This window comes from Vibrio sp. ZOR0018 (genome assembly GCF_963865925.1).
Classification (GTDB): domain Bacteria; phylum Pseudomonadota; class Gammaproteobacteria; order Enterobacterales; family Vibrionaceae; genus Vibrio; species Vibrio anguillarum.
In genome coordinates this window covers 87,507-145,177 of record NZ_CAWMCN010000112.1, presented here as the reverse complement: position 1 = coordinate 145,177, position 57,671 = coordinate 87,507, and the positions used below count along the sequence as shown (strand labels likewise).

Below are 57,671 nucleotides of genomic sequence, written 5' to 3'. Positions count from 1 at the left end.
TAAGTAACGAACAAACCACACGACAGATCAAAAAAATCCCCGAGCAACGCTTCGGGGATTTTTTACAACTAGAAAACAGTACTTTTTAATAATGCGAGAGAGCAACTAAACCGAAAACGGGTACTGGATGGCATCATGGCATTGGTAGCCTTCAATCCAGAAATCATCCAAGGTAACCCAAGTTTCAAGATCTTCTAGCGTTTTAATTTTCGGGTTAATATGAAACTTCGCCATAGGGAGCGGTTCACGCTTAAGTTGTACATCTTTCATCAACGCCAGTTGGTCTTCATAGATATGCGCATTGACGATCTTATGGTAGGCCACGCCCGCTTTTTTGCCGGTAATTTGCGCCATAATTGCGAGGAACACGTAGACCTGAACCATATTAAAATTCAAGCCAAGCGGGACATCACACGAGCGTTGCGTACTATTGAGATACAAAGTATCACCCAACAACGAAAAGTGATGACTGTACATGCAGGGGCGCAAGCAACCCATATGAAACTCACCTGGGTTGTATTATTACCCCCTACTATTCCCTACTGATTGTACTCATATGATAACTTTAAATGTGAAAAAAGCACTTAAATAACTTTAAATGTGAAAAAAGCACTTAAAGTCCACCTTAGACAATTTACACCACCAGTTAATACCCCCTACTAGTTGTACTAGTTAAAAAATTACTTTATGGTATGTACAGGCTAGTTATAGGTACGTCATTAATTATGAACACGATACATACAGTTATTCACTTAGGGATTTCCGCACCAGACTACGAAACTATGCCTACGTTAATACTGTTTCCTGAAGGTGTTGAACCACATGCTTCATTCATCGTTGCTAGATATGCACGTTACCTTCAAAAAGAAGGTCACGCCTCATATGCAACAATAAAAAGAGACTTGCATTACATTGGTTTGCTTTTTGATTACTATTATCTCGTGGTAAAACCCAACGCCAAAAATACCAACGACTGGGAAATGTTCATTGAAGATTTTTTAAGCGCTTTTGATAAAGGCGCTGTTTTAGGTTGGAGAGCTGCAAAAACAGCAGACTATACATATTGCAAAAACACTACAAAACAGTTCTGCCAGTTTGTTTCGGGCTTGAAAAGCAGCAGAAAGCTTCTTCCTGCGGAAGAAAAGGACCTTGAATACTCAATAAATCGCTCTTATGAATACTGCGCCCACCTGAAGACCAGCCTTCTGTTCCATATAAAAAGAAAATCCCACAGTATGAAGGATTCTCATAAATCTAAGGAAAGAGGTCGCAGAAGAGCCAAGTCTGGCGCGACCGTAGTCAAGTATTTCCCTCCAGAATACGTACCACTGCTTATTGAAGAGACAACAAATGTACGGGATAAGATCATTTTGTTAATGGCTGCGTATGGTGGCCGACGGCAATGTGAAATCATCCAAATACTCATCAATGATGTTGAACCTGTTAATGGTAGATTACATGTAACTCTTGCCCATCCTGAAACTTCTAGTATGTCCTGGCTTTGTAAAGCAGGAAAAAAGCGTACTGGTACTCGTGGTGAGTTTCTTAAAACAATGTATGGACTAAAGCCCAGAATCAATCTGGGTGCACTTTCTTCGAGCGCTGGTTGGAAAGGTATAAAGTATGACGACAAAAATACCGAAACATCTATCATGTGGTTTATTAGAGAAGAGGTCGAGAGATACCTTCTGACCTTGCACATTCAGTATATGGAAGAAGTAAGAGGTGAGTATTCACACCATCCGTATTACTTTGTTAATCAGAATGGCGACCCAATGACTCAGAAATCCATGAGTAAAGCCATACATAGTGCATGTAAAAGACTAGAAAAAAAGTATGGCATCAATTTAGATGGGCGTCGAGGACATAGCCTTAGACATCATTATGGTTTTTACTGTGCAGACGTTTTACAGATGGATTTATTAATGATCCGTAAATATATGGGGCATAAGCAACTCTCATCCACAGCTATTTACACACATATATCACCAGAAAAAGCTCGCCAAGTCATACAAAATGCTCAGGACAAAGCAAAGCTCGAAGACAGAATCGATGCAGATATAGAGGAGAGATTGCAGATTCAACAGAGATTCGAAAATCAACCTGCAATTGCAAAACTGCCAAATTCATGGGTGACTTCATGGTTGACTGGCGAAGAAATAGATACGATGTTAATTCACAGGTAAAAGCTACATGGATTATATAACAAATGAATTTGAAGAGTACACTTCCCCATTAACAGGTGAGGTGATTAAATTTAATCCATCTAGTAGAGCATTTTGTATACTCAAAACTCCTACAAAAGAGGAATTCAACGAACTCTTACAAGAATATGTGAACGCAAAGATTCAAATTACTTGGAGAGAGTTGTTAGAACCACTCAACAAAGATCTCAGCAAAATTAATGGCGATAGAATAAGGTTATTTGCGGCTACAAAGGCTTCGGGTAGTGACAAAAAGTTCATGCCGACATACATTTTTGCCGACAGTTATACCAAAGCTATTGGCGAAGAAACTAGTTACCAATGCCATCTAAAGGTAGAAAGCTTCAGTATTGAAGAGCAAAAAAAACTTGCAGAGGCAATCAAGCCCAACAGTCTTGAAGAAGCAAAAAGTCTATTTAAGGAAGGATCATTTCATCACAATGATGCTCTCGGTTATAGGTTTATAGATGAGGTAATAAAACCTCAAGATAATTTCACTGAAGCTGTAAACGCGATGGCCTCACTCTTGAATGAAGTGGTTGCAGATAGCGGTATCAAATCAAAGAGATTCAGGTTACAACACTCCAATAAGACACCTAGAAACACTCTAGAATTACTAAGCTTTCTACATGCCAAGGGGTATGTACTTTTCCCATATGTAAGAAAACTCTCTGAAGATCCTTTTGAATACTGGATGCTTCACAAAAACAATGTAAGGCACTGTGAATACCCTGAGCTAGTTAATCCAGATGCATATGAGTTTGTTGATCGTATTCATCAAGCTTCAGAAGCAAGTAGAGCAAACAAGAGGCTTGGTAGCAACGCTAAAACAATGGTGAAGGCATCTACTTTCACCAGAATTGAACAGATCAGTGATGAACTCCTAGATCGACAGGTTGAACTGTATGAAGAAAATTATCAAACCTCATCATCATCAGAAACAACAACCCGAACGAATGGCTCAGCGTTTAATGCTTACACAAATATGTGTAGGGATATTTTCAATTCAAAACATAATAATCCCGCCCTTAAGTTAAAGCATAGAAAGTACATGAGGAAAACTAAAAAGACGATTTATGAGCTTGCTGACTTTAGTTTATACTCAGACAAACTGCCTGAACTTAAGATTTGGACTGAGCTTCTTTCTCAGTATTGCTTATCTATAAACGATACGCAGTTTCAATTACGCATATCTTCTGCAAGATACTTCCTTGACTGGCTTTCTGGACTTGAACACATCCCACAATCCCCATTGGAGATTGTCAGAACGATACATGTAAATGATTATGCTGAGGGAAACACTCTGCGGAACCATCTCAAGAACCGTTACTCTCTAAAAGCCTCTAACAGACATTTGTCGATGTATAGACAGTTCTTTGATTTCTGCCACGATACTCTTTACAAGAACCCTGACAACCGTGAATCTCTAAGTACATTTGTTAATCCTGTTGACACCAAGTGGGATCGATTTGCAGAAGTTTCTAGTCCAGGAAGCAAACGAACACCGATTGAATCAAGGATAATGAATGAGATTCGAAATTTAATCATTGAAGATGATTATGCTTTTCCCAAAAAAGCATTTTCATTTTCTTATGTTCATTTAACAAATCACGAAACTGGAGAATATGAACACAACGTGTTCTGCCCATCAGTTGCAAACCTTCTCTATTTTATGCTCTGGATTCCAATACGAAAGATTCAAGCTCAACTTCTTGATTCTGGAGAGGGGGATGACTTTATCTATGACTTTGATCTAGAAAAGTTTGTTAAGAATGAAAACAAGATCGGGAACGAAAAAAGACAAGAAGGTTTATTGCAAACACTTCCATCAGGCGTACTTGGAATTACTGACGTGCTCGGCTTGCACATTACAACCAATAAAACTTCAGATGATGGTTACGATATCCCTTGGGTTTGTGATGAATTACTTGCATCATTAAAAAACCAGTATCAATGGCTCCGTAAGTACTCCCCCTACCCAGAGCTAAGAGGAAAAGACTCTCTTGGAAAGCTTCTGACAGAAGAAAGCATAATGACAGATAAAACTTTCTATTGTTTGTTCCGAGATCCCTCACAACAGAGATCCGACGACCAATCAAAACCAGTTGCAACTCACATTATAACAAAAGCGTGGGGATTGCTCTGTAACGAGGCTGAGAAACGGATAAACAGAAAACTTCCTGAGACACACAGAAAAATATCTTTGACAAAAGAGGGATCACCGACTGAATCTCGCTACGATATCCATACATTACGAGTGAGCGGTATTACAGACTTGCTAGATAAAGGAGTGCCATTAGGGATTGTTCAGAAGTTTGTTGCTGGACATAAGACTTACATGATGACACTTCATTACGATAACCCTTCTCATGCGAAAGTGAGGGAGTATTTAGAGGCAGCGCGTACTAAGGATAGTAACGTTTCTGATTTTGAATTTATAGAATCAGAAATCGACCAAGTTATTGAACATTTTGTTACTAACCAAGCCTATGCTAACAATAAATATACAGCTTTTGATGCATTGAAAAAGAACGCTGGGATCGTATCGATAAAGCTTTCGGGAATTTGCCCTGGTGCAAGTTGTGAGGAAGGAGGTCTTGACCCTTACAAAAAAATTGGAGTACCTGTTCCTGTCGGAGATAGAGGCCCATCCTGCCCTCAATGTCGATTTTGGATAACTGGACCTATGTTTCTTTTAGGTCAAGTTGTAGAAGGAAACCAGTTAATAAGAAAAATCAAGAAAAAAGTAATTGCTATCGACAAGATCAGAGAGTCAATAATTGATGCTGAGGACAACGGTAATACGCAGTTATATAACAAGTTATCAGGTCGAGAGGATCGTGAACTACGAATCCTGTCAAACATGTTAACTGAATGGTCTGAGCGCATGAAATTTTACGAAGCTTCAGTGAGAAAACTCGATGCATGGATCGCGTATAAAGACAAAAATCATGAGGAAAATTCAAGCCTTCCTATATCCATGTTTAGCAAGTCCACAGAAGAAGAAATTCGGTATGGTTTTAGTCAATCAAGCAATTTGGAACTGACTCATTTCCTCTCAACTGTATCTGAATTTCTTCCTGAGTTCATAGACTCTGATGATACTTCTGTACCTGATCTAGAGCAGGCTATTGCTAGATTCATGGCTATGAATAATCTAGGCGATATTATGTTTAAGTTGAATGATGAACAACGACTACAAGCTACCAATTTGATGACAGATGCGCTTATAAGCAATGTCGGGGCTGAATGTGCCGAAAACCTTCTTAATGGCGATGTCGCCCTGTCAGAATTTCCAGAATTAAGCCGTCAAGTAATTGAACTCGTCAGTAAAAGCGAAGAGAAGATTTTTAGACTCGATGCAAATACTTTTGAATCGATTGGGAGTAACTAAAACATGAATACTTCTGTATCTCAGTCACCGTCAGCTATTTTGTACAATGACCTATGTAAATCCGCGAATAGTAAAAGAAGAGAAAACGCACAGAATATAAAACTCACCTGCGATCATATGGTGCAAGATGGCGTGGAAATCACCTTGAGTGGGGTAGCCAAAAGATGTCTTGACTCATTTGGTAGTCCAGCGATTTCAACTGTAACAAACACTGGCTCAAAGCTGGGTGAATATGTTCGCTTACGAAAACAAGAGCAGAATATTAATAAGGGAACGATAATCGCAAGAACTGTCGTTTCTGCGAAAGTGTCAGATCCCGTACTAGCACAACAAGTAAAAATACTTGAAGAAACGGTCAAAGGACTGAGAAATGAAAATAACGCATTAAGGGTAATATTTAAGAAACTCAATACCGATATTGACAACGATATTAATAGCATCCTACTGAGCGAACCAAAAAAACAAAATACCAGCGAAAAACTATTACCTTCAATCAGTCATACGCCACACTTAAAAAGCGCTGTCTCATCATTGCTAAGGCACTTAGCTGACAGAGGGTACGGTATGTATCGAGGGCGTTTTGGAATAAACAAGAAAACCGTATTAACCACTGCTGAGTTAGATGCTTTGAAAGAAGTAATCGATATTAGCGAAGCTGAGTTTAACGCTACATATGGTAACGACAAATAATTTTCGCATAGGGTTATAGCTAATGGCGAGTGGGCAGCAGAAAGCACAGCAAAATCTTGAGGCATTTGAGGCTTGGAAAGCCACACAGACGGACGATGACTTTAAACAAATCTTGTTCAGAGGTCAGCTAAATCGAATCGAAGTGGCAAAGGGTATCGGTTGTGGAAAATCGGCTTTAAATCAAAATCCTGCCCTCAAAAAAGCACTCAAAGCACTAGAGGGCGATTTACGTGATAGAGGTGTGCTTCCACCTCTTACGGAAAATGCTAAAAAAAACGAGGGCAAACCCCAAGCCTACGATAATACAGCGAATCGTAAGATGCTCGATTCAAAGCGGGTGTCGTCATTGGAAGCTGAGAACATTGAGTTAAAAGCCAAGGTTAAGGAGCTTGAAAAGCGACTTGAGCGCTTTGGTGATCTGTCTGAAACCTTATCCGAATTGGGGTTGATGCCACGATGAATGCCGCTTTGTATGAAGACCAGATGCGTGTCACCAGCATCCCTTACTGCACGAGTAAACTCGTGATATTCAGCGGTGTACCGCTGGCGAAGGACTCTTATATAACCAATAGTGGGAAGTATTATGTCACTATCAAAGCCGACCCCGATAGCATCCCTGTGCTTCCAACGCTGGGTCAGCATTGGTCAGTCAAAGGTGCTCGCCAGATAGAAAACATGGAGGTAGGCGATTATGTGATGCAGCAGCACACTTATGAATCGCCAGAGCATGTTGAATGCACCTTGCCCGAAACAGGTGAGCAACTGATTCGCTTCATCGCCAGAGAAAATGACTTCAAGGGTATTGGCGAAAGCAAAGCTAGGGCGCTCTGGCAGCTCTTGGGTAAAGAATTCCATGCCACATTAAGAAATGACACCCCAGAATCCAGAAAGTACCTGACATCGATTCTGAGTGAAGATTCAGTAGAAGCACTCTATAGAGGGTACGCCAAATACAAAAATTTGGCGCATTGCAACTGGATGAGTGAGCACAAAATCCCTGCCAGTGTGCAGCAACGGCTGCTCAAGCATCACGGTGAAGCCTCCATCGATGTTATCAAGGGTAATCCTTATGCTCTGATGGGCTTTGGTCTTTCGTTCAGTGCCATTGAAGGTATTATCAAGGTAACGAATTTTAAGACCGATGTTGCGCAGGATGATCCAAGAAGGCTCAGCGCTGCTCTGGAAATGGCGATTCGAAAAGAGATTGAAAAAGGTCATACCTATACCACTCATGCGAATGTACGCCCTTATCTCAACAAATTACTGAAAGACAAAGCTCTGGTCACTCAGGCGTTCCAATCAGGTCATGATAAAGCGCAGTACATTTTAAATCCCGACACAGAAACCTATCACCCTACTGCGCAACTTCTGATGGAAAGTGTCGTTGCCAAGCGGCTAAATACACTGATTAAGCGAAATGACTTGTTTGATGAAAACGCCAATGCTGCGTATTGCTCTGCGGCTGCGGAGCTTCCCTACGAATTAACTCCTAAACAAATCGAAGCCGTAACAACGTGTCTAGATAATTCGGTAAGCTGTATTACGGGCGGTGCAGGAACAGGCAAGACAACGGTACTCAGAACAGCTCTCAGGGCTTACCATCAACTTGGCTTTGAAATACACGCCGTTGCGCTCAGTGGCCGTGCTGCAATGAGACTTCATGAGTCCATCGGTTTTGTTACCTCAACCATTGCCAAATTGCTCCGTGAAGACCCTATTGAACCCAGTGTCGATAAACCAAATCACCTACTGGTGATTGATGAGGCAAGCATGATTGACTTGCCAACCATGTATCGTCTTGTGAATCACATTCACCCCTCTGTACGATTGATATTCACTGGCGACCCCGACCAACTCCCACCAATCGGCTGCGGCAAGGTGTTGGCAGACATTGTTGAAGCAAAAACGGTGGCTAATACGACGCTAAATATCGTCAAGAGACAAGAAGGTTCGACGGGTATCCCCGAATATTCAAAGCTCATTAATCAAGGTGTGATGCCTGAACAATTAAGCACAGGTGCAATACACTTTCACGAAACCAGTAAAACAGACATTTCCAAAGTCTGTTGCGAGCTTTACCAAGAATCTCCTAATAGCAGTCGTGTCATGGCTCCAACCAAGGCACTAGTATCAGAAATAAATAAACTCACTCAACAAGCCGTTAACCCATACAGCACCAGCCTTGAGTTCGCAATCAATGGTGACAAATTCTTTCTGCCACTTCGCCTTAATGATGCGGTGTTATTCACGCAGAATCATTACGACAAAGGCATTCAGAACGGCTCTCTTGGCACACTAACTAGCGTAAAGCCTTCTGGTGATAGTTACGGTGAAGTAACACTAGATACAGGCGATAAGATCGAGGTAACACAATCCGTCCTAGACTGTATGGAATTAGGTTATGCCATCACCTTACACAAAGCCCAAGGCTCACAGTTTCCACGTATCATCATCGCCCTACAAAACGGAAGAATAGTTGATAGAGCATGGCTCTATACGGCAATCACGAGAGCTGAAAGTGAAATTCATATCGTTGGTAGTCGCGATGATATGAAGAGTATCACCGAAGCCCCAAGCCACTCTCATAAGCGGAACAGCTACCTGAAAGAGCTTTTGAGCTGGCTTGGATCTGCCCCGAAACGAGTTGTGAACCAAAGTACGAACATAGATTTTCAGTTAACTTTGACATACAAAAAGTAATGATTGTCAAAAGGCAAGACCTGACCCCGTTATTCGACGGCTAGAGCTAAGTGATCAAGAGCCTAAGAAACACTTTACAAGTCGTTCTGAGTATAGTTATTGATGGCATTTGTATGTCTTAGATCACAAAATCGCATGCTTAAAGAATATAAAGTGGCCGCTATAACTTCATATTTATTAGATGGTTGGCTAGATAATGTTTGACAATGGAAAGCTAAGCTTATGGGATGTGTTTAACAATTTATCCATAGGATTAGCAACACTTCTTATAATTCTTTTCTCAGTATTTTTCTATGTAGACTTTGACCACTTTAAAATCCTAGAGTTACTATCAAAATTCTCTCCTGTACTTATTATTATAATGCCAGTCCTACTGCTTTTATTAGGAATGCTGGTAGACGCATTATCAAATAGATTCCATAGAACTCAGATTAAGATTTTCAGAATAAATAAAAGAGTATCAAGGGATCAAATGGAAGTAGAAGCAAAAGTAAGAAAATTACTTCCTGACATAATAACTGAAAAAACAATGTTTCGATACTGTAAGGCTTTCGTTTCTCAAAATTGCAAGAATAATAATGTCGAGGTGTTTTTAGCTAGGTTTGGTTTTTATAGAAATTTCTCATTTATTCTGTTTATGTCTTCTTTTGTAAGTTACTACGCATTTTGTTCAATGATGTTTTCAATTATTATATTTTTCTTGTCAAGAGTATTCATGAGTAGATCAAGTCATTTTTTGAGTCTTTTAGAATCTGAAGTGTATTATAATTATTTGGCTTCAAATATAAAAAAGGATTTTTAGAATGTTAGATCAGTCAATAAGTGAGAAAAATATAAAAAACATATCATCAAACATCTGGCATAAATGGAATCATTCTAAGTCATTTGATGTGTTTTTTGATGAAATGTACACTAAATTGGAAGCGAAGTTAGAAAGAGAGAAATACTTATTTTCTACTTTTAAGTGCTTCAAATTAATGGGTAAGGACACATATGATTTTAGCTCTTCAGAAGATGAATTAGTATGTAAAAAATTAAATAATAATATAAAAAGGTTATTTAAAATAAACACTGGCGATAGACATGCTATTGTTAAGCAGGTTATATCTTTACTAAGTGACACACAACCAATTAAAGTTCTTAGATTGGATATTAAAGAATTTTATGAAACAGTAGATAGAGATAAGGTGCTAGAGTATGTAATAAATGAATGGTTGTTATCACACCAGAATAGATGTGTATTAAAATGCTGGGATGATAGTTTAAAAAGCATAGGTGTGACTGGCTTACCAAGAGGAATGTCTTTAAGTTCAACGTTGTCTGAAATTAGAATACGTCCGTTTGACCGCGAGGTTAGGAAGCTAGAGAACGTTTATTATTATGCTAGGTTTGTTGATGACATAATAATTATGTTTACTGGAGATAGTAAGCAGATTATGTCTTATTTAGAAGACATTCTTAAAAGAAACTCTCCTGAGTTAAGTTTTAACGATAAAACTAAGTTAATAGACTTGAATTGTACGAATAAGCCACGTTCAACACTAGACTATTTAGGCTATAAGATAATTACTTCAAGTAATATTAACAAAAGAAACAAAAATAAAAAAAGAGAAGTTATTGTTAAAATTAGCGATAAGAAGATTAGGAAAATAAAATATAGAGTTAGAAGGTCTTTTTCCTCTTATGTTAGAACTAGGAACTTTAGGTTGCTTTTGGCTCGTTTGGAGTTTTTAACTGGAAACCAGTATATTATAGGTGATATAGAGAGAACTCGTCTTAAGTCTGGAATATATTATAACTATCCATTGATAAATGACAGCTCTCAGGTTAAAGAGCTAGATAAATACTATCAGAAACTTATTAACACTAAGAAAGGTAGTGTGGCTAAGGCTATTAATTATATAGATAACTATGATAAAAAAGCTCATGGTAATAGGCTGGTGAAGGTAAAGAAATTGTCTTTTTACTTCGGGTTTAGTAAAAGAGTAATGAACTCGTTTAATAGAAAAGATTGTAGAAATATTAAAAGGTGTTGGTAATGTCAAAAGTAAAAATAGATAAACATGATCACCTTAGAGTCATGCTGACTGATACACTTCCTTACGAAGTACCTATCACCTTTCTCAATGAGGGCGCTTACTTCTACCTAAGGAGTCAGGATAAAAAAAGTCGGCATTATGAGAAGGTAGATGAAGATATTAGTAAGTTTGTTGATCATTTCTTCTATGTGGATACTTACACAGTTCCCTATAATTATAGAATAAGTAAGAATTCAAAGAGTAAACGATTATTATCTGTCCCTCATCCAACTATTCAACGACAAATAACCAAGTTATATGGAGAATATGACTCTTTAATAACCGAGTTGTGTAGTAGAAGTCCTATAAGTCTTAGAGCACCTCATAAAATTGCATCGAGATATTATGAAAAAGAACTGGCTTCTTTCTCTTTATTGGACAAAGACACTGGAGTTGAGACTGAAAAAGATCCGTTTGAACAAACATCAGTATATGCTAGTTCATACTTTACTTATAAAAAGTATAATTTTTTATATAAGTATTATGATTCGTATGAGTCACATAGAATTGAAAAGAAGTTTGATTTTCTTACTAAGTTTGATATCTCAAAATGCTTCCATAATATATATACGCCAACTTTTACTTGGGCGGTGAAGGGAAAGGATTTCTCAAAGAGGCATTCTGATTACTATTCGTTTGACTTACAATTTAGAAAATTGATGGAAGATTCAAATGATTTAGAATCAAGTGGAATTTTGGTTGGCCCAGAGTTCTCTAGAATATATGCTGAGGTGATACTCCAAAATATAGATCTAAATATAATTAGAAGGTTAAAAAATGATTGTGAGCTATATTTTGATTCGGACTATACGATTAGGCGATATGTTGATGATTACTTTTTATACACTAAAAGCATGGCGGCATCTACAACTATAATGGAAGTTGTTGTTGATGAACTGGAAAAGTATAAATTATTCATAAATGAGTCTAAAACCGAGCATTGCCAAGTTCCGTTTATCACGGGATTAACGATAGCCAAAATGGACTGCAAAAAGCTCGTTAATGAATATTTTGATCTTATTACTAAAGATAACCCTGATGTGGATGATATCAAGTTTATATCTTCAATAAATCCATCAAGAAAAGCCAATTTATTTATTCGTGACTTAAAGAGACTGGTAAAAGTTAATAACGTAAGCTATGAAAGTTTGACTGGCTATGCTTTAGGTGAAATTCGTAGAAGGCTTTTCAGGTTGATAGAGGACGAAAGAGTAATACAAGCTATCAATAATACAGAAACAGATAGAATAATGAAGCTATGTGTATTTTCTTTGGAGGTGTCATTCTTCATCTATAGTATGGATATTCGAGTTCGAACTACATATATAATTACTCAACTTGTGGTTGGGCTAAATGGATTGACAGAAAATTCTTCTGTAGAACTTAAAGATGTAGTGAGAAAAAAAATTTATGATGAATCAATACTTCTTTTAAGTAAAATGAAAGATAAAGGTAAGGCTAATAGTATTGAGACTCTTAATTTGCTTGTTTCTATAAAAACTAACTTTAGTGATTACCCAATTAACCAAAGCACATTGTTAGACTTATTTGATATTAAGCATAATGATGAGGGATTAATTGAACAGAATAAAGTTCCATTGGGTTACTTTCAGATTATGGTATTGTCTTGGTTCAACGGGAACTCTCGTAAAGAAATAACTGAGTTCTTGCAGTGTGAAGTTATAAGAAAAATAGAGCTTAGCGATGATGATGCTATTAAACAGTCTACAGAATTAACTTGTATGTTATTTGATAGCTTTAGCAATCCTTTCTTTACGGATGAATTTAAATATGAATTGATTGATTTGTTGTCTAAAAAACTTCGTATGAGATTCTCGAATAAGAAGGTAATAGAGTATTTGAAAGGAAGAGATTGGTTTTTTACTTGGAAGGAAAACAACTTAGCTCAGGTTCTAATGAAAAAAGAATTGCGAAGTCCATACTAGTAAGTTAGTGTTGAGTTGTACGGGTAAGGTGCTTCGAATACATATGTATCACTAGTAGGCTTATGCCATCTAGTGCTGCCAAGAGCAGCTCACACGCTATGTTGCGCTGAGTCCGTACGACTGATTTTTTGTGAGAGGGTAAGCTGATAACTGGCTTACCCTTTTTCTTTATGATCGCTGTTACTAATAGGTTCAGGTCTTGCCTTTTGCTTGGCGAAGTTTCCTATACTTGAAGTAATCCATTGATTACTAATTTAGCAAGGTCACTGACTCACTTTTGTCCAATTGTGTGTTAGCAATTCAAAGTAAAGGAGTGTTCAAAGTAAAGGAGAGCTGCCCATAACGATCTCGAACGTTGTAAACAACGCAATTGGTCGAGATTTACCTCCCTTCGTTTCTATGTAAGCAAAACCTTTAGATGAAAGAGCTTCGAAAGTATCAGTAACATCCTTGATACTGCGCCCACTCTTTTCAGCAAGCTCATCAAGACTGTTTGGCTTTTCGCGAGCAATCAAATTCAGCAGCTCAACATTTTCGTTAGACAACAGTTGTGAAAGCACAGCCAGTGACTCAAACAAAAATTGAGGGTAAGCTTCTTTAGACGTCACTTTTCCTTCTGCAATCCGAATCATGCGCTTACGAGCAAGCTCTTCTGATAGAATGCCGATTTTTGCTTTCATACTATCCTCACTCCTAATAGTCGCCATCTAAATCGACTGAATAATCACCGACGCTCTCATCTAATTCTTCTTTCATTTCATGAGAAGGAACAACTAATTTATCTGTATGCTGCTCGATGTCTTTTTCGAGCAAGGCTAAAAAGCGAGCTACGCCCAGGTTCTCACAAGAAGGTACTGACAGCTCACTACTTTTATATTCCTCACGTTCCATTGCTAGCTACTCCCGTTTTTTATTGACGCAATCACTTTTAATAAATCGGTCGTGATTGCTGGGCATTTGTCATTCATAAAAACCGTTACTTCATCTCCAAATTTCATCGTTACGATACCGTTTTTATCAACACTTAACAGCGCGAAAGACTGCTTCAAGTCGAGAGTCGTGTTACTTCCATTGGTCGTGGTTTCAGCCATATTTCCCCTCACTGCTAACGAGTATGTTTACAACATGGGCAACAATTGTTACCTCAGATGATTACTTAATTGTTCTGTTTAACTTTTCGACGATTTCAGTGGCATGTTGAAATATGGCGTCCTTTACTCGCGAAAACTCCTTTTCAGGAAATCGATTGTCTATAGAACTCAGTGCGCTACTAAATTGAGCGAGAAAGGCAGAGACGATTTCATGGCATTCAGCATTACTGATACCGAACTGACTAGCCGTCTGCTCTATATGCCGTAAGCAAATTTTGCTGATATGGTATTTATATCCTTTGGATGCTTTCAGTCCCATTGCTAGCTTTAGCTTCCGCTTATTTAATCCATTCGCACCGACTGCGGGATAAGCTGATAGCAAATCATAGAACGGTGTAAGTTGATAGTGTCCGCTAGGAGCAAGATGCACGGAAAAGTTCTTGAGATGACCGTCAGTTGCACCAAGAAGGCATTGTAAAATCATGAACTTAAAAAAGTCATGATTGTTCGCCTTGCTTTGCGCAGAGAGACTTAAAACATCAACAATTTTGGAGACACTTAGGTTGTTCTCCGAGTGATATTTTTGATGTTCAGGTACACCAAAAATCTGGCAGAAATCTTCTTGGTGTCTACGAGTCACAGCTCCGTCACCAAAACATCGGTCGAACCGTTTTACTGCAAGGGCTTTAGCTCCTGACTCAGTCGTTATTATCTCCATATCGGGTACTTTAAAACCAAGTTCCTTCGCTATTTGAGTACAGATGAATTCATTCTCAACACTGCAACTCATATCTAGTACTGAGTTGCTTTGCGCAATTGCATCCATTGGGTATTTGATAATGTGACTACTTAGTGATTTTTCTTGAGGTACATACCATTTGCCGTTCAACCTAGTTAACGTTGTTTTTCGCTGTGTTCCCGAAATACAAGGTCGATAATCCCCAAAAAATGGAAGAAATGACTTACGCTGAGTAACGAGTTCATTTAATTCACTTGCCGAGATCTCTCGATATTTCCATCCTATCTTTGGCGGCTCCCTGCTTTCAGTAAATGAAATGCCGCCCGTGCAATCATGACCAATCTTGGAGAGTAAACTGAATGCATCGTTGGATTGCACACCTACCGAGTGAGCAAGGCTTAATCGTTCTTCTTTCAAGTCAGGAAGCAGGTTGTGAATAAAATTCAGTGCATTAAATGATGAGCATTCTCCCCTTACGAGCGGTAAGCTTAATGAAAGAGGGAAAGCGGAATCATATGCTAACCACTCATCAGAGTATGAGAATAATAAGTTGGTCTTCGACTGTTGGACAAACTGCCCCACGAGCATATTGTTTGTGGCATGTGCGTAAAGTATAGGATTGTGCAAATTAGCTCCCACTTTCCACTGGGTGGGCTGTGTTTTTGTAGAAGGTAATTGCGTTTTCTACTGCCTGCATTTCGGCTTTGAGATCCAATCTACGATTGTCATACTCGGATATATACTCGCCTAAACACAGCCGAAGTTCTGAGTGTTGAGCACACAACCGATTGAAATGCTTCCATGTCCTTTTATGAAGAGAATAGGACTCTGACAGCTCTGACTGTTTATCTTGCAAAATCGTCAAAAGGCTTTCTTTTTTAAGAGAAAGGTAGTTGGAGTCCTCACCGTAGTTGTCGTAATCCACGACCTCCCAGTCGATATGGTTAAACATAAAACCTTTGGAAAATTCTTCATCACCATGCTTATCGAAACCGCACGACAGGACTGCGCCGATAAGCGACATTTCCTTCAATTTTTTTTCGACGTATTCATCTGATAAGTATTCTTTCTCATCACAGTCTATTGGAAAGGACTTTAAGTCATTGGCAGAGAAGTGTTCATTGTAATAAATGGCGAGAAATAACTCTTTTCTGATCTTTACCTTCATGTGTTCCAAAAACGGCCTTTATTGATGATTTTGAGGATTATAATCCGTGGAGTTATATGCCGCAAGTGTGTAATTGTTCAGCAAATTAATTTCATAAATAAAAAACATGAACAAGAAGATTGCAGCACTTGTGGGCAAACGCATTGCAAAAATGAGGAAAGCCAAAGGGTTAACTCAAGATAAACTCGCGTTGTTCGCAGAGATAGATAGAAGTTATGTGGGACGCATTGAGCGCGGTGAAGTTAATATCACGGTTGAGAAGTTGTATCAGATTGCGGAGACCTTGGGCTGTGATGTGAAGGAACTTCTGCCTTAGTGAGTTAGGTTTGTATGTGGTTTTGTAGCGCTTCATACGACCTCACGTCGCACGCCCCAAAACGTGTTAGAGCGGTTACTCACAACATATCATAAGATCTCTTTATCACGATTCATCATTGCTTTTGCAACCTGTTAAATTATTACTCAAAAATATGTATAGTCACATAGTTTCACTAAGGCAGGAATGATTAAATGGAAGAAAAGCAAACCGTGCGAATTAATGATGATGCACTCGATCTCTTCAATGCACGAGTTGATGAGTTGATAGACAGGAAGAACGTTGCAGATATGGAGAAATTCATTGGAACTTTTGACGCATTTACGCCTGTTTTTGAAGATGATTTTCGAGAAGCTGAATTTCATTATATGTTAGGAAATGCTTATTCTTTGCTCTATGTTCCACAGTTAAACGAATGGTATAGCCCTAATTTGAACAAAGTGATTATTCACTTCAAGAAAGCGCTTAATGCTCTGAAAAACCGTAACATTGATGATGAATGTCAAATTGCTCTAACTAGCCAAATCGAGACAAATTACGGAAACTATCTTTCTCAACAAGGGCGATTTATGTGCGCCAAAAGGCATTGGAAAAATGCTATTAATTTAAACAATCAACCGATAGCTCACACTGCTATGTATGACAATGAGCTATACCTTTCACACTGTATATCGCATGACGAACAAAAAGCCATTTATCATCAGTTTCTAGCATATAAAAGTCTTTGTGAACGATTGAAACTTCCTAATAATCAAGCGTATTTCAATGACAGCCATTACATCTTTGATGATGATAAAACACAGAATTTCAAACAATGGTTTGAAGAACAGTATACTCTCGATTATTTTAATAAGTTTTATAAAAAAAATGATAAAGAACTGAGTAAAAAAGTAGTTAATTACTTACACTGGTGCGGGGAAAAAAACCTATTTATCGATGAACTGGAAATTGACGAACTTCCTGAAGCTATATTCCCTGATTCGCTTTCACTACCGTCTATCAGTTCTCGATTGAATATGACCCTAGCCTATCACGAAGAATTAGTTTATCACGCCAACTTTGACGAGATAAAGAACGATTTTTGTTATGCTCGTTACCTTATTTTTAGTGCATCAAACATTCCAAATGACGAAGTAAGCTTCTTCAATAACACATTCAAAAAGACTGACGATTTAACCCACACAATCGACAATATTAAAGCTCAACAATTAAAGTCAGCTTTCAAAATTCTCTATTCCTTATTTGACAAAATTGCCTATTTTATAAGTCATTATTACGATCTTAACGATATAGAAAAAGACCAACAGATTAGCTTTGAAAATTTGTTTAAAAAGCCAAATTCAGGGAAAGGTAATAAAGAGTGGAAACCACACGATAAACTCAAGGATAGTAAAAACCAGTTTTTGCACGCACTCTTCTACATACTTAAAGATTTACGAGACATTAAAGACCAAGAGTCTATTTCAGAATGGCTCAATCCTGATCTCGTTAAAATCTGTGAAATTCGTAATTATATCGAACACAGATCTTTTAAACTTATTGACAGCCTGTATTCTGATTTAGTTTTTTCTGACGCTGTTCAACAAAATGAAATACGACACTTAATTGATAAAAGAAAGAAATACAACTGTGAATTAATAGCTTTATATCCAGAGATAAAAAAACAAAAAGGCACAGATAAGCACATAGAATTGATTGGAGAAAAGGAACTGCTTGAGAAGAAAATTCAACACATTGAAAATCAACTCTATGAAAAAGAGAAACGCTCAAAGCACACGCTTATTATGATTGATGAAGACTTCAACACTCAGCTTATGACGCTTGCTGAGTTAGTAAGAAATTCAATCATTTATCTCTCATTTTCCATTGAGTTTGATGAACAAACAAAGCCCCAAAACGACGAAAAGCTTGTCTGGCATAGAGAAGTCCCAACGAAGTAAAAGTACATTTACTTGTCTGAAACAAGCTTTTCCGACTTCATTCTATCTGGTTTCTGTCCACAAACGTGTTTCAGCGAATGGTCAAGAAAAATCATAAATGCCTAGCGAGTAGTGAACTATGCGTTTTGGCAGGGTGATGGTTTCACGCAATGAGACCATCACCTTGCTAAGCCTTTAGGGGCAAGCTGCTTATACGGCTACAGGAGCTTTGATATGAGGGTGAGATTCGTAGCCTACGATTTCAAAGTCCTCAAACTTATAGTCAAATAAGCTGTCAGGTTTGCGGTTGATTTTCAGCTCTGGAAGTGGATATGGTTCTCTTGAAAGCTGGAGTTTAGTTTGCTCTAAGTGATTAAGGTAAAGATGAGTATCCCCTCCAGTCCAAACAAAGTCTCCAACATCCAAATCACACTGTTGTGCAACCATATGAGTTAAAAGCGCATAAGAGGCAATATTAAACGGAAGCCCCAAGAAAACATCACAACTTCTCTGATAAAGCTGACACGAAAGCTTGCCATTTGCTACATAAAACTGAAACATCGCATGACATGGAGGTAGTGCCATCTCATCTACAAAAGATGGGTTATAGGCAACAACCATGTGTCTTCTGCTATTTGGGTTGTTCTTAATAGCATCTACCACATTCGCAATCTGGTCAGTGTGGCTACCGTCAGAATTAGGCCAAGACCGCCACTGATATCCGTAAACAGGGCCAAGATCACCATTCTCATCTGCCCACTCATCCCAAATACTTACACCATTTTCTTTTAGGTAAGTGATGTTGGTGTCTCCTTTCAAGAACCAAAGGAGTTCATGGATAATTGATCGTAAATGACATTTCTTCGTTGTAACCAGAGGAAAACCCTCTGATAGATTAAATCTCATTTGATGACCAAAGACTGAAAGTGTACCTGTACCTGTTCTGTCTCCTCTTTCTGTACCCTCTTCAAGGATTCTTTTCATTAAGTCGTGATATTGTTTCATTGCTAGGCTCCTTGAGTAACTTGTAGTGGGTACTGGTAGTGACTACTAGTATTAAAGCATCTTAAAAGTCTTGATATAAAAGGCAACTCACTCACCCACTCACTAACTAGTAGTTTTTTGAGGGGTACTTTATGATAAAAGTTTAGGATTTCGCCTCTATCATCAACGCCACGTGAAAGATCATCAACAATCTTACGCAGTTGATCAATCTGCCCACCATCCGCCTTGGCCCACGCACGTCCTTGAACGCCGTACACGCGGCCCATATCATCTTCACCTTTACGGTATGGATTGTTAAGCCAAGCTGCATTTAAATTCGCATTCGCATCCCACGTTTTGGTTCCTAAAGCGCGAAAATCGGCTGCATTATCGTAGCCACGAATATAACCAAGTAGCTCAGCAACTGCGGCTTTCCAGAAGCTTTTACGCGTTGTCACTAACGGGAATTGATTCTGACCTACATCATAGGTGAGATCAGCGTTAACCACCGTTAGGCAGCGTTTGGCTGTACGTTCATTTTCGATCCAAACGCCCTCATCAACAATTCGCTGACAAAGTTCAAGATACTGTTTCACAAACTATCCTTAACACTATTGAGTCACTTTATGGTTAACCTTGTACGCCCATACCATCATCAGTGCACCGACAATGATCATCGGTAGCGACAGGATTTGCCCCATGGAGATAAATCCAGCGAACAATCCTAATTGTGCATCAGGTTCACGAACATATTCAACAAGGAAACGGAATGTCCCGTAGCCTATCAAAAATAGCCCTGAGACTGAACCAATTGGCCGATTTTTGCGGATAAACAGGTTCAATATAATAAACAGCACAATCCCTTCTAAGAAAAACTCATAAAGCTGTGATGGATGGCGAGGCAAAGGCCCGCCGTTCGGAAAAATGATCGCCCATGGAACATCGGTTACTCGCCCCCACAATTCACTGTTCATGAAGTTGCCTAATCGTCCCATGCCTAAACCAAATGGAACCAAAGGAGCCACAAAATCGGCGACACCAAAAAACGTTCGGTTATTTTTCCGTGCATACCAAAACATTGCACTGATCACGCCAAGTAGACCACCATGGAAAGACATCCCGCCTGTCCACACTTTAAAAAGATAGAGCGGGTCTTGGAGAAACAGATCAAAATTGTAAAACAACACATAACCGACACGACCACCAATGACCACCCCTAAAAATCCAGCAAACAGCAAATCCGAGACTTGCTCACGAGTCCAGCCACTATTTGGTTTGTCCGCTCTGCGATTGGCAAGCCACATCGCAAAAACAAAACCAACTAAATACATTAAGCCGTACCAGCGAATGGATATAGGGCCAATCGCAATCAGCACGGGATCAATATTTGGGAACTGTATAAAACCCTGAGACATAAACGTGTTCTCTTACTAAAAATGAGGTGAAGATAATAAGTGATTAAAACAGCATAGTTGCCGCTATAACCATCAGAAAAACGGAGAATATTTTTTTCAATACCGCCGTCGGTAACTGAGTCGCGTAACGCGCTCCTAATCGAGTAGTGAGAATTGAGGTCGAAGCAATGGCGACTAACGCAGGTAAATAGACATAGCCAATGCTGTAAGGTGGTAAATTCTCCACTTGATAACCGTGCAAAATAAAACCAATCATGCCAGAGATTGCGATCACACACCCACAGACAGAAGAAGAACCGACGGCTTTACGCATTTCAACGCCATGACGATTCAAAAAAGGAACGGAGAGCGAACCGCCACCAATTCCCGCTAAACTAGAGACAATACCAATACCACTGCCACATAGCATGGTCACCCACGCACCGGGCATCGATCTTTGCATTTGCGCTTTTATCGATAAAAACATTTGAATCGCCAGGCAAAAAACAATCACGCCAAATACTTTCGGTAGATATTGAGTCGGAATCACATCTGCGATCATTGAGCCAACAAACCCACCGACGATAACGCCGGGCATGAGCCACTTGACGACAAACATATCCACATTGCCCAATTTAAGGTGATTTAATGCCGAAGAAGCCGAAGTAACAATGATGGTCGCTAGCGATGTCGCTAACGCTAAATGCATACTAAGTTCGGCGGAAATACCCGCCTTGGGAAGCAAAAGAAGCAACGCAGGAACCACAATTAAACCACCACCAATGCCCAGTAAGCCAGCCATAAAACCAACGACTGAGCCCAATAACACCAGCAACACCATCAACTCAAAATTCACATTGCTTCCTATTTTTTGCCTGCGCGGATAAAGCCAGCAAAGCCTTTATCTTCAAAGTATGAGTGCATCATATTATAAATGTCGTTGCCGTAAGGTTGCATCAACGCTTTGTCAGCAAGTTGCCGTAACTGTCCTAATTGAGAGTGCCTCACTAAATATTTGACCTTGGCTACGTTGGAGGTATTCATACTTAGCATGCGATAACCCAAACCAATTAATAACAGTGAACCGATAGGGTCTCCGGCCAACTCACCACACACACAAACAGGTATACGATGAGACTGGCAAGTCTCTAAAATCTGTTTAAGCGCCATCACCACCGCTGGATGCATGGAGTCATAGACATCAGCAACATGTGCATTGTTCCGATCAACGGCCAACAAATATTGGGTTAAATCGTTGGTTCCAACCGAAACAAAGTCCACTTTGCTCGCAATCAATGGTAGAAGATAAATCATCGATGGCACTTCAATCATAATGCCAATCTTGGGCATTATGATCCGATCATCAACGCTAGAAACTTCTCGATACGCTTGCTCAATCAACCGCATTGCGTCGTCTAACTCTTTCGTTCCTGAAATCATTGGCAATAAAATGCTGAGATTTTGGTTATCGCCGCTGGCACGCATCATCGCCCGCAGTTGAATCAAAAAAATATCGGGATGATCGAGCGTAAAACGAATGCCTCGCCAGCCAAGAAAGGGATTGTCTTCTTCAATGGGTAGATAAGGCAGTGCTTTATCGCCACCAATGTCTAACGTTCTCATCACCACCCGTTTATCAGGATAAGCGTTCAAAACGCTGCGATACTGCTGCACTTGTTCTTCTTCTGATGGAAAGCGATGTTGCAGCAAAAAGGAAATTTCGGTTCGATACAGCCCGACACCATCAACCCCTTGGTTAATTGCGATGTTGGTATCCGCACTTAATCCAGCATTGAGCATCACTTCAATACGTGTGCCATCTTGCGTAAAAGGAGCTTCTGCAATGGTTTCATTAACCATTTGAGAAAGTTCGCTTTCTTCATAAGCTAAAGCGCGATATTCCGCCAGAATTTGTCTATTTGGTGAGATAAAAACCTTGCCGCTATAACCATCGACAATGCCCTTTTTACCGTTGATCTCCTTGAGATTAAGTGAAATCCCCATCACTGCGGGAATGCCCAGCGCCCGTGACAATATTGCTGCGTGGGAATTGGCAGCCCCTTCTAAAGAGACCACCGCCAGTAATTTATCTTTAGGAATAGCGGCGAGAATTGAAGCAGTAAGTTCGCGTACCACCAAAATAATCGGTTTATCAAGTTGCTGCTGATCATGCTCAGTGTTGTGCAAAAAAAATAGCAGTCGCTGACCTAGCTCACGAATATCCTGTGCACGCTCACGTAAGTAAACATCTGACATCTTCGCAAAACGGTTGGAATAACTCTCCACAACTTGCCGTAATGCCCAATCTGCACGATCACCTTTTTGGATCTGGCTTTTCAGATCGTTGCGTAGCATCGGATCATTGAGTAGATGAGTAAAGAGATCGAAGATGGCTAACGCATCTTTATTAATATCACTATCGAGTTTTTTTCTTAAACGACGAAAATCGTTCAAGGCGCTTTCTACCGCCAGCACTAGCCACTCTTGTTCTCGTTCAATATCGAGCGTTGAGGCGGGGTAAACATCAGACAGTTGAGGCTGGGTGTCATCCCACCAAAACTCACCAATCGCGATGCCAGATGACGCAGCAATGCCAATGGTGGATAACTGCTTTTTCGAAAGCAGCCACTGCCCTTGTGTTTGAGCATGAGCAATAATCACGGCCACTTGCGCCGCCAGAGTGACAATAAAAGACTCTTCCATCTCACTAAATAAGCGAGGTGTTTTTTGCTGCACGACCAAGACACCCAATACTCGCTTGCGATGAATAATCGGCGTACCAAGAAAGCTTTGATACACCTCTTCGCCAAGCTGTTTGAAGTATTTAAAATTAGGATGTTTCGACGCTTCAGCAATGTTGATTGGCTCAGCTGAACGTTTCACTAAGCCCACTAAACCTTCGTCAAAACCGATGTGGATTTTGTCGCCTTTGAACTTTAAGCCTTGCGTTGCCATTAGTTCTAGGCGATGTTTTTCTTCGTTAGCAAGATAGACAGTGCAACACTCGGTGCTCATCGCATTGCACGTTTGCTTAACCAAAATATCCAAGGCTTGGTGTACATCTTCTACCTTGGATACTTGTTCAACTATTTCCCTTAGCTGAGAGAGCATGTCTATCCTCTTTTATTTTTGCGCTTACCTTTGTTATTACGTTCTTTAAATGGCATCGCGAATGATGCAAACTCTTTCATGGCGCGACGATAAACATCTCGCTTGAAAGAGACTACTTGCCTCACTGGATACCAATAACTGACCCAACGCCAACCATCAAATTCAGGGGTACTGCCGCGCTGCATGTTGATTCTTGATTCATCACACTCTAAGCGCAGAAGAAACCATTTCTGTTTTTGCCCAATACAGACAGGTTGAGAATCCCAACGAACGAGCCGTTTTGGTAATTTATATCTTAACCAATGACGGCTTGTTGCTATGATTTTCACATCTTTCTTTGTAAGCCCAACCTCTTCGTAAAGCTCTCTAAACATCGCTTGTTCAGGAGTTTCATCGTCGTCAATTCCACCTTGTGGAAACTGCCAAGAGTGTTGTCCGTATCGTTTCGCCCAGAATACCTGACCATGGTTGTTACAAATCACAATACCAACATTGAGTCGGTAACCATCGCCATCGATCACTGGCCAACCTCTAGTAAAATCTTAATTGCTTTGATTTTTCCACATATCCCCAATAGGAGCAAACTTACTAGTGTGATTAACACGAGATTTATGTATTCCTAATCATTAATTGGATAACTTTTCATCAAACTTAAAGTTATCAACAAAATAATGCGACACCAGCCACATTTATTCACCTTTTCTGTGAGTAACTATGTGAAGAATCTCTAGATAGCGACTTACTTCCCCAAAAAGCAAAAGAATACGGACCAATATAAAAAAGATAATAATAAATTAAATACATTAAAAACAATGAATTAATTGAATTTTCCATTATTCACATTACGTTGCGATTAACAAAAAATTGATCCTTTCACAACATGCTCAAAGATCCACCAATTAGCTCGTTATCCACACCCCCACTCTAGTAGAAATAAGATTTACTGATTAAGAGGCCCACTCTCTCAAGCAAAACCCTGTAAATGCATACAGATAAACAAAAAATAGAATATTTTTCCGATCAACCTGTGGATAACTTGGGTTGCGATGATCTTTTAAGCAAAAGAAACGACAGCACATTGTGTATAAGAATTTGCTACAATCGCGTTTTTATCATTCAAAGTATCATGAAACCCGCACCTAAAACTGAACATGAATTAATGCTTAGAGCCCAAGACATTGCAGGCTTAAGCTTTAGTCAACTCGCCGAAGAAGCCAAGATGAGCGTGCCCCCTGACTTAAAAAAAGATAAAGGATGGGTCGGTCAGCTATTAGAATGGCATTTGGGTGCAACGGCAGGCAGCAAACCTCAGCAAGATTTCGAGCAATTAGGTATCGAGCTCAAAAGTATTCCGATCAGTTACACTGGAAAACCGCTCGAAACAACGTTTGTGTGTGTGGCCCCACTCACCGGTGTTCATGGTTTAACATGGGAGCAAAGCCACGTGCGAAATAAACTCTCTCGAGTACTGTGGATCCCAATAGAGGGTGAGCGAGAGATCCCCCTAGCCCAGCGCCATGTCGGCTCGCCATTGCTATGGAGCCCTTCACCTGCACAAGAACAGCAGCTAAAAAATGATTGGGAAGAACTGATGGAGTTCATCGTTCTTGGCAAAGTTGAGCAGATCACCGCTAAGCACGGTGAAGTATTACAGCTCAGGCCAAAAGCGGCAAATGGGCGAGCATTAACCGAAGCATACGGTGCTAATGGCAAACCTATCAAAACCCTGCCACGAGGCTTTTATCTTCGAACTCAATTTACCGCGAGTATTCTTGAGCAACACTTTATTTAAAAGTGCTCGTTATTGCTCATGAAAAACGTAACCGTTTGATCTTTCACTGCACAATTCGTTTCCGTTTCACTGCCATCTTCGCTTATAGTAAAAACGTCACACACTCCACCAGCGAGAGCATCAAGGAAGGAATATGCAATACACCAAACTGCCTCATTCCACACTGGAAGTGAGCAAGATCTGCTTAGGTACCATGACTTTTGGTGAACAAAATAGCCAACAACAAGCCTTTGAGCAGCTCGATTACGCCTTAGACCAAGGTGTGAATTTCATCGATACTGCGGAAATGTACCCAGTTCCCCCCAACGGTAAAACCCAAGGTCTGACCGAAAGCTATATTGGCAACTGGTTAGAAAAATCAGGTAAACGTGAAAAAGTGGTGTTAGCGACTAAAGTGGCAGGCCCGCGTAACGTGCCTCACATCCGCGAAAAGATGTCACTCGATAGACGCAACATTCATTTAGCGATTGATGATAGTTTAAGACGCTTAAAAACAGACTATGTCGATTTGTATCAATTACATTGGCCTCAACGCCAAACGAACATGTTCGGCCAACTTAACTACCCTTATCCTGATCAGCAAGAAGAAGTCACTTTAATCGAAACGCTCGAAGCGCTTAATGATCTCGTCAAGGCTGGAAAAGTGCGTTACATCGGTGTGTCAAATGATACCCCGTGGGGTGTGATGACGTTGCTAAAATTGGCAGAAAAACACGATCTAGCAAGAATTGTCTCTATCCAAAACCCTTATAATTTACTGAATCGCAGCTTTGAAATTGGCTTATCTGAGATTAGCCACTTCGAAGGTGTTCAACTGCTGGCTTACTCGCCACTGGCGTTTGGTTGCCTGAGTGGTAAATATTTAAATGGCGCAAAACCTGACGGTGCTCGGTGCAGCCTATTTGAACGCTTTTCTCGCTATTTTACGGAGCAAGGTGTACAAGCCACTCACGCTTATGTTGAGCTTGCTAACCAGTATGGCCTTGATCCAGCACAGATGGCGTTGGCGTTTGTCAATCAACGTCCGTTTGTCGCATCCAATATCATTGGCGCGACAAACCTAGAGCAGTTGAAAACAAATATCGATAGTTTAGATGTCGTACTCAGTAATGAATTGCTTCTTAAAATTCAAGAGATTGGGACGACTTACTCCAACCCTTGTCCGTAGATATCTTCGGGGCTAGCGAAGCCACTAGCCCCTCATTTTACGTTGTTATTCGCATGCTTAACACACGGCGAAGATGACGAATATGACGTTCAGCTTTAATTGGGTCAGGGACTGAAACGCCAATAGCGCGTCCATCACTTTCTAAGCCAATATCTTTAAGCAAGTGTTGGCTATTAAAAGGCAGCTCAAAAGCATGACGGCGAACATTTCGTTGCCATTGACGCTCTTCACGGCGTAAATCAGCACGGACCAGTAAAGTAGCAAGTTGTAAATAAATTGAATGACGCATGAGTATTCTCCAGTAGTAAACTAAACGTTGACGGCTGGAAAAATGGGGGCAAACAAGGTGGATCAACACTTTGATAAGCTGCCATTTTTCCGCAGCCTATCTCAAGGTTACGGATTAACTAAAAATCGGTGCCTTTTTTATCATCAAACATACGACAGGCGTCTGTAGTAAGAGACGATTTAGGCGCAGTAAGATCGATAGAAACGCGAACAGTATGAACAAAAACGAAATGATTCATGTTGCGCCTCCAAGCAAATAGTTAATCCAAAGTGAAATGAGTGTGTGAGCACGGCTCACGGTTAAATTCTATGCAACTGAGGTGATTATTCAACTCTTAATTTTCAAACAATTAAAAAACAATGCATTAACCTAAAATGAAAGCCGATGACAGCAAATAAGTGACATATTCAGCTAGAGAATAACTTATTCGCAAAAGATATGATTATAAAAAATGGCCACATGGATTAAATGTGACCATTTTTACTTGAAGAATCATCAAGTTAATAGGTATTTTCAGTGATTAAGTTATGTTTATTAAGCAAGCGATACATAGTAGCTCTAGATACACCTAGCTCTTTGGCGGCCATTGATACTTGCCCTGAGTTGGATTCTAAAACCAGTAATAGCGCATCTCGCTCTGAACGCTCACGAATGCTTTTTAGGCTGCGCTTACCATCACTGCGTTTTGGTAAGTCGAGTTGCAATTCATCCAACATGACTGAATCGGACATCAGCACCACACGTTTGATCTGATTCATCAGCTCACGAACGTTACCCGGCCAGTGATAACGAGCCAATGAGCGCGCCGCTTCTTCAGTAAAACTGCGCGCCTGCGCGTTAAACTCTTTTGAATACTCCTGCAAGAAGTGTCGTGCCAGTAAAGCAATATCACCCGCCCGCTCTTTTAAGCTCGGGACATTAATACGCAATACGTTGATATAGTGGTACAGCTCTTCGTTAAAATTGCCATCAATCAGCGCTTTTTCAATATCGGAAGAGTTGGCGGCCAAAATACGCACATCCACCTCTTTGACACCCATTGAAGTTTCTATCGTTCCTTCTTGCAGGAAGCGCAAGAGGTTAGCTTGTTGGCTTTTAGGTAGAGTGAGAATATCTTTGAGTAGGATCGTCCCACCATCTGCCCGCTCCAATAATGAAGTTTGAGATGGGTTTTCACAACCAATACCGAATAGCTCACATTCAAAGCGGCTCTCCGATAAAGCTCGGCAATTCACTGAAATAAAAGGTTTTTGTGCGCGAGACGAGGTTTTGTGTACCGCTCTCGCGACCGTCTCTTTGCCCGTTCCATTTTCCCCATAAATGAGGATACTGACATCTGTAGGGCCGATGCGTTTGATCTGATCACGCAAGCGCTTCATGGGAGTGGACTCACCAATTAAACCAATATCCCCTGTTGCTCCATAATGTGGCCATACTTTCTTCTCTAACTTAAGCATTCCAAGTTGGTGTCCAATGGTGCTCAGTAGCTGCGCATCGGGAATCGGCGCCGTAAAAAAGTCGATACAAAAGTTAACAATGAATTGGCAAATCGTATCCGAGCTCAACTGTGATTCGCGAATGAACGCTAACCAACGTACTTGTTTATGGTTGCTGACCAAATTTGCAATGCCATTGAGGCTGAATTCATCATGGCTCAAATCAACAATACCAATGCATGGGCCTGTTTCTGCAAACAAGGCATCCGCTTTACGTAAATCTGCGCATTGTGTACAACGCCAACCAACCTGTTCAAGTACAGATAACCAAGGCTCGTATGTCCCACCAACGACGACAAGCGAACCAGGGACAGAATCCATTCGGAATTGAGTGCCCATCTATTATTCCTTATCTTTAAATTTATATGCAGTGCTACTTTTGGCACATTAAGCGGCTGTTACATTAACGAGACTTGGCGCTGTAGTCTGTCTCAATCATAAGACTAGACAACAAATAAGCGCTTTGCCATTTAATATAGGGAACTATTTCATAATCCTTTCGAAATTGTTGTCTGTTAGTCCACGCTAGTGAACAAAATTTTTCAAACTAATGCAAAAAAAAACCGCCTATTTAGGCGGTTTATCGGAACGAAAGTAGCAATTACTGCTGTGGGCGCATCGCAGGGAATAGGATAACGTCACGAATCGTATGGGTGTTGGTGAGTAACATCACCAAACGGTCAATACCAATGCCTTGACCCGCTGTTGGTGGGAGACCGTGCTCTAACGCAACAACATAATCAGCATCGTAGAACATGGCTTCATCGTCGCCAGCATCTTTGGCATTCACTTGCGCTAAGAAGCGCTCGTCTTGATCTTGAGCATCATTAAGCTCAGAGAAGCCATTGGCGACTTCACGACCACCGATGAAGAACTCAAAACGGTCGGTGAAGAATGGGTTGTTATCGCTACGACGCGCCAATGGTGAAATATCCGCAGGGTATCCAGTAATGAAGGTCGGTTGCATCAACTTAGGTTCGGCCGTTTCACCGAAGATCTCTTCAAGCAGTTGGCCGCAAGTCCAGAAAGGTTCAACGTCTACATGAACCGATTTCGCGATAGATACCATGAGCTCACGGTTTTGCAGATCCTGTTCAGTTAACGCTTGGATTTGAGCGTGCTCTGGGTTGTAGTGTTTGATGGCTTCAAACATACTCATGCGAGCATATTGACCACCAAATTCTACCGTTTCATCACCATAAGGCATTGAAGTCGAACCTAAAACTTCCTGTGCCACAGTGCTTAATAACTCCTCGGTAAAGTCCATCAGATCATTGTAATCTGCGTACGCCATATAGAATTCCATCATAGTAAATTCAGGGTTATGGCGAGGAGAAAGACCTTCGTTACGGAAGTTACGGTTGATTTCAAACACGCGATCAAAGCCACCCACAACTAAACGCTTAAGGTAAAGCTCAGGTGCGATACGCAAGTACATTGGCATGTCGAGCGCATTGTGGTGAGTGATGAATGGACGCGCACTAGCACCGCCAGGGATCACATGCATCATTGGCGTTTCTACTTCCATGAACTGTTTTGAGATCATGAAGTTACGAATTGCAGTCATTACTTTAGAGCGAACAATGAACGCATTACGTGAACTTTCATTAACAATCAAATCCACATAACGTTGGCGGTAGCGCATCTCTTGGTCAGTCAAACCGTGGAACTTCTCTGGTAATGGACGAAGTGCCTTTGTCAGCAATTCGTACTCTTCCATATTAACGTAGAGATCGCCTTTGCCAGATTTGTGCAACGCACCTTTCACGCCGATGATGTCACCAATGTCTAGACCTTGGTATTTTTCCTTCAGCTCAGTTTGAACCTCTTTTGAAGCATAAGCTTGAATACGACCAGAGGTTTCTTGAATAACAAGGAAAGGGCCACGTTTCGCCATGATACGCCCCGCAATCGCCACAACATGGTTTAAGGCTTCTAACTCTTCTTTGCTCTTTTCACCGAATTGCTGTTGAAGATCGCCCGCAAGGCTGTCACGACGAAAGTCATTTGGGTGGCCATTCGCTTTACAGCTCTTACGGATGTGATCCAGCTTGCTGCGACGCTCTGCGATGAGTTTGTTCTCTTCTTGCGCAATTTGCTCTTGATTCATTTCGTTTTGAACAGCATCAGTCATTTTACATGTACCTTATATGTCGGTAAAAAAGCATTAAAGGCCTGATTTCAGGCTTGCTTCAATAAATTTGTCTAAATCACCATCTAATACCGCTTGGGTATTACGGTTTTCAACGCCAGTGCGTAAATCTTTGATTCGGGAGTCATCCAATACATAAGATCGGATTTGGCTTCCCCAGCCAATGTCAGATTTCGCATCTTCATTGGCTTGCTTTTCTGCGTTCTGCTTTTGTAACTCAAGTTCAAACAGTTTTGCACGCAATTGTTTCATCGCTTGGTCTTTGTTTTTATGCTGCGAACGATCGTTTTGGCATTGAACAACGGTATTGGTTGGAATATGCGTAATACGCACCGCCGATTCGGTGGTGTTAACGTGCTGACCACCCGCTCCCGAAGCGCGATAAACATCGATACGAAGATCGGCTGGGTTGATGTCGATAGCAATATTTTCATCAATCTCAGGATAGATAAACGCAGAGGCAAAAGAGGTATGGCGGCGGCCACTCGAATCAAATGGGGATTTACGAACCAAGCGGTGTACGCCAGTTTCGGTGCGCAGCCAACCATAAGCGTAATCACCGATAATTCGCACGGTTGCGCCTTTTAGGCCAGCAACATCACCTTCAGACACTTCAATCACTTCAGTCTTAAAGCCTTTCGCTTCTGCCCAACGTAAATACATGCGTAGCAGGATTGATGTCCAGTCTTGAGCCTCGGTGCCGCCCGAACCAGACTGCAGATCAATATAGCAATCTGAAGAATCGTGATCGCCAGAGAACATACGGCGAAACTCAAGCTGTTCAAGCTTAGTTTCCAGCTCATCCAGTTCAGGGCCAATTTCATCGAAGGTTTCTTGGTCTTCTGCTTCAATAGCCAGTTCCAGTAGCCCTTCCACATCATCCACACCTTGATCTAACTGATCAATGGTATCGACAATGGCTTCGAGCGAAGCACGTTCTTTACCTAGCGCTTGTGCACGCTCAGGTTCGTTCCAGACGTTGGGTTGCTCGAGTTCTGCATTCACTTCTTCTAAACGCTCTTTCTTAGCGTCGTAGTCAAAGATACCCCCTCAGGATATTTGTGCGCTCTGACACATCCTGAAGACGGTTTTTAATAGGATTGATTTCAAACATGTTTGCTCAACATTTATGAGTAGAATTTAACCGAAGAATTCTACTTAAAAATGTGACGAAGATACAGGAAAAATTCGTTTGATCTCTTGGAATAAAAGCTGGCGCACGCCTAAAAAAAGAGGCTGAACAATCGTGTTCAGCCTCTTTAATGCTTACGGGTAAAAACGCGATTATGCCGCTTCTTTAACCACGCTTTGTTGAACGGTAGTTGCAATAAAGAACATGCAAATCATCGCAGCGAGTGTAGGAAGTAACCACCCCATGCCGACCTCAAACAGTGGCAGCATATTGAACGCAGACACATCAACGCCAGCCACTTTTGCCGCGTCGATCAACGCAAAAAGAAAAGAGACAAGTAGCACTACACGGTATGCCACTGCTGGGTTTGGTAGTTTCCCTCTCAAGAAGGTCAACATAATCAAGGCAATCGCGACTGGATAAAGCGCATACAGTGCGGGGATAGAAAGCGTGATCAATTGCGATAAACCAACGTTTGCCACGATAGCGCAAGCAACACCAATAATGATCACCCAAGATTTATACGCAATTGGAGTCAATGTGCAAAAGTAATCTGAACATGCTGAAATCAAACCAATTGCCGTGGTTAGGCAGGCTAGTAGCACGATGACAGAAAGCACGATCTGCCCATAAGGGCCAAACAGCGCTTGCACATATTGGCTAAGCACCGCACCGCCATTTTCTGCACCAAAAGCGACCACAGAGCTTGTCGCACCAAGATAAAACAGTGAAATATAGACAAAAGCTAAACCAACCGCCGCAATGCACGCCGCGCTGATTAAATACTTTGTGGTTGCCGCGCGCTCAGTAATGCCTTTGCTACGCAGTGCATCGACAATTAACATCCCAAACATCAGTGCGCCAAACGTATCCATGGTGTTGTAGCCTTCAAGGAAACCTTTCGTCAACGGCTGAGTCAGGTATTCGCCTTGTGCAGTCACCATCTCACCTTGCGGGTCAACAAAAACCGCAACGGCTAAAATAATTAATCCAACAAATAGAGCAGGAGTTAGCACTTTACCAATGATGTCAATGAGCCGACCTTGAGACCAGGCAAAAAACATCGCAACGACAAAAAAGAGAATCGAAAATAGTGTCAAATGCGATTGTTGCGCATCAATGAAAAATGGTTTCACTGCCATTTCATACGCCACAAGGCCGGTACGCGGTGCTGCAAAGGCAGGACCAATGATGATAAAGATCATCACTGCCATGATAGTTGCAGCTTGTTTAGGCAGATCTTTGGTTAAATGCTCCCAAGAACCACCCGCGACAGCAATCGCAATAATCGTCATCAATGGTAAACCGACAGCGGTAATGAGGAAGCCAGTCATGGCTGGCAGTAAATGCTCTCCAGCAAGTTGGCCAGCGATTGGCGGAAAGATGATGTTACCAGCACCCAAGAAAAACGCGAAAAGCATAAAGCCGACCGCGATAATATCTGTTAGTTTTAACGTCTGCTTCACAGATAACCCTTAATTATTATTTGATAAATGTTGTGTATGCATTGTTGATGAGGTTGAAACCGCATCTAAATCTAAAAATTAAGGGCGAATAATGACGAAACACTCAAGACTTCGCAAGGGCAAAGCAAAAAACGCTACATTAATTTATAATATCGGTGAAAAACCAGTTTAAAACTCTAAATGTTAAAAAATAGAAAGAATGATGTGTTGATCATTTTCTCATACACTCTCATAACAGATAGAAGAATAATCCGAACAAATAGATAACAATAGTGGTTATCACTTAATTAGAGCTATATTTTGAAATAATGATGAAAAGTCACACGCCCAAAAATAAGCGTTTCAAATTTAAACAATTTTCCATTGACGGTGGACAAGCGGGAATGCCTGTCAGTACCGATGGGGTTCTATTAGGCTCGTGGGCTTTCACGCACCATCCCAAAACCATTCTCGATATTGGCACCGGTACTGGGTTATTGGCATTAATGTGCGCACAACGTTTTAGCAATGCACAAATTACGGCCGTCGATATCGATGCCTTTGCCTTTGAAGCGGCCCAATACAACAGTAATGCTTCTTCATGGGGGCAACGCATACAGGTTTTACAAGGTGATATTTTAGACACCTCTTTTACGCCGTCCTTTGATGCAATTATTTGTAACCCACCCTATTTCAACAGTGGTGAACTGTCTCATGATCCCCAGCGAGCTACTGCTAGGCACACCAATCAACTTGCTCATCACGCTTTATTAGTCAGAGCAAAAAGTCTCCTCAACGATGAGGGGCAAGCTTGTTTTATTTTGCCCGTGTATGAAGGGGAACAATTTATCGAGCAAGCACTCACGCTCGGCTGGCAGCTTAAGCGGCGCTGCACTGTACAACCCATAGCACACAAACCCGCTCATCGGCTATTGATTGAACTAAGTTTAGCCTCGGCTTCTGTGATTGATTCATCGTTGGTCATTCACTCATCAAGTGGTTATAGCGAAGCCTTTATTGCCCTAACTCAAGATTTTTATCTCAAGATGTAGAAATAACATGTGATCCTAATCACCAATCCCCCTATAATGTTCGACCTTAATTTTATAGCCAAATAAGCCTAACGGCTTGTGGAGTACTCACTGTGATCAAAACCTTTGCTGACCTCGATCTTGACCCTTGCATCATTGCGGCCATTGAAGATATGGGCTTTGAACGTCCCACCCAAGTTCAAGCTGAAGCGATCCCACAAGCCCTAGATGGTCGAGATATTCTTGCCTCTGCGCCAACGGGAACCGGTAAAACCGCTGCATTTGTTTTACCCGCGCTACAATATCTTTTAGATTTTCCGCGCAAGCGAGCCGGCCCTGCACGCGTCTTGATTCTGACCCCAACTCGTGAATTGGCGATGCAAGTGGCGGATCAAGCTCGTGAACTGGCGAAGAATACTCGCCTCAATATCGTCACCATCACCGGCGGCGTACAATATCAAGAGCACGCCGACATCTTAGCCAAAACGCAAGATATTGTGGTGGCAACGCCTGGTCGCTTGATGGAATACATTGAAGGCGAGCGTTTTGATTGTCGTGCGATTGAATGGCTTATTTTGGATGAAGCTGACCGCATGCTGGACATGGGCTTTGGCCCAATCGTCGATCGTCTCGCTGCGGAATGTCGCTGGCGTAAACAGACCTTGCTTTTCTCTGCAACACTGGAAGGTCATGGTGTGGAAGGTTTTACTGCCGATCTCTTAAAAGAACCAGCAACAATCAATGCCGATCCTTCTCGTCGTGAACGCAAAAAAATCACTCAATGGTATCACCGCGCCGATACCATGGTGCACAAAGTTGAGCTATTGAAGAAAATCCTCACCGAGCAAGCCGAACGTTCTATCGTGTTTATCAAAACTCGTGAGCGCTTAGCTGATTTGCGTACAGAGCTAGAAAAAGCGCAAATTCCTTGTGCTTGGATTCAAGGCGAAATGCCACAAGATCGTCGCAATAACGCCATTACGCGATTCCGTGAAGGCGCAGTCAACGTACTACTGGCAACCGACGTGGCCGCACGCGGTATTGACTTACCTGACGTAAGTCACGTGATCAACTTTGATATGCCACGCTCAGCGGATGTGTACTTACACCGCATAGGTCGTACGGCTCGTGCTGGTAAAAAAGGCAATGCGATCTCTTTGGTTGAAGCCCATGATCAAGTGATGATGGACCGCGTCGCGCGTTATGTCGACGAGGAGATAAAAGAGCGCTTCATTAAAGATATGCGCCCGCAGCACAAAAAGCCGGTATTCAAAAAGAAAAAGAAAACCGATGACAAAAAAGTCAAAGTGGTTTCGAAGAAGAAGAAAGCGAACAAAAAGAAAAAATAGTGTTCCGATACCACCTATAAAAAAATGCCGATACTGAAATATCGGCATTTTTTTATCTTTAATGTTTGAAGAGAGTATCACTCTCTTCAAACTCACCAAGGTTTAATGTTCGCGTGTCGCACGGAACTCCACTTCAGGAAAACGCTCTTTGGCCAGATTCAAATTGACCATAGTCGGCGCGATGTAAGTCAGGTTATCCCCACCATCCAGTGCGATGTTACTTTGGTTTTTGCGCTTAAACTCTTCGAATTTTTTATCATCTGCGCACTCAATCCAACGTGCTGTTGCAACGTTAACACCTTCGTAAATTGCCTCGACGTTGTATTCAGATTTTAAACGAGACACCACCACATCAAACTGCAGCACACCCACTGCACCCACAATCAAATCGTTATTTTGTAGTGGGCGGAAGACTTGAACCGCTCCCTCTTCCGACAACTGCACTAAACCTTTAAGCAATTGCTTCTGCTTCAGTGGATCGCGCAAGCGAATACGACGGAACAGCTCAGGAGCAAAGTTAGGAATACCTGAGAATTTCAACGATTCACCTTGAGTAAAGGTATCACCAATCTGAATTATTCCATGGTTATGCAAACCGATAATATCGCCAGCATAAGCATTTTCAGCACGAGAGCGATCGCCCGCCATAAAGGTAACCGCATCAGAAATACTCACTTGCTTACCAATACGCACGTGGTTCATTTTCATGCCTTGGGTATAAGTACCCGACACAATACGCATAAACGCAATACGATCGCGGTGTTTAGGATCCATGTTCGCTTGGATTTTAAACACAAAGCCTGAGAATTTCTCTTCCGTGGCTTCAACAATACGCTCATTAGCTTGACGTGGCATCGGCGCCGGAGCCCACTCAGTTAAACCATGCAGCATATGGTCCACACCAAAGTTACCTAATGCCGTTCCGAAGAAAACAGGGGTCAACTCACCTTTTAAAAACAGCTCTTGATCAAATTCATGAGAAGCACCTAATACCAATTCAAGCTCATCACGCAGCTGAGCGGCAAGGTCATCACCCACGGCCTTATCCAGATCAGGGTTGTTGAGACCCTTAACAATGCGCTCTTCTTGAATAGTGTGGCCTTGGCCGGTCGCGTACAGAATCGTCTCATCACGGTGAATGTGGTACACGCCTTTAAACTCTTTACCACAACCCACTGGCCATGAAATCGGGGCGCAGGCAATCTTCAGCTCATTCTCCACTTCATCAAGCAATTCCATTGGGTCGCGGATCTCACGGTCCAATTTGTTCATGAAGGTTACAATCGGTGTATCACGTAAGCGAGTCACTTCCATCAGCTTACGAGTACGATCTTCAACACCTTTTGCTGCATCAATCACCATTAAGCACGAGTCAACCGCCGTCAATGTGCGGTAAGTATCTTCCGAGAAGTCTTCGTGCCCTGGAGTATCGAGCAAGTTAACCAAACAATGATTGTAAGGAAATTGCATCACAGAGGTCGTGACCGAAATACCACGCTCTTTTTCCATTTCCATCCAATCTGATTTAGCATGCTGGTTAGAGCCGCGCCCTTTTACCGTTCCCGCTTTTTGAATGGCATTCCCGAATAGCAGAACTTTTTCAGTAATGGTGGTTTTACCCGCATCCGGGTGCGAAATAATAGCGAAGGTTCTACGTTTAGAAACTTCACTCAAAAAAGGAGTATTTGACATGAAACAGGTCTTCTCAATATGCTGATATAAGGGAGAGCCGAAGCGCTTACGCTGATCAGCAGTTCGATTCAAATTTGCGCGGTATTCTCCCCTATATTTGATCTGGGAGCAACTTTCGTCGCTACACAAATCAACAAGAGAATGACGACCTTTCTATTTGCAATTAAATTATCAATAAATATGAGCTATAACTAAAAAGGGCGAAGAGAATAAGCGAGTATTATGCTGATAACCAAACAAAGAAATTCTCTGGCATTTAAACAAGCCAAAACAGTGTTCCTAGTCTCGGTGATCCTTGGGATAGGCTTTAGTTTGTATCATACTTTGCTCGACCTACACCATGAGCAAGCTCGCATTGAAGATCACTACCGTTTTAAACTGCTGCAAAATTATTCAAATGCCAGCCAGGCTGCTTATCACCTCAACAACTTATTAGCCAATCAAGTCGTCTCTAGCTTAATGGTTGATAATGCCATTTATCATGTTGAAATTATTGATGATTTTGGCGATACACTGGCAAAAAAAAGCAGAGAGATTCCAGCGCAGACTGCTTTTATTCGGCTCTTATCGAATTATCTGACGCCTGAAATACCCATCTTTAAAACTGACTTGCATCAACCCAATTCGAGTGTGGTGGTAGGTAGCTTAAGTTTTTCCGTCAACGGCTCTTCCATTGCCAAAGAATTTATTGCAAAAACCACACGAGTATTGCTGTTTGATCTCTTTCGAAATGTGTTGCTGACTTCGATCCTTTTAGTCTTTTTTTACTACAAGCTGTCAAAACCCATCACCACGTTAATTTCGTGGGTTCGCTCATTGCAAAACAATCAACGTCCAACACAGCCGCCATTACAACAGCAAAAAAATGAGCTCAGTGAGTTAGCCGGTACTTTCTATACTTTATGGAAAGAGCGAGAGCTCGCGGATGCTAAACTTAACCAATTAGCCTACTACGACACGTTAACTGGCCTTGCTAATCGCAGCTTGCTGCTGCAACTGCTCACTGATGCCATTGATAACAGTATTCGCACCCACACTTCTGGTGTGTTGTTTTACCTTGATCTCGACCGTTTCAAAACGATCAATGATTCACTTGGACACACAACGGGGGATCATTTAATCAAAGCTATCGCCATGCGTATGGATGGCTGGCTTAAACACGATTACACCGCCGCACGCATCGGTGGCGATGAGTTTGCGGTGTTGATTCCTCATCTCTCTCGCCAACAAGCAGAGAAGGTAGCTCAGCAGCTTCTGGCTCTGATTTCCAACCCTTACTCGATTGATGACCACCAGCTTTATTGCACTGTGAGTATTGGTATCTCGATTTTTCCGTCAGTGGGCAAAACCAATATCGATGTCCTTAGACAAGCCGATACAGCGCTTTACCGCGCAAAAGCGAATGGACGCAATAAATACATGTTTTATGAGCCAGAAATGCAGGCTCAAGTCGAATCGTTTCTGGAAATTGAAAAAGGCCTCCATGAAGCCCTCAATACCCAACAGTTAGAACTCTATTACCAACCTCAAGTCGATGAGCGGCACAATATTGTCGGTGTGGAAGCCTTGATCCGCTGGAACCACCCAACCAAAGGTGTATTGCCACCGGGTGTGTTTATGACCATAGCAGAAGAAACGGGGCAAATTATTCCGATTGGAAACTGGATATTAGAGCAAGCGTGCTATCAATACGCCGCTTGGAAGCGCCAAGGAGTATTACCGCCCCATTTTCGCCGTTTAGCCATCAACATCAGTCCGTTGCAGTTTTCTCAAGATTCTTTTGTTGAACACATTAACCATGCAATGCAGCAAGCAGGTATTACTGGTGAACATCTTGAATTGGAGATTACTGAAGGGCTATTACTGGAAAATGTAGAAAGTGCGATTCAAAAAATGGTGCAACTTAAAAAAAGTAAGCTGAGCATCTCGATTGATGATTTTGGCACTGGTTATTCATCACTGCGTTACCTCAAACTTTTATCGGTGGATGTGCTCAAAATCGATCGTTCTTTTGTCACTCAATTGCATTTAGATGAGAGTGACCAAGCAATTGTGGATACGATTATTATGATTGCGAAACGTTTAAATTTGGAGGTAATAGCCGAAGGTGTGGAAGAGTGCCAAGAACTCGAAACTCTCAAACAATTGGGTTGTGATCAGTTCCAAGGTTACTTATTTGATAAGCCGTTAACCGCTAAGGAAGTCGTCAAGCGTTTTGTAAGCCCATGCTATCAACTCAATGAACATCAAAAAGATAAGGCGCACCAGAAATAGTTCCGAGACGCCTGACCATGAAAAAACCTGAGTTTGCAAACGATCTGCTGATGGAAAATAAGCTACAAAAAATAGTAGCTCATGATGATCGCATCTTCTGATCCTTTCGGAGTGGGATAGTAGTTCACTCGACGATCGAGCTCATTAAAACCCAGCGATTCGTACAAGCTATAAGCGCGGATGTTACTTTCGCGAACTTCAAGCCACGCACTTTCAGCTTGCGCTTTTTCACAGTAAGTTAAGAAAAACTCCATCAACAATTTTCCGTAACCCTTACCTTGCTGCTGCGGATCGACAGCGATATTCAACAAGGTCACCTCTCCAACAATATTCTGTGCATAGAAATAACCGACAACTTTGCCATCAACCAACATAGCATGGTGGCATGCACCACGACTCGCCAAGTCGCGTACGAGTGATTCAGCCCAAGGGTAACTGTGAGCTTGCTGCTCAATGGACCAAATAGCATCAAGATAAGGAAGTGATAAAGGCACAACATCAATATTCATGGTTTTAGGACTCATAAGAACAAATTTGCTGCCACAACGCCCGGCGCAGCTCGGTATTGCCATCTATCTCAACTAGCGACGGTGACGTTAACACTTTCTGGGCCAACGGGCTTTCTTTCTTTTCACAGCCTGAAAACCACAACCATTCAATTCTGGAGCCTGTTAGTTGGCTAAGAGAGTGAGGCTCAAGATGACACGCCTGACTGATTTCGAGCCCCATACTTTTCAATACTCTTGAAAACAGCAATAGAGCACCTTGTTGCGGGTATTGGGGGGAAACGAGTAATAAACGGCACGTGCTCGGCAGCGTCACCGGATCAGGTTGATAGCCAGCCAGCCGCTGTGGATGGATAAGCTCCCAACGCTGGATGCCCATTTCTTGTAAATATTGATTTTCGTGATGTGACATCTGTTTATGACCTCATTGAACATCGCAATCCTAACAAATCAGCGCCAAGACAGAAACCGTTAATCATCCAATGACTCAAGAGCTATGCCCAAACAACTTGAAGTTGCAGATAGGCGACAAGTGAATTCATCCCCATGAGCCTAGATAAACGAGGTGATTGGGGTGAGCGAATGTAGCCAACACAACGGTAGCTTCAAATGAGAAGAGCATAAAAGTAAACAGGGAGCACTGGGCTCCCTGTTTTGAATAGAAATACGGTGATTAAAGTTCGTTGAACTCTGGGCAATACTCAATTAAACCCGCTCGCCCGCTCAATTCGCCGTCGACTAATGCAACGATCTGAAACGCGCCAACTGGAACATCCCAACGACAACGAAAATCAGATTTCGCCGCCTCTTTAAAGCCAAAGCGTTGATAATAATCCGGGTCACCCAAAACCACACAAGCTGGATAATCGAACTCAGCCAAACAGATTAACCCCTCTTTTACTAACGAGGCGGCGACACCTTGATTTCGCCACTCTTTTTTCACGGCCAACGGTGCAAGCCCTTGCCAATTTAAGTCTTCACCATTGAGTAAGATCGGGCTAAACATCACATGACCAACGACTTCGCCGTCATCATCACAGGCCACTAAAGAGAGCGTCAAATGGCTGTTTTCCCTTAATGTCATGACCAAATTAGCTTCAGCATCTGTCTCAAAGGCTGATTTTAATAAGCGGTCAATCGCTAAGATATCCGCTGGCGCTTCAGTTCGAATAAGCATTCATTACCTCATTTTGTGTCACTGGCGATTGTACGCCCTTATGCACAAAATCTGCTAGCTGATTTATTAACATCTGGAACGGTTTTGGTAAAAGCTCTAGGTCAACACTGTCCATCAGGTTCTTCACCTCTAACCCCAGTTCGGTATCCCCTTCAATGGAGAGTCGACGTTGAAAGAACAGCGTATCAGGATCTTCTTTTCGACCAGCAATCAACACCATATCATTTAGGTTACCGCTAAAGCTGACATCTTCCACTTCCGTCTTATCAGACACAACAAGTTGTTCCGCTTGATAGCTGATATACCAATTCAAATTCAAATCGCGAATTGAAACCTTTAACCATTTCCCATCAAGAAATTCAAAGTCACCTTCTTGCAAAGCCTCATGAAATATAGTTTTCAACCCTTCTAGCAAGGCTTTTTTTTGTACAACTTGCGGTAAGAAGTGGACTGGGGATCGCAAAATTGAAGCGGCGTTTTGAACTAGTTGAGTACGAATCTTGTGAATCACGAGCGTTATCCGTTACTTTGTAATGCAATAGTACCTAATCATAATGGATGTGGGGGTGCAAATTCCTGTGATGCATCAAAAAACGTACATTGTTTGAGAACCTTTTCTAGCTTAGTAATCAAAGTTATAGTTAATGTGTTACTTACGTTGTAACATCCTCATGAATATAAGTGCTCTGGAGAGTGGTAGTAGCTTGATGCCTTCGCAACATTTACAACATTGGTTTGCAAAAATCACGTCGAACAGTCCGTTCTTTTTTGCCATCTTGAACGACCAACATAACTATGTGATGGTCAATGAACGTTATTGTGATATTGCAGGGCTGAGCACAACCGAATTGGTTGGAATGAATGACTCACAAATTCTGGGTGAGCATTTCTACCGCCATCTCAAACCTTATTATGAACGGGCATTTCAAGGAGAAACGCTTGAGACCGAACTGACTCTTCACGAGATCGATTTAGAAACAAGTTTGCATTTCTCTTTATCACCTATCATGGGTGATAAAAAAGTCGAAAATATTGTGTTTCACGCCATCGACACCTCCGAAAAACAGATCCTCATTCGCTCATTAGAAGAGTCGGAAAATAAGTTTTCAACCTTGACTAGCTTGCTTCCCGATGGATTGTTGCTGGTCGATGACGACTGCATTATCTCTGCTAACCCCGCATCGGCTCGTTTACTCGGTTTTGAAAATACCTCAGAGCTTCTTGGTGAAGAACTATCGCGCTTGTTTGTCGATGAAAAAAGTAAAACCGTATTCAGCTCTCCACTTAGTTTATTACTCGCAGGGGCACCATTGGTCTGCCTCACTGGGCCAAAGTGTGGCTTTGAACGTAAAGTTCAACTGCACGCTGGAGCCACCGTCGTGCTGGGCAACAGCTCACAACTGATTTTGATTCAAGATGCAGAAGATGCACCTAAGCAGTTGTCTTCGACTATGCATGCCGATATCCACATTGACTCGCTGACTAACTTGTATAACCGTTTTGGTTTCACTAAACGTTTAGAACAGTTCATTCAAAATGAAACACCCCTTGTGATGCTCTATTTAGACATTGATAACTTCAAAAACATCAATGACTCTTTAGGCCATCATATTGGCGATAAAGTCATTAAAGAGGTCTCAGCACGGCTGAAACGTTTACTACCGCAACAAGCGATTGTGGGCCACCTTGGCGGCGATGAATTTGGACTAATACTGCCTGATCCTGAAAATAGTCGCGCCGCTGAAATGTTGGCTGAACGCATTATTTCTTTGATTAACCAACCGTTTGATCTGCACCATTTCAGTAAACGCTTAGCCTGCTCCATAGGTAGTGTCGCCTACCCTGGTGACGGTAGCGATGCACGCGTATTGTTGCAAAACGCCGATACGGCGATGTATGAAGCCAAAGATCGTGGTAGAAACCGTCTGATTAAGTTCAACGATCAAATGAACAAAGAAGCGCGCATGCGCTTATGGCTTGAAATTGAACTGCAAAAAGCGCTGCAACAAAATGGCCTTGAAGTGTGGTATCAACCGAAAGTAAATGCTCGCGACTTCAGCATCAATGGTGCGGAAGCTTTGGTGCGCTGGAAACACCCTGTGGAAGGGTATATCAACCCGGGCGCTTTTATCCCTGTCGCGGAAAAAGCTGGGCTGATTGAACATTTAGGCCGAGTGGTGATGCGTGATGTCTTCTCGACCGTAAAACGCTGGAAGCTGCAAGGTATTTTACCAGGTCGCGTGGCGATCAATTTATCGCCCGAACAGTTTTGTAACCCGAAGTTGGAACTTTTATGTCCTGCAGGTAACCTGCCTGCTCTAAAAACAGCGATCGATTGTGGTGCAGATGCGGTTTATATCGGCTTCAAAGATGATACCAATGCTCGCCACTTTGCTGGCCTTAATTTCTCAGGTAAGAAGTTAGATAAAGCGGTGCAATATGTTCATGATCACCATAAAAAAATTCATGTCGCGTTAAATACCTTCGCCCACCCTAATGGCTTCGAGCGTTGGACTCACGCCGTCGATAATGCCGCCAGTTTAGGCGTGGATGCGTTGATCATCGCCGATATCGCGGTATTGGATTATGCCGCTAACCGATATCCAGATCTGGAACTGCATCTTTCTGTACAAGCCTCCGCCACCAACGTCGCCGCTATCGAGTTTTATAAGCAGAATTTCAATATTAAGCGGGTGGTGTTACCACGAGTGCTATCAATCCATCAAGTCAAACAGCTCTCACGTAATATGATGAGTGACGTCGAGCTTGAAGTATTTGCCTTTGGCAGCTTATGTATTATGTCTGAAGGGCGCTGTTATCTCTCTTCCTATATGACGGGAGAATCACCCAATACTGTCGGAGCCTGTTCGCCCGCGAAGTACGTCCGCTGGCAAGAAACGGACTCAGGTTTGGAATCTCGCTTAAACGAAATTTTGATTGATAAATACGCAGCCGGAGAAAATGCAGGCTACCCAACCTTGTGCAAAGGTCGTTTTGAAGCGCAGATCGATGGGCAACCTAAACGCTACCACGCACTGGAAGAACCAACCAGTTTAAATACGTTATCACTATTACCAGAACTATTTGCAGCCAACGTTGCTTCCGTCAAAATTGAAGGTCGCCAACGTAGCCCTGCATATGTGGAGCAAGTGACTAAAACGTGGCGAGCGGCGATTGATCGCTACCAAGCAAATCCACAAGCCTACCAAGTAGAAACGGCTTGGAATAACGCCTTAGCCAACGTTTCTGAAGGCACGCAAACGACACTCGGCGCGTACCATCGCCAATGGCAATAAGAGAATGGAGAAGAGAATGAAATATGCGCTGGGTCCTTTACTCTATTTCTGGCCCAAACAAGAGGTAGAAAGTTTTTATCAACAGGCAATCAATAGCCCTGCTGATGTGATCTATTTGGGTGAATCGGTCTGCTCCAAGCGACGTGAGATAAAACCACAACACTGGTTTGAGATCGCCAAAGCGCTTTCACAAGCGGGTAAACAGGTTGTGATCTCAACCATGGCGCTACTGGAAGCGCCGAGCGAAATCAATGTGATGAAAAAGTATATTGAGAATGGCGATTTTGCGATTGAAGCCAATGACGTTTCGGCGATTCAACTCGCCAGTGAAAAACGCCTTCCTTTTGTGGTTGGGCCCGCTGTGAATGCTTACAACGCGCGCACACTGCAACTGTTCCTAAAGCAAGGGATGATCCGTTGGTGCATGCCTGTTGAACTCTCCCGTGATTGGCTAATCAATGTATTGCAACAATGTGATGAGCTTGGTATCAAAAACCAGTTTGAAGTAGAAGTTTTTAGCCACGGATACCTACCACTGGCTTACTCCGCACGCTGCTTTACCGCACGGGCTGAAAACCGCGCGAAGGATGAATGTGAGACTTGCTGTATCAAGTATCCAACCGGAATTCAGGTTCACAGCCAAGAAGGCCAAGCGGTATTTAACCTCAACGGTATCCAAACCCAATCGGGCTATTGCTATAACCTTGCTAATGATTTACCAAGCATGGCGGGATTAGTCGATGTCGTTCGTTTAAGCCCACTAGGTCTTGAGACATTCGAACATCTGTCGCAGTTCAAGGCCAATGAAAAAGGAGAGCATCCCTCCCCTTTAACCAATCACCAATGTAACGGCTATTGGCACCAATTACCGGGCCTAGCGATTCAACAAAGCTGAGCGTAGCCTCCCCCTAGAGAAAAGGGGGAGGCTCTTATTAAGCGAACACGGTTTGCTTCGCGTTATCACAAGGTAGTGCACGCAAATCTCGCCACAACATCAAACCCACCACCAAACTTAACGCAATATTGGAAATGGGGAAGGCAATCCACACACCAGTCACACCATATAACTTAGGTAACAAATACAAGAACGGTAGTTGGATCGCCATATTACCAATGGTGACAAACATCGCCTTACTGCCGCGATTGGTCGCTTGGTAAAAGGCGGCGGCGACAACTAAAAATCCATCCAAAAACAACGCAAACATATGCAGTTTTAAGCCCAGTACAGCGCTTGCCATCAATTGCGGGTCAGTTGAATTGAAGACCGCAACAACCTGAGTGGAAAACAAGTTCAGCAGCACCACAAAACCCAGCCCGCCAAGCACGGCAATGCTCATTGCAATTTTGAGCAGTTTTCTAATATGAAGATAGTTTTTGGCACCATAATTGAAGCTAACTAACGGCTGCATACCATTCGCGATGCCCTCTGCCGTTAAGTAATAAACCGTGACGATATAGCCTAATATCGCGTATGCCCCAACAAGTACCGCGCTGCCATAGTGAGCAAATAGGCTGTTGTGCACCGCCACCATCATCGAACCGTAGGCATACATAAAAAAGCTTGAAGTACCAATCGCAACAATCTTAGGTAACAACGACCATTGCACCCTCATCACCGAGAGTGACAGCTGCAACTTGGCTCGCGTCGAAAAGAAATAGCCTATGCCTAATACAGTCACACTTAATTGTGCGAGTGTCGTTGCTATGGCGGCACCAGTAAGTTCCCAATGTAAAACGGCAATAAACAGATAATCAAAGAGAATATTGATTATCGCACCACTCACCATCAGCAATGTGGCTAAATTAGGGCTGTCGTCGTTTCGTAACAAGAAAGGCATCGCAATAGAGCCAAGCGTAAAGACACAAGCGATCACTAATACTTGCAAATATTGCAAGCCAAGTTCGTAGACTCGTCCTTCAACGCCTTGCCACGCAATGAAATCGTCCGCAAGAAACCATAGAATTGTCGCCACCACGGGAGCTAGCATCACAAGCAACAATAGGCCAGTAGCAAGCACTTGCTTGGCTGCCGCCATGTTCCCTTCACCTTGCTTGATCGAAGCCAGAGCACCAGTTCCTACGCCCACCAACATGCCAAGCCCTAAAATAAAGCCAATAATAGGCCACGCAACGTTAATGCCCGCCAATCCCTCAGCACCAACATAATGACCAATAAAAATACCATCCACCACTTGATACAAGCCATTGACTAACATAGCTGCCACGGTCGGAATGGTATAGCGCCAAAATTGGCGGTAAATTGAATTTTTCATAACAGACACCATAGTTAGCAAAGCTAACTATAAGTAAATTAAAGTAATACTTTGGATAACAACATATTAAAACACAGTGCTTCTTCTTCCGAGAGATGCTTAGTCACTTGCTCTGCGACAACAGCGTACACTTTCGCTTCATCCGCTAAATGCTCACGCGCAGTATCGGTGAGAGAAACTCGGTAAGAACGCGCATCATCTTGGCATTGTGCCGTCTGAACTAACCCTTTATTTTTAAGCCTTTTAACCATATTTGATACCGATGGTTTACTCACTTCCATCTCATTGGCTAAATCAGTTAAGCGCAGTGGCAAAGAAGAACTTTGAATCACTTTAAGGTAATCATATTCATTAAAGCTCAATTGTGAAATGGGATCAGCTTTGCTATACCGACGCCAGATTTTTGCACTAAAACGCTCTAATTTTTCTAAGTTAGCTTCTAGTTTCACTGTTTTTTAAATTAAAATGGTTATCAAGGCTAACTATTTTATGGATCTTTAGATCATTAAGCAACAAAAAAGCCGCTGAAAAAGTCAGCGGCTTTAAGGGAAAGGATATAACAGGGTCTTTATTGCTGAGACTCTGGCTGCTCAGCTTTTGCCTTAGCTAAATAGTCGGCTCTTACTTGCTGGAAAATTTTCCCCAATTCAAGATAAGCGTATCGATGCTCAACATATTCGTAGACGTTAAATGACAACGCAAGCTTGTACAAGGCGATCGCGTGCGCGTAATTTCCCTCTTGTTGGTAACGCTTAGCGAGATAAAAATAGACCTCAGTTAAACGCTGTGCTTGTATCGCATTACCGCTGCCTTCTTCTAAGATCATCTTAAAAGCTTGCTCTTCCGGTATCTCTTTAAGCGTTAACGCAACCAAGAGCCATCCCCATTGATCATCTCGAACTTTATAGCGATTGAGGAGATCCACACGTGCCTGCAAAGGCTCGCTTTCACTTTGAATAATATATAGCCACAATGCACGAAAGGGATCGCTAGGGTCATGTTGATAATGTGCGCGAATCTCTTCCAGCGCAAGTTCTGTACGGTCGCCGTAATAAAGTGCGATGGCTCTGTTACGCTCAGCGTAAAAATTGTCAGGTTCAAGTTCTAATGTCGAATCAAACGCCTCATAAGCGGCATCAAACTCTGCAACTTGCGTGTAATACACGCCTAATAAATTAAAGATATCAGGCTGCGCCGGGTTAAGCGCGAGTGACTGCTCAAAATCTAAACGTGCTAAAGTGCGTAGCCCAACACTGTCGTAGTTGTTACCACGCTCATAAAACATTTTAGCCCGCACATCATCAGGTAGATCAGTACGTTGTAGCAGTTGCGTCAAACGCGCTATCTGAACTTGTTGCTGTAATGAAGACTGCAATGGCACTGCCATCGGAGGGTATACCCATTGACTTTGATTGTCATTTTGAGTTGACGCGCAGCCCGACATTATCAGTATCAAAGCACTCAATGCGGCCGTTGGAAACCATTTCACAAATAAAACTCCTGTGTACCCCAAAGCCCAAGATAAGTGGGTGTATCGCATTAATCTAGGCATGAAAAAGGGAGCGAATAACGCTCCCTTTATATCATGCTTTATGTTGAAAAGGCGACTAAAGCGCCGTGCCTCTCAAGCTTAAAGTGGCCTTATTCAGCCGTTGGTGCTGCAACAACTTCTTCAGCTGGTTTCTCTACCGCTTCTTTCATGCTTAGACGAACACGGCCTTGGCGGTCGATTTCAAGTACTTTAACTTGAACTTCTTGGCCTTCTTTCAAGTAATCAGACACTTTCTCGATGCGTTGATCCGCGATTTGAGAAATGTGTACCAGACCATCTTTACCAGGAAGAATGTTAACGAACGCGCCAAAATCAGCCAGACGAGCGACCTTGCCAGTATAGATAGCGCCGACTTCAACTTCAGCCGTGATCTCTTCAATGCGACGAATCGCTTCTTTAGCTTGAGCGCTATCGGTTGCCGCAATCTTGATTGTGCCGTCATCTTCGATTTCGATGGTTGTGCCCGTCTCTTCAGTTAGAGCACGGATCACAGCACCACCTTTACCGATCACGTCTTTGATTTTCTCAGAGCTGATCTTCATGGTGTAAATGCGTGGTGCAAATTCAGAAATCTCAGCACGAGCACCAGAGATCGCTTGATCCATCACAGAAAGGATATGCTTACGTGCACCTTGTGCTTGGTTTAGCGCAATTTGCATGATCTCTTTGGTGATACCTTCGATCTTAATGTCCATTTGCAGTGCAGTGATACCTTGGTTAGTACCCGCTACTTTAAAGTCCATGTCACCTAGATGATCTTCATCACCAAGAATGTCAGAAAGAACAACGAAATCATCGCCTTCTTTAACAAGACCCATTGCAATACCTGCAACTGAAGACTTGATTGGTACACCTGCATCCATCAGAGCAAGAGAAGTACCACATACCGAAGCCATTGAAGATGAACCGTTAGATTCTGTGATTTCTGATACTACACGAACTGTGTATGGGAACTCTTCCACTGAAGGCATAACGGCAGCGATACCACGCTTAGCCAGTTTACCGTGGCCGATTTCACGACGCTTAGGAGAGCCTACAAAACCAGTTTCGCCCACACAGTATGGAGGGAAGTTGTAGTGTAGTAGGAAGTTATCTTTACGCTCACCTGTTAGCTCATCGATGATTTGAGCATCACGCTGAGTACCAAGAGTAGCGGTTACGATTGCCTGAGTTTCACCACGAGTAAATAGTGCAGAACCGTGAGTACGAGGAAGAATACCAGTGCGTACGTCTAGCGCACGAACCATGTCTTTTTCACGACCGTCAATACGTGGGTTGCCAGCAATAATGCTACGACGTACAACCGTCTTCTCTAGATCGTGGAAGATAGTGTGGATTTCTTTCGCATTTGCTTCAGGATCTTCAGCAAGAATTACTTTGTTTACTTCAGCAGCAATTTCATGAATACGGTCGTAACGAGCCATTTTTTCAGTGATTTTGTAAGCTTCAACAAGCTTAGCTTCTGCTAGTTCAGCGATCTTGCTGTTAAGTACTGTGTTCTCTTGAGGAGCAACCCAATCCCAAGCTGGAGTGGCAACTTCAGCAGCAAATTCATTGATCGCTTTAATCACAGCTTGTTGTTGGTCGTGGCCGTAAACAACCGCTGCTAGCATTTCTTCTTCAGTTAGGTTATCCGCTTCTGACTCAACCATCAGCACTGCGTTGTCTGTACCTGCAACCACAAGATCAAGACGAGATACTGCAAGCTCGGTCATGCTAGGGTTAAGTACTAATTGACCATCAATGTGACCCACGCGCGCCGCGCCAATAGGACCATTGAATGGAATGCCAGAGATAGCAAGTGCTGCTGAAGTACCAATCATAGTCACGATATCAGGTTGAACGTCTGGGTTTACAGACATCACTGTCGCGATGACTTGAACTTCATTTTTAAATGCATTAGGGAAAAGAGGACGAATTGGGCGGTCAATCAGACGCGCAGTCAAAGTTTCGCCTTCTGATGGACGACCTTCACGCTTGAAGAAGCCACCTGGAATTTTACCCGCTGCGTAAGTACGCTCTTGGTAGTTAACAGTAAGAGGGAAGAAGTCTTGACCTTCTACTGCTTCTTTTTTACCAACAACAGAAACGAATACCGCGGTATCGTTCATAGTGACCATAACGGCCGATGTAGCTTGGCGTGCGATAACGCCGGTTTCTAGAGTGACGGTATGATTACCGTATTGGAATGATTTCACTACTGGTTTATCAAACATTGTTTATCCTTGCTCTAGAGTTACCTCTAGATTGAATGAAATAACACTCAAGACATTACGAATCGCGACTAGTAAAAATAGGCTCTATATCACGGGGAAACAAAGCGTTGGGCTTGCCGCTCCCACTGGTATCTGAACGCTACTTTTAATAGCCGCGACCTGCTGGCCGACTTCGGTGACTGTAATGCTATGAGTATGAAGCGTTAAAGTACATACAACACACTTTAACGGCGGGTAGTATAGCGACTTAGGAGAGATTGTGCCAAATTTAGATAACAAAAAAGGGGCTAAAAGCCCCTTTTCTGAACAAACTGATCTTAGCGACGTAGCTCAAGACGTTTGATTAGGTCTTGGTAACGACCTAAATCTTTACCTTTTAGGTAGTCTAGAAGCTTACGACGGCTTGAAACCATACGTAGTAGACCACGACGGCTGTGGTGATCGCCTTTGTGAGTTTTGAAGTGACCTTGTAGGTGGTTGATAGAAGCAGTTAGTAGTGCTACTTGTACTTCTGGTGAACCAGTGTCGCCTTCGCCACGTGCGTATTCAGCAACGATTGCCGCTTTAGTTTCTGCATTCAGAGACATAATGCTCTCCTAATAAGAGTAAGTTTAAAGGTGTAGCAGCCAATCTCTGATTCAGCCGCTACGCGAAGCCGGGATTATAGGGAAATCCCCAACGTTAAGCAATAGCTATTTAAAGCGACTCTTCGTCTCTAAAAACGACCAATCGCTTAGGTGCAACACGACCATCTTGGTCAATTTCACCCACACCGATAAAGAGTTTCTCTTCACCCATGGTCATGCGCACTGTGCCATCAAGTGGCACACCCAACACTTGCACTGGTTGTCCATGTTGTACCATGTCTGCCAACTCAGGAATAAGGTTAACTTCCGGCAAATCTTGCACCGCACTGTCCATTGGCATCAATAACGAGTCCAACACATTTTTCGGTGCGACATCATCACGCAGCGCCTGTTGCAGCAATGCATCAAGTTGCTCTAAAGTCACCATCTTCTCATATGGGTACTTCGCGACCGCAGTACGACGCAGCATGGTCACATGTGCGCCACAACCAAGCATTTCACCTAAGTCATCCACGATAGTACGGATATAAGTGCCTTTCGAACAGTGCACATCCATTTCAACTTCATCACCTTCGAAACGGATCAATTCAATATCATAGACAGTGATTTTTCGAGATTCGCGCGGAATATCAATGCCTTCACGAGCGTATTCATATAGAGGACGGCCTTGATATTTCAGTGCAGAAAACATTGACGGAATTTGGTCGGTTTCACCACGAAAACGCTCGATACACTCTCGCAGGGTATTTAATTGCACATTGACAGGGCGTGTTTCCACTACCTCTCCGTCTGAATCAGAGGTATTGGTTCGCTCACCCAATTTTGCAATGACTCGATAACGCTTATCTGAATCAAGTAAAAACTGAGAGAATTTTGTCGCTTCACCAAGGCAAATAGGCAACATTCCTGTTGCCAAGGGATCGAGCGCGCCAGTGTGTCCGGCTTTTTCTGCAAAATAAATACGTTTTACTTTTTGTAAGGCATCATTCGAGGAGATACCCGTTGGCTTATCCAGTAAAATTACCCCGTTAATTGGGCGACCTTTACGACGACGAGCCATCTATTCATTCCCTTCTTCTGCAGACGCTTCATCTTCACGCCCTGCATCTTTCTGTCTGCGCTTATCATTGCTGACCACTTCAGTCACCAAGTTGGACATGCGCATACCTTCAACCAAAGTATTGTCATAAGTGAAGCGAATTTCTGGTGTCAAACGTAAGCGAATACGTTTACCAAGCATCATGCGGATATGAACTTCATGCTCTTTTAACGCAGCTAAGCAGCTTTCTGGGGTCTGCTCACCAACGCATAGAAACGTCACAAACACTTTTGCATAAGCAAGGTCACGTGACACTTCGACTTCTGAAATCGTCACCATACCTAAGCGTGAGTCGCGGACTTCACGTTGTATGATCATAGCGAGTTCTTTTTGCAGCTGTTGGGATACGCGCTGCGTGCGGCTAAATTCTTTTGACATATCTTTTCTCACATATAGAAAGAATGGGGGGATGGTTCAACCCAGCCCCCCATGGTGTATTCAACAACCGATTACTGTCTATTTCAATACAGCAACGTCAGTCAATTAATCCAGTGTACGTTTAATTTCCACTGTTTCGAAGACTTCGATTTGGTCACCAACGCGAACATCATTGTAGTTCTTAACGCCGATACCACATTCGTAGCCATTCTTCACTTCTTGCACGTCATCTTTAAAGCGACGTAGCGACTCAAGCTCACCTTCGTAGATAACCACGTTATCACGTAGAACACGGATAGGGCTATTACGTTTGATAACGCCTTCAGTCACCATACAACCAGCAACTGCACCTAGTTTAGGTGATTTAAATACTTCACGAACCTGAGCAAGACCAATGATCTCTTGCTTAAACTCTGGTGCTAGCATGCCGCTCATGGCCGCTTTTACTTCATCAATCAATTGATAAATGATTGAGTAGTAACGTAGGTCTAAGTTTTCAGATTCGATAGTACGACGAGCTGATGCATCAGCACGAACGTTAAAGCCAAGTACGATAGCGTTAGAAGCTGCTGCAAGTACTGCGTCAGTTTCTGTGATACCACCCACACCAGAACCCACGATGTTCACTTTCACTTCATCAGTTGAAAGGTTACGCAGTGAATCAGCAATGGCTTCAACCGAACCTTGAACGTCTGCTTTTAGTACCACGTTCAGTTCAGCCACTTCGCCCGCTGTCATGTTAGAGAACATGTTTTCGAGCTTAGATTTCTGCTGACGTGCAAGCTTCACATCACGGAATTTACCTTGACGATAATTTGCCACTTCACGTGCTTTACGCTCATCACGAACTACTGTTGCTTCATCACCGGCAGCTGGAACACCAGACAAACCTAGAATTTCAACAGGAATTGATGGGCCCGCTTCCGTAACTTCGTTACCAGTTTCGTCGCGCATCGCACGAACACGGCCATATTCTTGACCACATAGTACGATGTCGCCTTTGCGTAGTGTTCCTGATTGAACAAGAACAGTTGCCACAGGGCCACGGCCTTTATCAAGACGAGACTCAACTACCACACCAGACGCCATACCATCTTTAACAGCATGAAGCTCAAGAACTTCAGCTTGAAGTAGGATAGCTTCTAGTAGGCCTTCAATATTGGTTCCCTGTTTCGCAGAGATGTGAACAAACATGTTCTCACCGCCCCACTCTTCAGGAATGATGTTGTGTTGAGCAAGCTCATTTTTCACGCCATCTGGGTTCGCACCATCTTTATCGATTTTGTTCACTGCAACGATAAGTGGCACATTCGCCGCTTTCGCATGTTGAATCGCTTCAACCGTTTGTGGCATCACGCCATCATCTGCTGCAACAACCAATACAACGATATCTGTCGCTTGAGCACCACGAGCACGCATTGAAGTAAACGCAGCGTGTCCAGGAGTATCAAGGAAGGTGATCATACCGTTTGGTGTTTCAACGTGGTAAGCACCAATGTGCTGAGTAATACCACCGGCCTCGCCTGATGCAACGTGTGTGCGACGGATGTAATCAAGTGTTGATGTCTTACCGTGGTCAACGTGACCCATGATGGTCACAACTGGCGCACGAGGCACTGCTTCAAACTTGTTATCACGGTCAGAAAGGATCGCTTCTTCCAGTTCATTCTCTTTGCGGATGAGAACTTTATGACCCATTTCTTCAGCGACTAATTGCGCGGTTTCTTGGTCGATCACTTGGTTGATGGTTGCCATTGCGCCCATCTTCATCATCACTTTGATAACTTCAGTTGCTTTCACTGACATTTTGTTTGCCAGTTCAGAAAGAACAATCGTTTCACCGATCACAACATCTTGCTTAGCGACAACCGCTGTTTTATCAAAACCATGTTGCATCGATGCAGGTTTAGCCATACGACCTTTACGAGCTTTGCCTCGGCGCGTACCGCGCTCTTGCTTATCATCCTGAGATGAGATTTTGCTCTTATTAGCTTTCGTAGATTTACGGCTAGCACCTTCTTCACGGCGATCTGCTTCATCTTCGGCTTCACGTGCATACGTTGAAGTCGTAACATGGTAATCTGTATTTTCTTCCATACTACCCTTTTTCTCTTCTTCAGCAGACCAACGCTCTTTATTCTTCTCAGCCAATTCACGTGCTATTTCTAGCTGGCGCTGACTTTCCTCTTCAGCTTTACGTAATGCTTCGGCTTCTTGACGACGTTTAAGCTCTTCGGCTTCTTTTCGCGCTGCTTCTTGCTTCATTTTATTTTCAGCAGAAAGTTCTGGTTTCACTGCAGAACGTTTTGCTTTCTCATCCGCGTTAGCTGTTGCATTCGTTTGTGCTTCAACCTTCGCTTTCTCTTGTGCCTCACGCTTCGCTTTTTCTTCGGCTTCACGCTTTGCTTTTTCTTCGGCTTCGCGCTCTGCTTTTGCTTGTGCTTCACGCGCTGCTAATTCTTGTGCTTCACGTTGCGCGGCTTCTTCCGCTTCACGTGTTGCTTCATCGTCTACTGCACTGCGCTTAACGTAGGTACGTTTTTTACGCACTTCAACTTGAACATTCTTACTTTTGCCACCGCCGGCATTGACGCTCAATGTGCTGCGTGTTTTTCGCTGCAACGTCAAACGAGTCGGCTCTGAGTCACCAGTGGTATCACCGTGCTCTTTTCTAAGATGTGACAGTAGCTTATGCTTTTCATCATCAGAAACGTTATCAGAACTCGTTTTGTTCATGCCTGCATCAGCAAGTTGTTCTAACAAGCGGTCAACTGGCGTACCAATTTCTTCACTCAGTGCTTTAACTGTAAGTTGTGTCATGCCGCTCTCTCCCCTTGCTGAGAATTATTCTTCTTCGCTAAACCAACAGATATTGCGCGCTGCCATGATCAATTGACCTGCACGCTCTTCTGTTAGACCTTCAATATTTTCGAGGTCATCAATACCTTGGTCAGCAAGATCTTCTAATGTGACTATGCCTTTCGCTGCGAGTTTAAAGGCCATTTCACGCTCTAAACCTTCTAGTGCGAGCAGATCTTCTGCTGGCTCTAGCCCTTCAAAAGACTCTTCTTGTGCTAGCGCAATCGTGGTCAACGCATTCTTCGCGCGAGTACGCAATGCTTCGATGATATCTTCATCTAGGCCGTCAACTTCAAGTAGCTCAGCAACTGGCACATAAGCCACTTCTTCAAGCGTTGAGAAGCCTTCTTCAACCAATAACTCAGCGAAGTCTTGCTCGATATCGAGGTACTTCATGAAGTTTTCAATAGAAGCCATCGATTCTTCTTGATGTTTTTTCTGTAGATCAGCAACCGTCATAACATTCAATTCCCAACCAGTCAGTTGAGAAGCGAGACGTACGTTTTGACCATTACGACCGATTGCTTGCGCTAGGTTATCCGCTTCAACAGCAATATCAATTGAGTGCGTATCTTCATCCATGATGATCGATGCAACATCTGCTGGTGCCATTGCATTGATAACAAATTGAGCTGGATTATCATCCCAAAGAACGATATCAATGCGCTCACCGCCGAGCTCACTCGATACGGCTTGAACACGTGCTCCACGCATACCGACACACGCGCCCACAGGGTCAATGCGTTTGTCATTGGTTTTGACTGCAATTTTCGCACGCGAACCCGGATCACGAGCCGCGGCTTTCAATTCAATCAGCTCTTCACCGATTTCTGGCACTTCTACACGGAATAGCTCAGCGAGCATTTCTGGTTTTGAACGAGTAATGAAGAGTTGGAATCCGCGCGCTTCAGGGCGTACAGCATATAGCAGACCACGAACTCGGTCACCTGGACGAAAGTTTTCACGCGGTAGCTGGTCATCACGTAAAATAACCGCTTCAGCGTTATTACCTAAATCCAGAATAACCGAATCACGGTTTACTTTCTTAACAACGCCAGTAACCAACTCACCTTCGTTATCAATAAACTGTTCGACGATTTGCGCACGTTCAGCTTCACGCACTTTTTGTACGATAACTTGTTTTGCTGTTTGTGTTGTAATACGGTCAAAGGTCACTGATTCAATTTGATCTTCAATATATTGACCAAGTTCAGCTGTTTCGTCGTCGTATTTAGCTGCATCGTATGAAATTTCTTTTGTTGGATGTTCAACATTTTCAACGATTAACCAACGGCGAAAAGTTTCAAACTCACCCGTTTTACGGTCGATAGCAACACGTACATCGACTTCAATTTCATGTTTCTTCTTTGTTGATGTGGCAAGCGCAGTTTCAAGCGCCTCAAAAATACGCTCACGAGGTACGGCCTTCTCGTTCGAAACCGCCTCAACTACCGCTAAAATTTCTTTACTCATTTAATCTAGCCTCTTAAGCTCTTTTCTCTAGGAGAACTAAAATTTAGGGATCAGGTTAGCTTTAGAAATATTGCTTAGCGCAAATAGTTCTTCTTTCCCATCAACGCTAATTGCAACGGTTTCGCCATCAATAGAATGGATAATTCCTTTCCATTTGCGACGGTTGCCGACACCCATTTTCAAAACGATGCTGACTTCGTGACCAATAAACTGTTCATAATGCGCTGCTTTAAAAAGTGGTCTCTCTAAACCTGGTGAAGAAACTTCTAGGTTGTAAGCCACAGAAATTGGATCTTCAACATCGAGCACAGCACTCACTTGATGGCTCACTTCTGCGCAATCATCAACGTTAATACCGTTTTCATGATCAATATAGATGCGTAATGTTGAGTGCTCTCCGGCACGAATAAATTCTAATCCAACTAACTCATAACCTGATGCCGCTACTGGAGCGTCAAGCATTTCAGTAAGTTGTCTTTCTAAACCAGTCATTTAAACCACTCCAGAAACAAAAAAAGGGCACAGAGCCCAATTTAAATTCCAAGCAACTATCTGAAAATCTCATACTTGAGAAACTCAGATAACAAAAAACCCCGATTAGTCGGGGTTTTTTGTTGCTGGACCCTGATGATTGAGAATCTAAATTCTCAATTGCAGTGAGGTTGACACTGCACAAACTTGCATCCAAAACCCAAAAAGAA

The 57,671-nt window shown here is 42.5% G+C and carries 48 protein-coding genes and 2 pseudogenes (1 of these 50 only partly in view); 18 read left to right on the top strand and 32 right to left on the bottom strand.

Features of this window, described 5'->3' with window-relative positions:
• Positions 1 to 3, top strand: the end of a protein-coding gene (locus AACR75_RS10810) for a Na/Pi symporter (RefSeq protein ID WP_017047902.1). Its footprint begins 1,143 nt before the window's first position; 3 of the gene's 1,146 nt are visible here — the last part of the coding sequence; its start codon lies beyond the left edge, outside the window; it ends in the stop codon at positions 1 to 3.
• Positions 4 to 105: 102 nt separating this feature from the next.
• On the opposite strand, the pseudogene AACR75_RS10805 reads toward AACR75_RS10810, so the two are convergent.
• A pseudogene (locus AACR75_RS10805) lies at positions 106 to 519 on the bottom strand (thymidylate synthase); the annotation flags it as partial.
• A gap of 206 nt (positions 520 to 725) precedes the next feature.
• Between AACR75_RS10805 and AACR75_RS10800 the strand changes: the two are divergent.
• The 7 genes from AACR75_RS10800 to drt3b all read left to right on the top strand — a co-directional run bounded on the left by AACR75_RS10800 (position 726) and on the right by drt3b (position 13,012).
• Positions 726 to 2,186 carry a tyrosine-type recombinase/integrase gene (locus AACR75_RS10800; RefSeq protein WP_047690194.1) on the top strand — a complete coding sequence of 487 codons (1,461 nt, stop codon included), beginning with the start codon at positions 726 to 728 and terminating at the stop codon, positions 2,184 to 2,186.
• Positions 2,187 to 2,193: 7 nt separating this feature from the next.
• Complete coding sequence (locus AACR75_RS10795; RefSeq protein ID WP_047690192.1) at positions 2,194 to 5,598, top strand: VPA1269 family protein; 3,405 nt, start codon at positions 2,194 to 2,196, stop codon at positions 5,596 to 5,598.
• Positions 5,599 to 5,601: 3 nt separating this feature from the next.
• Positions 5,602 to 6,288 carry a hypothetical protein gene (locus tag AACR75_RS10790; protein WP_039450250.1) on the top strand — a complete coding sequence of 229 codons (687 nt, stop codon included), beginning with the start codon at positions 5,602 to 5,604 and terminating at the stop codon, positions 6,286 to 6,288.
• Between the two features lie 22 nt (positions 6,289 to 6,310).
• Positions 6,311 to 6,748: a VPA1267 family protein gene (locus tag AACR75_RS10785; RefSeq protein ID WP_039450253.1), complete on the top strand. Its 438-nt coding sequence runs from the start codon at positions 6,311 to 6,313 to the stop codon at positions 6,746 to 6,748.
• Positions 6,749 to 6,771: 23 nt separating this feature from the next.
• Complete coding sequence (locus AACR75_RS10780) at positions 6,772 to 8,988, top strand: AAA family ATPase (RefSeq protein WP_231564200.1); 2,217 nt, start codon at positions 6,772 to 6,774, stop codon at positions 8,986 to 8,988.
• Positions 8,989 to 9,791: 803 nt separating this feature from the next.
• On the top strand, positions 9,792 to 11,027 hold the full coding sequence (gene drt3a, locus AACR75_RS10775) for an antiviral reverse transcriptase Drt3a (RefSeq protein ID WP_047690186.1): 1,236 nt from the start codon (positions 9,792 to 9,794) through the stop codon (positions 11,025 to 11,027).
• Positions 11,027 to 13,012, top strand: a complete 1,986-nt coding sequence (drt3b, locus tag AACR75_RS10770; protein WP_047690183.1) for an antiviral reverse transcriptase Drt3b — start codon at positions 11,027 to 11,029, stop codon at positions 13,010 to 13,012. The genes drt3a and drt3b overlap by 1 nt, the downstream gene beginning before the upstream one ends.
• 317 nt (positions 13,013 to 13,329) lie before the next feature.
• Here drt3b and AACR75_RS10765 read toward each other — a convergent pair whose 3' ends face one another.
• The 5 genes from AACR75_RS10765 to AACR75_RS10745 form a co-directional block, all read right to left on the bottom strand.
• Entirely contained in the window at positions 13,330 to 13,692 is a 363-nt protein-coding gene (locus AACR75_RS10765) for an HVO_A0114 family putative DNA-binding protein (RefSeq protein ID WP_047690177.1), read from the bottom strand.
• Positions 13,693 to 13,705: 13 nt separating this feature from the next.
• Positions 13,706 to 13,903 (bottom strand): hypothetical protein, encoded by a 198-nt coding sequence (locus AACR75_RS10760; RefSeq protein WP_047690173.1) that lies wholly within the window; start codon positions 13,901 to 13,903, stop codon positions 13,706 to 13,708.
• Between the two features lie 2 nt (positions 13,904 to 13,905).
• Positions 13,906 to 14,103: a hypothetical protein gene (locus AACR75_RS10755; RefSeq protein ID WP_039453141.1), complete on the bottom strand. Its 198-nt coding sequence runs from the start codon at positions 14,101 to 14,103 to the stop codon at positions 13,906 to 13,908.
• A gap of 61 nt (positions 14,104 to 14,164) precedes the next feature.
• Positions 14,165 to 15,469, bottom strand: a complete 1,305-nt coding sequence (locus AACR75_RS10750; protein ID WP_197056805.1) for a HipA domain-containing protein — start codon at positions 15,467 to 15,469, stop codon at positions 14,165 to 14,167.
• Between the two features lies 1 nt (position 15,470).
• Positions 15,471 to 16,010, bottom strand: coding sequence for a hypothetical protein (locus AACR75_RS10745; protein WP_047690151.1), 540 nt, complete (start codon positions 16,008 to 16,010; stop codon positions 15,471 to 15,473).
• A 106-nt stretch (positions 16,011 to 16,116) separates the two neighbouring features.
• On the opposite strand from AACR75_RS10745, the gene AACR75_RS10740 reads away from it, so the two are divergent.
• Both AACR75_RS10740 and AACR75_RS10735 read left to right on the top strand, forming a co-directional pair.
• Entirely contained in the window at positions 16,117 to 16,326 is a 210-nt protein-coding gene (locus tag AACR75_RS10740) for a helix-turn-helix domain-containing protein (protein WP_047690150.1), read from the top strand.
• 194 nt (positions 16,327 to 16,520) lie between these two features.
• Positions 16,521 to 18,266 (top strand): LA2681 family HEPN domain-containing protein, encoded by a 1,746-nt coding sequence (locus tag AACR75_RS10735; protein ID WP_052190345.1) that lies wholly within the window; start codon positions 16,521 to 16,523, stop codon positions 18,264 to 18,266.
• A gap of 189 nt (positions 18,267 to 18,455) precedes the next feature.
• On the opposite strand, the gene thyA is transcribed toward AACR75_RS10735, so the two are convergent.
• From thyA to rppH, 6 genes are read right to left on the bottom strand one after another with little or no spacing between them, the layout of a single operon-like run.
• Positions 18,456 to 19,250 carry a thymidylate synthase gene (gene thyA / locus AACR75_RS10730; protein WP_047690147.1) on the bottom strand — a complete coding sequence of 265 codons (795 nt, stop codon included), beginning with the start codon at positions 19,248 to 19,250 and terminating at the stop codon, positions 18,456 to 18,458.
• A gap of 2 nt (positions 19,251 to 19,252) precedes the next feature.
• Positions 19,253 to 19,825: a thymidylate synthase gene (locus AACR75_RS10725; RefSeq protein ID WP_331415614.1), complete on the bottom strand. Its 573-nt coding sequence runs from the start codon at positions 19,823 to 19,825 to the stop codon at positions 19,253 to 19,255.
• Positions 19,826 to 19,840: 15 nt separating this feature from the next.
• Positions 19,841 to 20,644: a prolipoprotein diacylglyceryl transferase gene (gene lgt, locus AACR75_RS10720; RefSeq protein ID WP_013857591.1), complete on the bottom strand. Its 804-nt coding sequence runs from the start codon at positions 20,642 to 20,644 to the stop codon at positions 19,841 to 19,843.
• A 43-nt stretch (positions 20,645 to 20,687) separates the two neighbouring features.
• On the bottom strand, positions 20,688 to 21,479 hold the full coding sequence (locus AACR75_RS10715; protein WP_047690145.1) for a sulfite exporter TauE/SafE family protein: 792 nt from the start codon (positions 21,477 to 21,479) through the stop codon (positions 20,688 to 20,690).
• A gap of 8 nt (positions 21,480 to 21,487) precedes the next feature.
• Positions 21,488 to 23,734, bottom strand: a complete 2,247-nt coding sequence (gene ptsP / locus AACR75_RS10710) for a phosphoenolpyruvate--protein phosphotransferase (RefSeq protein ID WP_047690143.1) — start codon at positions 23,732 to 23,734, stop codon at positions 21,488 to 21,490.
• 2 nt (positions 23,735 to 23,736) lie between these two features.
• Entirely contained in the window at positions 23,737 to 24,255 is a 519-nt protein-coding gene (gene rppH / locus AACR75_RS10705; RefSeq protein ID WP_010319133.1) for an RNA pyrophosphohydrolase, read from the bottom strand.
• A 605-nt stretch (positions 24,256 to 24,860) separates the two neighbouring features.
• Here rppH and mutH point away from each other — a divergent pair.
• On the top strand, positions 24,861 to 25,526 hold the full coding sequence (gene mutH / locus AACR75_RS10700) for a DNA mismatch repair endonuclease MutH (protein WP_047690230.1): 666 nt from the start codon (positions 24,861 to 24,863) through the stop codon (positions 25,524 to 25,526).
• A 133-nt stretch (positions 25,527 to 25,659) separates the two neighbouring features.
• Entirely contained in the window at positions 25,660 to 26,694 is a 1,035-nt protein-coding gene (locus tag AACR75_RS10695) for an NADP(H)-dependent aldo-keto reductase (RefSeq protein WP_047690140.1), read from the top strand.
• A gap of 37 nt (positions 26,695 to 26,731) precedes the next feature.
• Here the strand turns inward: AACR75_RS10695 and AACR75_RS10690 are convergent, their stop codons facing one another.
• From AACR75_RS10690 to brnQ, 5 genes are all read right to left on the bottom strand, one after another.
• Positions 26,732 to 26,983, bottom strand: a complete 252-nt coding sequence (locus AACR75_RS10690) for a hypothetical protein (RefSeq protein ID WP_047690138.1) — start codon at positions 26,981 to 26,983, stop codon at positions 26,732 to 26,734.
• Between the two features lie 500 nt (positions 26,984 to 27,483).
• Complete coding sequence (vpsR, locus tag AACR75_RS10685; protein WP_047690136.1) at positions 27,484 to 28,818, bottom strand: cyclic-di-GMP-binding transcriptional regulator VpsR; 1,335 nt, start codon at positions 28,816 to 28,818, stop codon at positions 27,484 to 27,486.
• Positions 28,819 to 29,080: 262 nt separating this feature from the next.
• Positions 29,081 to 30,613: a lysine--tRNA ligase gene (gene lysS / locus AACR75_RS10680; RefSeq protein WP_013857598.1), complete on the bottom strand. Its 1,533-nt coding sequence runs from the start codon at positions 30,611 to 30,613 to the stop codon at positions 29,081 to 29,083.
• Between the two features lie 33 nt (positions 30,614 to 30,646).
• Positions 30,647 to 31,745, bottom strand: a protein-coding gene (gene prfB / locus AACR75_RS10675) for a peptide chain release factor 2 (RefSeq protein WP_096000859.1) whose coding sequence is annotated in 2 segments (ribosomal slippage) — positions 30,647 to 31,669 and positions 31,671 to 31,745 — 1,098 coding nt in all. Because the reading frame shifts where the segments join, the coding sequence is not laid out codon by codon here.
• Positions 31,746 to 31,915: 170 nt separating this feature from the next.
• Positions 31,916 to 33,229, bottom strand: coding sequence for a branched-chain amino acid transport system II carrier protein (gene brnQ / locus AACR75_RS10670; protein ID WP_047690133.1), 1,314 nt, complete (start codon positions 33,227 to 33,229; stop codon positions 31,916 to 31,918).
• 308 nt (positions 33,230 to 33,537) lie between these two features.
• On the opposite strand from brnQ, the gene AACR75_RS10665 reads away from it, so the two are divergent.
• Together AACR75_RS10665 and srmB are read left to right on the top strand one after the other, a co-directional pair.
• Positions 33,538 to 34,260 carry a tRNA1(Val) (adenine(37)-N6)-methyltransferase gene (locus AACR75_RS10665; protein WP_047690131.1) on the top strand — a complete coding sequence of 241 codons (723 nt, stop codon included), beginning with the start codon at positions 33,538 to 33,540 and terminating at the stop codon, positions 34,258 to 34,260.
• Positions 34,261 to 34,352: 92 nt separating this feature from the next.
• Positions 34,353 to 35,588 (top strand): ATP-dependent RNA helicase SrmB, encoded by a 1,236-nt coding sequence (srmB, locus tag AACR75_RS10660; protein WP_013857603.1) that lies wholly within the window; start codon positions 34,353 to 34,355, stop codon positions 35,586 to 35,588.
• Positions 35,589 to 35,690: 102 nt separating this feature from the next.
• Here the strand turns inward: srmB and prfC are convergent, their stop codons facing one another.
• Entirely contained in the window at positions 35,691 to 37,280 is a 1,590-nt protein-coding gene (prfC, locus tag AACR75_RS10655; RefSeq protein WP_047690128.1) for a peptide chain release factor 3, read from the bottom strand.
• A gap of 222 nt (positions 37,281 to 37,502) precedes the next feature.
• Here prfC and AACR75_RS10650 point away from each other — a divergent pair, with 222 nt between their 5' ends.
• Positions 37,503 to 39,554: a putative bifunctional diguanylate cyclase/phosphodiesterase gene (locus AACR75_RS10650; protein ID WP_047690127.1), complete on the top strand. Its 2,052-nt coding sequence runs from the start codon at positions 37,503 to 37,505 to the stop codon at positions 39,552 to 39,554.
• 62 nt (positions 39,555 to 39,616) lie between these two features.
• On the opposite strand, the gene rimI is transcribed toward AACR75_RS10650, so the two are convergent.
• The 4 genes from rimI to ubiT form a co-directional block, all read right to left on the bottom strand.
• Entirely contained in the window at positions 39,617 to 40,063 is a 447-nt protein-coding gene (gene rimI, locus AACR75_RS10645; protein ID WP_013857606.1) for a ribosomal protein S18-alanine N-acetyltransferase, read from the bottom strand.
• A 4-nt stretch (positions 40,064 to 40,067) separates the two neighbouring features.
• The gene (locus AACR75_RS10640) at positions 40,068 to 40,472 is read right to left on the bottom strand and encodes a DNA polymerase III subunit psi (protein WP_047690124.1); all 405 of its coding nucleotides are present in this window, start codon (positions 40,470 to 40,472) and stop codon (positions 40,068 to 40,070) included.
• 261 nt (positions 40,473 to 40,733) lie between these two features.
• The gene (locus AACR75_RS10635) at positions 40,734 to 41,237 is read right to left on the bottom strand and encodes a GNAT family N-acetyltransferase (RefSeq protein ID WP_047690121.1); all 504 of its coding nucleotides are present in this window, start codon (positions 41,235 to 41,237) and stop codon (positions 40,734 to 40,736) included.
• Positions 41,221 to 41,748: a ubiquinone anaerobic biosynthesis accessory factor UbiT gene (gene ubiT, locus AACR75_RS10630; RefSeq protein ID WP_010318913.1), complete on the bottom strand. Its 528-nt coding sequence runs from the start codon at positions 41,746 to 41,748 to the stop codon at positions 41,221 to 41,223. The genes AACR75_RS10635 and ubiT overlap by 17 nt, the downstream gene beginning before the upstream one ends.
• Positions 41,749 to 41,944: 196 nt before the next feature.
• On the opposite strand from ubiT, the pseudogene AACR75_RS10625 reads away from it, so the two are divergent.
• From AACR75_RS10625 to AACR75_RS10615, 3 genes and pseudogenes are all read left to right on the top strand, one after another.
• Positions 41,945 to 43,522 (top strand): annotated as a pseudogene (locus tag AACR75_RS10625) (diguanylate cyclase domain-containing protein); the annotation flags it as partial.
• Positions 43,520 to 44,533 (top strand): ubiquinone anaerobic biosynthesis protein UbiU, encoded by a 1,014-nt coding sequence (gene ubiU / locus AACR75_RS10620; RefSeq protein ID WP_197056806.1) that lies wholly within the window; start codon positions 43,520 to 43,522, stop codon positions 44,531 to 44,533. The pseudogene AACR75_RS10625 and the gene ubiU, both read left to right, overlap by 3 nt.
• Before the next feature lie 16 nt (positions 44,534 to 44,549).
• Positions 44,550 to 45,428 carry a U32 family peptidase gene (locus AACR75_RS10615; RefSeq protein WP_026028086.1) on the top strand — a complete coding sequence of 293 codons (879 nt, stop codon included), beginning with the start codon at positions 44,550 to 44,552 and terminating at the stop codon, positions 45,426 to 45,428.
• Positions 45,429 to 45,465: 37 nt separating this feature from the next.
• On the opposite strand, the gene AACR75_RS10610 is transcribed toward AACR75_RS10615, so the two are convergent.
• The 10 genes from AACR75_RS10610 to rimP all read right to left on the bottom strand — a co-directional run bounded on the left by AACR75_RS10610 (position 45,466) and on the right by rimP (position 57,462).
• Entirely contained in the window at positions 45,466 to 46,806 is a 1,341-nt protein-coding gene (locus AACR75_RS10610) for an MATE family efflux transporter (protein WP_047690118.1), read from the bottom strand.
• 38 nt (positions 46,807 to 46,844) lie between these two features.
• The gene (locus AACR75_RS10605; protein WP_010318918.1) at positions 46,845 to 47,255 is read right to left on the bottom strand and encodes a MarR family winged helix-turn-helix transcriptional regulator; all 411 of its coding nucleotides are present in this window, start codon (positions 47,253 to 47,255) and stop codon (positions 46,845 to 46,847) included.
• Positions 47,256 to 47,374: 119 nt separating this feature from the next.
• Positions 47,375 to 48,295 carry a lipoprotein NlpI gene (nlpI, locus tag AACR75_RS10600; protein ID WP_047690116.1) on the bottom strand — a complete coding sequence of 307 codons (921 nt, stop codon included), beginning with the start codon at positions 48,293 to 48,295 and terminating at the stop codon, positions 47,375 to 47,377.
• A gap of 152 nt (positions 48,296 to 48,447) precedes the next feature.
• On the bottom strand, positions 48,448 to 50,574 hold the full coding sequence (gene pnp, locus AACR75_RS10595; protein WP_010318920.1) for a polyribonucleotide nucleotidyltransferase: 2,127 nt from the start codon (positions 50,572 to 50,574) through the stop codon (positions 48,448 to 48,450).
• A gap of 317 nt (positions 50,575 to 50,891) precedes the next feature.
• The gene (gene rpsO, locus AACR75_RS10590; protein WP_010318921.1) at positions 50,892 to 51,161 is read right to left on the bottom strand and encodes a 30S ribosomal protein S15; all 270 of its coding nucleotides are present in this window, start codon (positions 51,159 to 51,161) and stop codon (positions 50,892 to 50,894) included.
• Positions 51,162 to 51,270: 109 nt separating this feature from the next.
• Positions 51,271 to 52,221 (bottom strand): tRNA pseudouridine(55) synthase TruB, encoded by a 951-nt coding sequence (truB, locus tag AACR75_RS10585; protein WP_013857615.1) that lies wholly within the window; start codon positions 52,219 to 52,221, stop codon positions 51,271 to 51,273.
• Positions 52,222 to 52,638, bottom strand: coding sequence for a 30S ribosome-binding factor RbfA (gene rbfA / locus AACR75_RS10580; protein WP_026028089.1), 417 nt, complete (start codon positions 52,636 to 52,638; stop codon positions 52,222 to 52,224).
• Between the two features lie 105 nt (positions 52,639 to 52,743).
• Positions 52,744 to 55,458: a translation initiation factor IF-2 gene (infB, locus tag AACR75_RS10575; protein ID WP_047690112.1), complete on the bottom strand. Its 2,715-nt coding sequence runs from the start codon at positions 55,456 to 55,458 to the stop codon at positions 52,744 to 52,746.
• A 24-nt stretch (positions 55,459 to 55,482) separates the two neighbouring features.
• Complete coding sequence (gene nusA, locus AACR75_RS10570; RefSeq protein WP_013857618.1) at positions 55,483 to 56,970, bottom strand: transcription termination factor NusA; 1,488 nt, start codon at positions 56,968 to 56,970, stop codon at positions 55,483 to 55,485.
• A 36-nt stretch (positions 56,971 to 57,006) separates the two neighbouring features.
• On the bottom strand, positions 57,007 to 57,462 hold the full coding sequence (gene rimP, locus AACR75_RS10565; protein ID WP_013857619.1) for a ribosome maturation factor RimP: 456 nt from the start codon (positions 57,460 to 57,462) through the stop codon (positions 57,007 to 57,009).
• Positions 57,463 to 57,671: the final 209 nt, after the last annotated feature.

What these genes read in the sequence shown, in the direction of transcription:
- AACR75_RS10800 (WP_047690194.1), top strand. Translation starts at nt 726, where the DNA reads ATGAACACGATACATACAGTTATTCACTTAGGGATTTCCGCACCAGAC.
- AACR75_RS10795 (WP_047690192.1), top strand. Translation starts at nt 2,194, where the DNA reads ATGGATTATATAACAAATGAATTTGAAGAGTACACTTCCCCATTAACA.
- AACR75_RS10790 (WP_039450250.1), top strand. Translation starts at nt 5,602, where the DNA reads ATGAATACTTCTGTATCTCAGTCACCGTCAGCTATTTTGTACAATGAC.
- AACR75_RS10785 (WP_039450253.1), top strand. Translation starts at nt 6,311, where the DNA reads ATGGCGAGTGGGCAGCAGAAAGCACAGCAAAATCTTGAGGCATTTGAG.
- AACR75_RS10780 (WP_231564200.1), top strand. Translation starts at nt 6,772, where the DNA reads ATGCGTGTCACCAGCATCCCTTACTGCACGAGTAAACTCGTGATATTC.
- drt3a (WP_047690186.1), top strand. Translation starts at nt 9,792, where the DNA reads ATGTTAGATCAGTCAATAAGTGAGAAAAATATAAAAAACATATCATCA.
- drt3b (WP_047690183.1), top strand. Translation starts at nt 11,027, where the DNA reads ATGTCAAAAGTAAAAATAGATAAACATGATCACCTTAGAGTCATGCTG.
- AACR75_RS10765 (WP_047690177.1), bottom strand. Translation starts at nt 13,692, where the DNA reads ATGAAAGCAAAAATCGGCATTCTATCAGAAGAGCTTGCTCGTAAGCGC.
- AACR75_RS10760 (WP_047690173.1), bottom strand. Translation starts at nt 13,903, where the DNA reads ATGGAACGTGAGGAATATAAAAGTAGTGAGCTGTCAGTACCTTCTTGT.
- AACR75_RS10755 (WP_039453141.1), bottom strand. Translation starts at nt 14,103, where the DNA reads ATGGCTGAAACCACGACCAATGGAAGTAACACGACTCTCGACTTGAAG.
- AACR75_RS10745 (WP_047690151.1), bottom strand. Translation starts at nt 16,010, where the DNA reads ATGAAGGTAAAGATCAGAAAAGAGTTATTTCTCGCCATTTATTACAAT.
- AACR75_RS10740 (WP_047690150.1), top strand. Translation starts at nt 16,117, where the DNA reads ATGAACAAGAAGATTGCAGCACTTGTGGGCAAACGCATTGCAAAAATG.
- AACR75_RS10735 (WP_052190345.1), top strand. Translation starts at nt 16,521, where the DNA reads ATGGAAGAAAAGCAAACCGTGCGAATTAATGATGATGCACTCGATCTC.
- thyA (WP_047690147.1), bottom strand. Translation starts at nt 19,250, where the DNA reads ATGAAACAATATCACGACTTAATGAAAAGAATCCTTGAAGAGGGTACA.
- lgt (WP_013857591.1), bottom strand. Translation starts at nt 20,644, where the DNA reads ATGTCTCAGGGTTTTATACAGTTCCCAAATATTGATCCCGTGCTGATT.
- ptsP (WP_047690143.1), bottom strand. Translation starts at nt 23,734, where the DNA reads ATGCTCTCTCAGCTAAGGGAAATAGTTGAACAAGTATCCAAGGTAGAA.
- mutH (WP_047690230.1), top strand. Translation starts at nt 24,861, where the DNA reads ATGAAACCCGCACCTAAAACTGAACATGAATTAATGCTTAGAGCCCAA.
- AACR75_RS10695 (WP_047690140.1), top strand. Translation starts at nt 25,660, where the DNA reads ATGCAATACACCAAACTGCCTCATTCCACACTGGAAGTGAGCAAGATC.
- AACR75_RS10690 (WP_047690138.1), bottom strand. Translation starts at nt 26,983, where the DNA reads ATGCGTCATTCAATTTATTTACAACTTGCTACTTTACTGGTCCGTGCT.
- vpsR (WP_047690136.1), bottom strand. Translation starts at nt 28,818, where the DNA reads ATGGGCACTCAATTCCGAATGGATTCTGTCCCTGGTTCGCTTGTCGTC.
- lysS (WP_013857598.1), bottom strand. Translation starts at nt 30,613, where the DNA reads ATGACTGATGCTGTTCAAAACGAAATGAATCAAGAGCAAATTGCGCAA.
- AACR75_RS10665 (WP_047690131.1), top strand. Translation starts at nt 33,538, where the DNA reads ATGATGAAAAGTCACACGCCCAAAAATAAGCGTTTCAAATTTAAACAA.
- prfC (WP_047690128.1), bottom strand. Translation starts at nt 37,280, where the DNA reads ATGTCAAATACTCCTTTTTTGAGTGAAGTTTCTAAACGTAGAACCTTC.
- AACR75_RS10650 (WP_047690127.1), top strand. Translation starts at nt 37,503, where the DNA reads ATGCTGATAACCAAACAAAGAAATTCTCTGGCATTTAAACAAGCCAAA.
- rimI (WP_013857606.1), bottom strand. Translation starts at nt 40,063, where the DNA reads ATGAATATTGATGTTGTGCCTTTATCACTTCCTTATCTTGATGCTATT.
- AACR75_RS10640 (WP_047690124.1), bottom strand. Translation starts at nt 40,472, where the DNA reads ATGTCACATCACGAAAATCAATATTTACAAGAAATGGGCATCCAGCGT.
- AACR75_RS10635 (WP_047690121.1), bottom strand. Translation starts at nt 41,237, where the DNA reads ATGCTTATTCGAACTGAAGCGCCAGCGGATATCTTAGCGATTGACCGC.
- AACR75_RS10615 (WP_026028086.1), top strand. Translation starts at nt 44,550, where the DNA reads ATGAAATATGCGCTGGGTCCTTTACTCTATTTCTGGCCCAAACAAGAG.
- AACR75_RS10610 (WP_047690118.1), bottom strand. Translation starts at nt 46,806, where the DNA reads ATGAAAAATTCAATTTACCGCCAATTTTGGCGCTATACCATTCCGACC.
- pnp (WP_010318920.1), bottom strand. Translation starts at nt 50,574, where the DNA reads ATGTTTGATAAACCAGTAGTGAAATCATTCCAATACGGTAATCATACC.
- rpsO (WP_010318921.1), bottom strand. Translation starts at nt 51,161, where the DNA reads ATGTCTCTGAATGCAGAAACTAAAGCGGCAATCGTTGCTGAATACGCA.
- truB (WP_013857615.1), bottom strand. Translation starts at nt 52,221, where the DNA reads ATGGCTCGTCGTCGTAAAGGTCGCCCAATTAACGGGGTAATTTTACTG.
- rbfA (WP_026028089.1), bottom strand. Translation starts at nt 52,638, where the DNA reads ATGTCAAAAGAATTTAGCCGCACGCAGCGCGTATCCCAACAGCTGCAA.
- infB (WP_047690112.1), bottom strand. Translation starts at nt 55,458, where the DNA reads ATGACACAACTTACAGTTAAAGCACTGAGTGAAGAAATTGGTACGCCA.
- nusA (WP_013857618.1), bottom strand. Translation starts at nt 56,970, where the DNA reads ATGAGTAAAGAAATTTTAGCGGTAGTTGAGGCGGTTTCGAACGAGAAG.
- rimP (WP_013857619.1), bottom strand. Translation starts at nt 57,462, where the DNA reads ATGACTGGTTTAGAAAGACAACTTACTGAAATGCTTGACGCTCCAGTA.